This window comes from Streptomyces sp. AA1529, assembly GCF_000280905.1.
Classification (GTDB): Bacteria; Actinomycetota; Actinomycetes; order Streptomycetales; family Streptomycetaceae; genus Streptomyces.
This window is the reverse complement of the sequence record NZ_ALAP01000078.1, coordinates 113,353-171,023: the sequence shown is the minus strand read 5'-3', so window position 1 is coordinate 171,023 and position 57,671 is coordinate 113,353. Positions and strand designations below refer to the sequence as shown.

General features: G+C 73.4%; 41 protein-coding genes (2 of these 41 only partly in view). 27 read left to right on the top strand and 14 right to left on the bottom strand.

Going from position 1 to position 57,671, the window contains the following annotated elements; all coding sequences use genetic code 11:
* Window positions 1-1,520, bottom strand: partial view of an FdhF/YdeP family oxidoreductase gene (locus A949_RS0122990; protein ID WP_026004942.1) — the 5' portion only. The gene continues 763 nt to the left of window position 1, outside the view; 1,520 of the gene's 2,283 nt are visible here — the first part of the coding sequence; the start codon lies at window positions 1,518-1,520; its stop codon lies off the left edge, out of view.
* Window positions 1,521-1,706: 186 nt separating this feature from the next.
* Between A949_RS0122990 and polA the strand changes: the two genes are divergently transcribed.
* Together polA and A949_RS0122980 are read left to right on the top strand one after the other, a co-directional pair.
* Window positions 1,707-4,442, top strand: a complete 2,736-nt coding sequence (gene polA / locus A949_RS0122985; RefSeq protein ID WP_026004941.1) for a DNA polymerase I — start codon at window positions 1,707-1,709, stop codon at window positions 4,440-4,442.
* Between the two features lie 346 nt (window positions 4,443-4,788).
* The gene (locus A949_RS0122980; protein ID WP_019358387.1) at window positions 4,789-6,525 is read left to right on the top strand and encodes a lytic transglycosylase domain-containing protein; all 1,737 of its coding nucleotides are present in this window, start codon (window positions 4,789-4,791) and stop codon (window positions 6,523-6,525) included.
* 166 nt (window positions 6,526-6,691) lie between these two features.
* On the opposite strand, the gene hrpB is transcribed toward A949_RS0122980, so the two are convergent.
* Window positions 6,692-9,226: an ATP-dependent helicase HrpB gene (hrpB, locus tag A949_RS0122975; RefSeq protein WP_019358386.1), complete on the bottom strand. Its 2,535-nt coding sequence runs from the start codon at window positions 9,224-9,226 to the stop codon at window positions 6,692-6,694.
* Window positions 9,227-9,400: 174 nt separating this feature from the next.
* Entirely contained in the window at window positions 9,401-10,378 is a 978-nt protein-coding gene (locus A949_RS0122970) for a class I SAM-dependent methyltransferase (protein ID WP_019358385.1), read from the bottom strand.
* 394 nt (window positions 10,379-10,772) lie between these two features.
* Here A949_RS0122970 and rpsA point away from each other — a divergent pair, with 394 nt between their 5' ends.
* The 4 genes from rpsA (at window position 10,773) to A949_RS0122950 (ending at window position 14,833) form a co-directional block, all read left to right on the top strand.
* Entirely contained in the window at window positions 10,773-12,296 is a 1,524-nt protein-coding gene (gene rpsA / locus A949_RS0122965) for a 30S ribosomal protein S1 (RefSeq protein ID WP_019358384.1), read from the top strand.
* Window positions 12,297-12,532: 236 nt separating this feature from the next.
* A complete protein-coding gene (locus A949_RS0122960) occupies window positions 12,533-13,486 on the top strand; it encodes a PAC2 family protein (protein ID WP_106428881.1) in 954 nt (317 codons plus the stop codon).
* A gap of 105 nt (window positions 13,487-13,591) precedes the next feature.
* Entirely contained in the window at window positions 13,592-14,188 is a 597-nt protein-coding gene (gene coaE, locus A949_RS0122955) for a dephospho-CoA kinase (protein ID WP_019358382.1), read from the top strand.
* Between the two features lie 192 nt (window positions 14,189-14,380).
* Window positions 14,381-14,833, top strand: coding sequence for a tetratricopeptide repeat protein (locus A949_RS0122950; RefSeq protein ID WP_051019593.1), 453 nt, complete (start codon window positions 14,381-14,383; stop codon window positions 14,831-14,833).
* A gap of 36 nt (window positions 14,834-14,869) precedes the next feature.
* Here A949_RS0122950 and A949_RS0122945 read toward each other — a convergent pair whose 3' ends face one another.
* Window positions 14,870-16,132: an amidase family protein gene (locus tag A949_RS0122945; RefSeq protein ID WP_019358380.1), complete on the bottom strand. Its 1,263-nt coding sequence runs from the start codon at window positions 16,130-16,132 to the stop codon at window positions 14,870-14,872.
* Between the two features lie 64 nt (window positions 16,133-16,196).
* Here A949_RS0122945 and A949_RS34220 point away from each other — a divergent pair, with 64 nt between their 5' ends.
* The 5 genes from A949_RS34220 to A949_RS0122920 all read left to right on the top strand — a co-directional run bounded on the left by A949_RS34220 (window position 16,197) and on the right by A949_RS0122920 (window position 23,134).
* Entirely contained in the window at window positions 16,197-16,670 is a 474-nt protein-coding gene (locus tag A949_RS34220; protein WP_019358379.1) for a hypothetical protein, read from the top strand.
* A 526-nt stretch (window positions 16,671-17,196) separates the two neighbouring features.
* The gene (locus A949_RS34215) at window positions 17,197-19,842 is read left to right on the top strand and encodes a DEAD/DEAH box helicase (RefSeq protein WP_019358378.1); all 2,646 of its coding nucleotides are present in this window, start codon (window positions 17,197-17,199) and stop codon (window positions 19,840-19,842) included.
* Complete coding sequence (locus tag A949_RS34210) at window positions 19,839-21,218, top strand: SWIM zinc finger family protein (protein ID WP_019358377.1); 1,380 nt, start codon at window positions 19,839-19,841, stop codon at window positions 21,216-21,218. The genes A949_RS34215 and A949_RS34210 overlap by 4 nt, the downstream gene beginning before the upstream one ends.
* A 135-nt stretch (window positions 21,219-21,353) precedes the next feature.
* On the top strand, window positions 21,354-22,085 hold the full coding sequence (locus A949_RS0122925) for a hypothetical protein (RefSeq protein WP_019358376.1): 732 nt from the start codon (window positions 21,354-21,356) through the stop codon (window positions 22,083-22,085).
* A gap of 266 nt (window positions 22,086-22,351) precedes the next feature.
* Window positions 22,352-23,134 (top strand): PIG-L deacetylase family protein, encoded by a 783-nt coding sequence (locus A949_RS0122920; protein ID WP_019358375.1) that lies wholly within the window; start codon window positions 22,352-22,354, stop codon window positions 23,132-23,134.
* Between the two features lie 109 nt (window positions 23,135-23,243).
* On the opposite strand, the gene A949_RS0122915 is transcribed toward A949_RS0122920, so the two are convergent.
* The 3 genes from A949_RS0122915 to A949_RS0122905 all read right to left on the bottom strand — a co-directional run bounded on the left by A949_RS0122915 (window position 23,244) and on the right by A949_RS0122905 (window position 26,421).
* Entirely contained in the window at window positions 23,244-24,575 is a 1,332-nt protein-coding gene (locus A949_RS0122915) for an MFS transporter (protein WP_037707330.1), read from the bottom strand.
* A 212-nt stretch (window positions 24,576-24,787) separates the two neighbouring features.
* On the bottom strand, window positions 24,788-25,351 hold the full coding sequence (locus tag A949_RS0122910; RefSeq protein ID WP_019358373.1) for a methylated-DNA--[protein]-cysteine S-methyltransferase: 564 nt from the start codon (window positions 25,349-25,351) through the stop codon (window positions 24,788-24,790).
* Between the two features lie 62 nt (window positions 25,352-25,413).
* Complete coding sequence (locus A949_RS0122905) at window positions 25,414-26,421, bottom strand: glycerophosphodiester phosphodiesterase (RefSeq protein WP_019358372.1); 1,008 nt, start codon at window positions 26,419-26,421, stop codon at window positions 25,414-25,416.
* 205 nt (window positions 26,422-26,626) lie between these two features.
* Between A949_RS0122905 and uvrB the strand changes: the two genes are divergently transcribed.
* From uvrB to A949_RS0122885, 4 genes are all read left to right on the top strand, one after another.
* Complete coding sequence (gene uvrB, locus A949_RS0122900) at window positions 26,627-28,747, top strand: excinuclease ABC subunit UvrB (RefSeq protein WP_026004937.1); 2,121 nt, start codon at window positions 26,627-26,629, stop codon at window positions 28,745-28,747.
* 158 nt (window positions 28,748-28,905) lie between these two features.
* Complete coding sequence (locus tag A949_RS0122895; RefSeq protein WP_026004936.1) at window positions 28,906-29,484, top strand: TerD family protein; 579 nt, start codon at window positions 28,906-28,908, stop codon at window positions 29,482-29,484.
* A 199-nt stretch (window positions 29,485-29,683) separates the two neighbouring features.
* A complete protein-coding gene (locus A949_RS0122890) occupies window positions 29,684-31,555 on the top strand; it encodes a TerD family protein (RefSeq protein ID WP_019358369.1) in 1,872 nt (623 codons plus the stop codon).
* A gap of 325 nt (window positions 31,556-31,880) precedes the next feature.
* Window positions 31,881-32,876, top strand: coding sequence for a TerC family protein (locus tag A949_RS0122885; protein ID WP_037707275.1), 996 nt, complete (start codon window positions 31,881-31,883; stop codon window positions 32,874-32,876).
* A gap of 170 nt (window positions 32,877-33,046) precedes the next feature.
* On the opposite strand, the gene A949_RS0122880 is transcribed toward A949_RS0122885, so the two are convergent.
* The 3 genes from A949_RS0122880 to uvrA form a co-directional block, all read right to left on the bottom strand.
* Window positions 33,047-36,448 (bottom strand): phosphodiester glycosidase family protein, encoded by a 3,402-nt coding sequence (locus A949_RS0122880; protein ID WP_019358367.1) that lies wholly within the window; start codon window positions 36,446-36,448, stop codon window positions 33,047-33,049.
* 227 nt (window positions 36,449-36,675) lie between these two features.
* Complete coding sequence (locus tag A949_RS0122875) at window positions 36,676-37,107, bottom strand: Rieske (2Fe-2S) protein (RefSeq protein WP_019358366.1); 432 nt, start codon at window positions 37,105-37,107, stop codon at window positions 36,676-36,678.
* 64 nt (window positions 37,108-37,171) lie between these two features.
* A complete protein-coding gene (gene uvrA / locus A949_RS0122870) occupies window positions 37,172-40,162 on the bottom strand; it encodes an excinuclease ABC subunit UvrA (protein ID WP_019358365.1) in 2,991 nt (996 codons plus the stop codon).
* A gap of 196 nt (window positions 40,163-40,358) precedes the next feature.
* Here uvrA and A949_RS0122865 point away from each other — a divergent pair, with 196 nt between their 5' ends.
* The 12 genes from A949_RS0122865 (at window position 40,359) to pgi (ending at window position 53,684) form a co-directional block, all read left to right on the top strand.
* The gene (locus tag A949_RS0122865; protein ID WP_019358364.1) at window positions 40,359-41,072 is read left to right on the top strand and encodes a maleylpyruvate isomerase family mycothiol-dependent enzyme; all 714 of its coding nucleotides are present in this window, start codon (window positions 40,359-40,361) and stop codon (window positions 41,070-41,072) included.
* 9 nt (window positions 41,073-41,081) lie between these two features.
* Window positions 41,082-41,738 carry an MBL fold metallo-hydrolase gene (locus tag A949_RS0122860; RefSeq protein ID WP_019358363.1) on the top strand — a complete coding sequence of 219 codons (657 nt, stop codon included), beginning with the start codon at window positions 41,082-41,084 and terminating at the stop codon, window positions 41,736-41,738.
* A 104-nt stretch (window positions 41,739-41,842) separates the two neighbouring features.
* Window positions 41,843-43,933: an excinuclease ABC subunit UvrC gene (gene uvrC / locus A949_RS0122855; RefSeq protein ID WP_019358362.1), complete on the top strand. Its 2,091-nt coding sequence runs from the start codon at window positions 41,843-41,845 to the stop codon at window positions 43,931-43,933.
* Window positions 43,934-43,989: 56 nt separating this feature from the next.
* Window positions 43,990-44,931 (top strand): RNase adapter RapZ, encoded by a 942-nt coding sequence (rapZ, locus tag A949_RS0122850; RefSeq protein WP_019358361.1) that lies wholly within the window; start codon window positions 43,990-43,992, stop codon window positions 44,929-44,931.
* Between the two features lie 5 nt (window positions 44,932-44,936).
* Window positions 44,937-45,989, top strand: coding sequence for a gluconeogenesis factor YvcK family protein (locus tag A949_RS0122845; RefSeq protein WP_026004935.1), 1,053 nt, complete (start codon window positions 44,937-44,939; stop codon window positions 45,987-45,989).
* Window positions 45,980-46,957 carry a DNA-binding protein WhiA gene (whiA, locus tag A949_RS0122840; protein WP_019358359.1) on the top strand — a complete coding sequence of 326 codons (978 nt, stop codon included), beginning with the start codon at window positions 45,980-45,982 and terminating at the stop codon, window positions 46,955-46,957. Before A949_RS0122845 ends, whiA begins: the two co-directional genes overlap by 10 nt.
* A gap of 211 nt (window positions 46,958-47,168) precedes the next feature.
* Entirely contained in the window at window positions 47,169-48,173 is a 1,005-nt protein-coding gene (gene gap, locus A949_RS0122835; RefSeq protein ID WP_019358358.1) for a type I glyceraldehyde-3-phosphate dehydrogenase, read from the top strand.
* A gap of 117 nt (window positions 48,174-48,290) precedes the next feature.
* Window positions 48,291-49,502, top strand: a complete 1,212-nt coding sequence (locus A949_RS0122830) for a phosphoglycerate kinase (RefSeq protein WP_019358357.1) — start codon at window positions 48,291-48,293, stop codon at window positions 49,500-49,502.
* 102 nt (window positions 49,503-49,604) lie between these two features.
* Window positions 49,605-50,396 carry a triose-phosphate isomerase gene (gene tpiA / locus A949_RS0122825; RefSeq protein WP_019358356.1) on the top strand — a complete coding sequence of 264 codons (792 nt, stop codon included), beginning with the start codon at window positions 49,605-49,607 and terminating at the stop codon, window positions 50,394-50,396.
* 146 nt (window positions 50,397-50,542) lie between these two features.
* Window positions 50,543-50,773 (top strand): preprotein translocase subunit SecG, encoded by a 231-nt coding sequence (gene secG, locus A949_RS0122820; protein WP_026004934.1) that lies wholly within the window; start codon window positions 50,543-50,545, stop codon window positions 50,771-50,773.
* Between the two features lie 232 nt (window positions 50,774-51,005).
* Window positions 51,006-51,341 (top strand): RNA polymerase-binding protein RbpA, encoded by a 336-nt coding sequence (locus A949_RS0122815; RefSeq protein ID WP_078565500.1) that lies wholly within the window; start codon window positions 51,006-51,008, stop codon window positions 51,339-51,341.
* A 687-nt stretch (window positions 51,342-52,028) separates the two neighbouring features.
* The gene (pgi, locus tag A949_RS0122810; protein WP_019358353.1) at window positions 52,029-53,684 is read left to right on the top strand and encodes a glucose-6-phosphate isomerase; all 1,656 of its coding nucleotides are present in this window, start codon (window positions 52,029-52,031) and stop codon (window positions 53,682-53,684) included.
* 94 nt (window positions 53,685-53,778) lie between these two features.
* Here pgi and pgl read toward each other — a convergent pair whose 3' ends face one another.
* The 4 genes in view from pgl to tal are tightly spaced (at most 5 nt apart) and all read right to left on the bottom strand, a layout consistent with a single transcriptional unit that may run on beyond the window.
* Window positions 53,779-54,555 (bottom strand): 6-phosphogluconolactonase, encoded by a 777-nt coding sequence (pgl, locus tag A949_RS0122805; RefSeq protein ID WP_019358352.1) that lies wholly within the window; start codon window positions 54,553-54,555, stop codon window positions 53,779-53,781.
* Entirely contained in the window at window positions 54,552-55,670 is a 1,119-nt protein-coding gene (opcA, locus tag A949_RS0122800; protein WP_019358351.1) for a glucose-6-phosphate dehydrogenase assembly protein OpcA, read from the bottom strand. The genes pgl and opcA overlap by 4 nt, the downstream gene beginning before the upstream one ends.
* Entirely contained in the window at window positions 55,667-57,202 is a 1,536-nt protein-coding gene (zwf, locus tag A949_RS0122795) for a glucose-6-phosphate dehydrogenase (protein WP_019358350.1), read from the bottom strand. The genes opcA and zwf overlap by 4 nt, the downstream gene beginning before the upstream one ends.
* A gap of 5 nt (window positions 57,203-57,207) precedes the next feature.
* On the bottom strand, window positions 57,208-57,671 hold the final stretch of the coding sequence (gene tal / locus A949_RS0122790) for a transaldolase (protein WP_019358349.1). 655 nt of this gene lie beyond the right edge of the window; the window shows 464 of its 1,119 coding nt (coding positions 656-1,119); the start codon falls outside the window, past its right edge — the gene reads right to left on this strand; the stop codon is at window positions 57,208-57,210.

Below are 57,671 nucleotides of genomic sequence, written 5' to 3'. Positions count from 1 at the left end.
AGCGCCCGAGCGCCCGTCACGCAGTGCGAGCGGTTCAGCTTCGTCGAGACGTGCACCGTCAGCCGGGCCCGGCGCATCGCGGTCTCGGTCACCCCGGTGTCCGGGGAGGCGGCCACGAAGTTGCCGCCCATCGCGAGGAAGACCTTCACCTGCCCGTCGCGCATCGCGCGGATCGCCCGGACGACGTCGTAGCCGTGGGCGCGCGGCGGCGCGAAGCCGAACTCCTGCTCCAGCGCGTCCAGGAAGGCGGGCGCGGGGCGCTCGAAGATGCCCATCGTGCGGTCGCCCTGCACATTGCTGTGGCCGCGCACGGGGCAGACCCCGGCGCCCGGGCGTCCGATGTTCCCGCGCAGCAGCAGGAAGTTGACCACTTCGCGGATGGTGGGCACCGCGTGCTTGTGCTGGGTCAGACCCATCGCCCAGCACACCACGGTGCGCTCCGAGGCCAGCACCAGTTCCGCGGCGCGCTCGATCTCGGCGCGTTCCAGCCCGGTGGCGGCCAGCGTCGAAGCCCAGTCGGTGGCCCGCGCGGCCTGCGCGAACTCCGCGAAGCCGTGGGTGTGCTCGCGGACGAACTCCTCGTCGACGGCGCCCTCCCGCTCCAGGACGATCCGGTTCAGCGCGCGGAAGAGCGCCTGGTCGCCGCCGAGCCGGATCTGCAGGAACAGGTCGGTGAGCGCGGTGCCGCCCGCCGCCAGGCCCTTGGCGGTCTGCGGGTTCCTGAACCGCTCCATGCCCGCCTCGGGCAGCGGGTTGACGGTGATGATCCGCGCGCCGCCGGCTTTGGCCTTCTCCAGCGCGGAGAGCATCCGGGGATGGTTGGTGCCCGGGTTCTGCCCCGCGACGATGATCAGGTCGGCCCGGTGGAGATCCTCCAGCAGCACGCTGCCCTTGCCGACGCCGAGCGTCTCGGTCAGTGCGGAGCCGGACGACTCGTGGCACATGTTGGAGCAGTCCGGCAGGTTGTTGGTGCCGAACTCGCGGGCGAAGAGCTGGTAGAGGAAAGCGGCCTCGTTGCTGGTGCGGCCAGAGGTGTAGAAGACCGCCTCGTCGGGCGAGGCCAGGCCGCGCAGCTCCTCGGCGATCAGCGCGAAGGCCGCGTCCCAGCCGATCGGCTCGTAGTGCTCGCCGCCCTCGGGCAGGTACATCGGTTCGGTAAGCCGGCCCTGCTGGCCCAGCCAGTAGCCGGACCGCCCGGCGAGGTCGGCCACCGGGTGCGCCGCGAAGAAGTCCCGGGTGACCCGGCGCGTGGTGGCCTCCTCGGCGACCGCCTTGGCCCCGTTCTCGCAGAACTCCGCGGCGTGCCGCTTCTCTCCCTCCGGCCAGGCGCAGCCCGGGCAGTCGAAGCCGTCCTTCTGGTTGACGCGCAGCAGCGTCAGTGCTGTGCGCTTCACGCCCATCTGCTGCTGTGCCATCCGCAGCGAGTGGCCCACGGCGGGCAGTCCCGCCGCGGCCCGCGCGGGCTCTCCCACCTGGGGTGCGTCCTGGACCGGGTCACTGGAGGGAGCCTTCCGAGTCATACCCCGGATGGTGCCACTCATCGGCCGCCGTGGGCAGCCCCGCGGCGCGGCGGCCGGCCCGCACCCCGTGCCCTGGCTGGGTCCGGCCCTGCCCCCCGTCCCGCGGTGCCTCACGCGCCCCCGTCCCGCGGCGCCTCACGGCGCCGTGTCCGGCGATTGTCGGACCCGCATGGGAGGATCGGCACCGTGGCTAAGAAGGCATCGAAGACGGCACCAGAAGCAAACCCTCGGCAGAGCGGCGGGGCGCAGCCCCGGCTTATGCTCATGGACGGGCATTCCCTCGCATATCGGGCGTTCTTCGCACTCCCGGCGGAGAATTTCAACACCACTTCGGGGCAGCCCACCAACGCGATCTACGGCTTCGTCTCGATGCTGGCCAACACCCTGCGTGACGAGGCGCCCACGCACTTCGCCGTCGCCTTCGACGTCTCCCGCAAGACCTGGCGCTCCGAGGAGTTCTCGGAGTACAAGGCGAACAGGTCCAAGAGCCCGGACGAGTTCAAGGGCCAGGTGGAGCTGATCGGCGAGCTGCTCGACACCATGCGGGTGCGCCGCTACGCGGTCGACGGCTTCGAGGCGGACGACGTGATCGCCACGCTCGCCACCCGGGCCGAGGCCGAGGGCTTCAAAGTGTCCATCGTCACCGGCGACCGGGACACCTTCCAGCTCGTCAGCGACGACGTCACGGTGCTCTACCCGACCAAGGGCGTCTCGGAACTGACCCGCTACACCCCGGAGAAGGTGCAGGAGAAGTACGGCCTGTCCCCGGCGCAGTACCCGGACTTCGCCGCGCTGCGCGGCGACCCCTCGGACAACCTGCCGGGCATCCCCGGGGTCGGGGAGAAGACGGCCACCAAGTGGATCACCCAGTTCGGCTCGCTGGCCGAGCTGGCCGAACGGGCGGGCGAGGTCAAGGGCAAGGCGGGCGAGAACCTGCGGTCCCACCTGGAGTCGGTGCTGCTCAACCGCAGGCTCACCGAGCTGGTGCGGGACGTGGAGCTGCCCGACGCGCCGGAGGACCTGGCCCGAGCGCCCTACGACCGCGACGCACTCGCCGTCATCCTGGACACCCTGGAGTTCCGCCACCAGAACTTCCGCGACCGCCTCTTCGCGGTGGACCCGGCTGCCGCGCAGACCGAGGAGCCCGCGCCCGCGGAGGGCGTCGAGGTGGAGGGGACGGTCGCCGCGGCCGGTGCGCTCGCGCCCTGGCTGGAGCAGCACGGCACGGCCGCCCTCGGTGTCGCCACGGTCGACGTGTGGAAGCAGGGCACCGGCAGTGTCAGCGAGGTCGCGCTGGCCACCGGCACCGGCCCGGCTCTGTGGTTCGACCCGGCCGAACTGCCGGAGGAGGACGAGCGGGCGTTCGCCGACTGGCTGTCCGACCCGGACCGCCGCAAGATCATGCACGACGCCAAGGCGCTGATCCGGGTCTTCGCCGACCACGGCTGGCGGGTGGACGGCGTATGGATGGACACCGCGCTCGCCGCCTACCTGGACAAGCCGGGCCGCCGCTCCTTCGCGCTGGACGCGCTGTCGGTGGAGTACCTGGGCCGCGAGCTGGGCCCGGCGGCCGAGGCCGACGGGCAGCTCACGCTCGGGGTGGACGAGCAGGCCGAGGCGCAGGCCCTGATGGTCGAGGCCCGCACGGTGCACGACCTGGGCAGCGCCTTCGAGGAGCGGCTGGAGCAGGTGGGCGCCGCCGACATGCTGCGGGAGCTGGAGCTGCCGACGTCCGAGCTGCTGGCCGGGATGGAGCGGGCCGGTATCGCGGCGAACCGGGAGTGGTTCACGGGCCTGGAGCAGCAGTTCGCCGGGGCCGTGCAGCAGGCCGTCGAGGAGGCGCATGCCTCGGTGGGCCGCGAGTTCAACCTGGGCTCGCCCAAGCAGCTCCAGGAGGTCCTCTTCGGCGAGCTGGGGCTGCCCAAGACGAAGAAGACGAAGACGGGCTGGACCACCGACGCGGACGCGCTGGCCTGGCTGGCCACCCAGACCGAGCACGAGCTGCCGGTCATCATGCTGCGCTACCGCGAGCAGCAGAAGCTGCGCACCACGGTCGAGGGACTGATCAAGACGATCGCGCCCGACGGCCGCATCCACACCACGTTCAACCAGACGGTCGCCGCCACCGGCCGGCTCTCCTCGACCGAACCGAACCTGCAGAACATCCCCGTCCGCACGGACGAGGGCCGCGCCATCCGCCGCGGCTTCCGGGTCGGCGAGGAGTTCGAGTCGCTGATGACGGCCGACTACAGCCAGATCGAACTGCGGGTGATGGCCCATCTCTCGGAGGACGCCGGGCTGATCGAGGCGTTCACCTCCGGCGAGGACCTGCACACCACGGTCGCGGCGCAGGTGTTCGGCGTCGAGAAGAGCGGCGTGGACGCGGAGATGCGCCGCAAGATCAAGGCGATGTCCTACGGGCTGGCGTACGGACTGTCCGCTTTCGGGCTCTCGCAGCAGCTCGGCATCACCCCCGACGAGGCGCGGAAGCTGATGGACACCTACTTCGAGCGCTTCGGCGGGGTGCGGGACTATCTGCACCGTACGGTCGAGGAGGCCCGCGCCACCGGCTACACCCACACGATCATGGGGCGCCGCCGCTATCTGCCCGATCTGACCAGCGACCACCGGCAGCGCCGCGAGATGGCCGAGCGGATGGCGCTCAACGCCCCGATCCAGGGCACGGCGGCCGACATCGTCAAGGTCGCCATGCTCAAGGTCGACGCGGCGCTGCGGGCGGCCGGGCTGCGCTCCCGGATGCTGCTCCAGGTGCACGACGAGATCGTGCTGGAGATCGCCCCGGGAGAGCGGGAGCGGGTCGAGGAACTGGTGCGTTCCGAGATGTCGACGGCGGTCTCCCTGCGGGCGCCGCTGGACGTGTCGGTGGGCGTCGGCCTGGACTGGGAGTCGGCGGCGCACTGAGCCGCGCGGGAACCCGGGCGGTCGCGCCGGGACCCCGGGCGGGGGTGTGCGGGGCCCGGCGGCGCGCGATGCGCCGGCTCGCGGCCCTGCCGTCCAGCGACCCCGCGGCCGCGGATCCCCGGGCTTCCGGCGGCCGCGACGCGGGCGGCGGGTGCCGACCTCCCGGCTGCCGTTCGCCTACCGGTTCCTGTGAAGGACATGGGGGAACAGCGGGGCGAACATCGGGAAAACCGGCGTCCTAAGCGGGTCATAAACGCCAGAAGCCCCGCAGGGCCGCTGACTTGGGGCGGGCTCTGCCGTAAGGTCGCGGTGACTGCGTCCGATGGGGAGAGGACGGGACTGACCTATGGCGCGAATCCGGGGCCGGCACGCCGCACGGCGGGCGGCCACCACAGCGGCGGGACACCGGCGCCGCGGCGGGCTGCGCAGTGCCAGATACCGCAGGGGGCTGGGCGGCACGGCCGTCGCGGCCGTCGTCATGGCGGCGCTGACCGCCTCGCAGGCGCCCGGGGTGGAACTCGCCGGCGACGGCGGTGCCGACCGGCCGGGCTCCGCGGGCGACCGCACGCCGGGCGACGACGAGTACGCCACGGAGCTGCCGCCGTTGGAGTCCCCGCATCCGCCCGGTACGTCCGAACCCGGCGGCTCGGAGAACACCTCCGGCATCCCCGCCTCGGTGCTGGCCGCCTACCAGAAGGCCGCCCGGTCGCTCGCCTCCCGCACCCCGGGCTGCGGGCTGCGCTGGGAACTCCTCGCGGGGATCGGCAAGGTCGAGTCCGGCCACGCCCGCGGGGGCGCCGTCGACAAGGACGGCACGACGCTGCGCCCGATCCTGGGTCCGGTGCTCAACGGCAACGGCTTCGCCCGCATCAAGGACACCGACGGCGGCCGCTGGGACAGCGACACCACCTACGACCGTGCGGTCGGTCCGCTGCAGTTCATCCCCTCCACCTGGGACCGCTGGGGTGCGGACGGCAACGGCGACGGCCGCAAGGATCCCAACAACATCCATGACGCCGCACTCGCCGCGGGCGGCTATCTGTGCGCGGACGGGCGCGATCTGTCCACCGGCGCCGGGCTGGACCGGGCCGTTCTCAGCTACAACAACTCCAGTGACTATCTGCGGACCGTCCTGGCCTGGTTCGAGTACTACCGCAAGGGCACCCACGCGGTGCCGGACCGCGACCTTTCCGTGCTGCCGACCACCCCCGGAGTCGGCGAGTCCGGGAGCGGTTCGAGCCCGGGCGCGGGGCGCCGCGGCGCGGACCCCGCGGACGACAGGCCCGGCAAGCCGAACAGGCCCGGCAAGCCGAACAGGCCCGGCGAGCCGAGCAAGCCCGGCAAGCCGGACAAGCCCGGGGACCCGGACGAACCCGGCGACGGGGACGACGACGGCGGCAAGCCCAGCCCCGAACCGACCGGTCCGCACGCCATCGAGCGGGTCGGCGCCGGGAAGTTCACCGCGGTCGCCGGTGAGGACTTCACCGGGCACCCCGTCGTCCGGGTGGAGACCGCCAAGGGCAAGGGCGTCAAGGGCGTCGAGGTCCGGTTCGAGGTCCGCGGCGAGACCGAAGCCGCCTTCGAGGGCGGCGCCAGGAGTGCGACGGTCACCACCGATGCGCAGGGCGACGCGACGGCGCCCGCACTCGGCGCGGGCGGCCGGACCGGTGACTTCACCGTGCGCGCGACGGTCCCCGGCAAGAAGCTGGGCAGCGTCGATTTCACGGCCTCGGTCACGGCCCCGCGGGCCGACACCCTGGCGCGGACGAGCGATGTCGCGCTGGAGGCCGGCAAGGGCGGAAAGTTCGCCGAGGCCGTGGAGGTCAAGGCCACCCGCAAGGGCAAGGCCGTCGCGAACACCACGCTGACGGCCACGTTCGGCGACGAGGAGGAGGCCGGCCCGTACTTCGGCAAGGACGAGCAGGGCACTCCGATCCGCCGGCTCGCGGACCTGAAGACCGGCGCCGACGGTGTCGTCGCGCTGCCCGAGCTGTTCGCCGGCGACCGGCCCGGCACCTACACGCTGACGCTGACGGCCGAGGGCGGCGCCGGCGTGCAGGTGAAGGTCGTCGTCAAGGGCTGAGCACCACGGCCTCCCGCCGCCCCCGGTGCCGAGCACCGGGGGCGGTCCGGTGTGCGGCCGGCCCCGGCCCGGCGGCAGCGGCGACGCGTGCCCCACGGGCGACCGGGGCGTCCGGCGGAACGTCCTCCACCGGGGCGTCCGTCCGGCCCTCGCCCGCCCGACGGGCTCACCCCGGCCGCCCGCGAGCCTTCGTGCGGCCGGTGGGTTCGGCCGCGGCGGGGTCCTCCGGCCAGGGGTGCTTGGGATAGCGGCCGCGCAGCTCGGCCCGCACACTCCGGTAGCCCTCCGCCCAGAAGGACGCCAGATCGGCGGTGACGGCCGCGGGACGCCCGGCGGGGGAGAGCAGGTGGAGCAGCAGCGGCACCCGCCCGTCCGCCAGCCGCGGAGTCTCCAGCGCCCCGAACATCTCCTGGAGCTTCACGGCCAGCACCGGCTGCTCCGGTGTGTAGTCGACCCGGATCCGTGCCCCCGACGGCACCTCGACCCGCTCCGGCGCCAGCTCCTCCAGTCGCGTGGCCGCGCCGGAGGCCCACGGCAGCATCCCCGACAGCACCTCACCCGCCTCGATGCCGGCCAGGTCGGCGCGCGAGCGCACCTGTCCCAGCCGGCCCTCCGCCTGTGCCAGCAGTGCCTCCTCGGAGACGTCCGGCCAGGGTGCGCCCAACGCCCGGTGCAGGAAGGCCAGCCTGCGGCGCAGCGCCACGGCCCTCGGTGACCAGCGCAGCAGATCCGTTCCGTGCTGCCGCAGCCCCTGCAGCGCGGCCTCCCGCAGCGCCTCGGGCGGCGGGTGGGGCAGCGGGCGCACCGACAGCCGCACCGCCCCCAGGGACTCCACCCGACGGGCCACCACGTCACCGGGCGCGTCCTGCGGACCCTGCCCGGGGTCCCAGCGGACCTCCTCGCGCACTCCGTACAGCGCGCCCGCCGCGGCCCGCGCCGTCGCCTCGTCGATCGCGGCCGCCATCCGCACCCGGGCCGAGGCGTCGCCCACCGGCCGGTCCGCGACGGCGACGGCCAGCCACCGGGCCCCGCGCAGCGCGCTGTCCGCGGCGAGCTCGGCGCGGGTGCCGCCCGCCATCAGATACGCGCTGCCGCTCTGCGCCCGCGCCACCCGCTCCGGCTGCGCGAGTGCCACCACCGTGCCCACGGCCAGCTCGTGGGTGAGCCCCTCCGGCGGCTCCGTGCGCGCGCCCAGCAGCGACCGCAGCCGCCGCACCTCGGCCGCCCAACGCGTCCCGTACGGGTCCTCGCGCGGCGCCGCGCGGGCCCGCCGGACGGCTTCGGCCGCGTCGTCCCCGTACGCCCGCGGGGGCTCCTCGCCCAGCAGCGCCACCGTCTCGCAGGCCGCGTCGCTGCCCACGGCCGCGGCGCCGTCCAGCAGCGCGCGGGCCAGCCGCGGGTGCACCCCCAGACCGGCCATCCGCTGCCCCCGCCGGGTCACCCGGTCCCGTTCGTCCAGCGCACCGACCGTCCGCAGCGTCCGCCGCGCCGCCGCCATGGCGCCCTCCGGCGGCGCGTCCAGCAGCGCGAGCCGCGCCGCCCGCGGATCGCCCCAGCAGGCGGCCTGCAGGGCGAACGCCGTCAGATCGGCCACCGCGATCCCGGGGGACGGATCGCGCGGCCGCCCCGCCTCGTCGGCCTCCGCCCAGCACGCGTAGGCCACGCCCGGTGCCTCACGGCCGGCCCGGCCGCGGCGCTGCTCGGCCGCCGCGCGGGAGACCCGCACCGTGGTCAGCGAGCCGAGCCCCCGCGCATGGTCCGTGCGGGGCTCCCGGGCCAGCCCCGCGTCCACCACCACCCGCACCCCCGGCACCGTCAGACTCGACTCGGCCACCGCCGTGGAGAGGATCACCCGGCGCTCCCCGCGGGGCCCGCCGCCCAGCACCTCGTCCTGCACCCGCGCCGGTGCCCGGCCGTGCAGCGGGAGCACCCGCGCCGCCTGCCCCGACAGCAGCTCGGCCACCCGGGCGATCTCGCCGACGCCGGGCAGGAAGCAGAGCACGTCGCCCTCCGGCTCGGCCGCCAGCGCCTGCCGGACGGTCGCCGCCACATGGCGCAGCAGCCCCGGATCGACGCGCATGCCGTGCGGCGGGCGCAGCCCGGCGGGCGGCGGCGCGTACCGCACCTCCACCGGATGGCTCGTACCCCGGCCGTGCACGACCCGCGCGTCCAGCAGCCGCGCCCACGCCGCGCTGTCCTGGGTGGCGGACGCGGCGATCAGGTGCAGGTCGGGGCGGAGCGTCTCGCGCACGTCCAGCAGGAAGGCCAGCGCCGTGTCGGCGTCCAGATGGCGCTCGTGGCACTCGTCCATCAGGACGGTGTCCACACCGGGCAGCTCCGGGTCGCGTTGCAGTCGCTGGAGCAGCACGCCCGTGGTCACCACCTCCACCCGGGTGCCGGGCCCGGCCCGGCGCTCGCCCCGCACCGTGAAGCCCACGCTCCCGCCCGGCCGCTCGCCCAGCAGCCAGGCCATCCGGCGCGCCGCCGACCGCGCCGCCATCCGGCGCGGCTCGGCCACCAGGACGGTGCGGGCCGGTGCGCCGTCCGGCAGCAGCCCGGCCAGCGCGAGCGGCAGCAGCGTCGTCTTGCCGGTGCCCGGCGGGGCGTGCACGACGGCCGCTCCGCACCCGGCGAGCGCGTCGCGCACCCGGGGGACCGCCTCGGCTATGGGGAGCTGCTGCAACTGGTCGTCATGGCGCACCAGCCGATTGTGCCCGGCCGGCGCCTCCGGTGTGCCTCCCGGGGCGGGGGTGCCGGGGCGCGGGGGACACGGTGGCGCCGGATGTCGTGCGGTGCGGGCCACCGTGCACCGGGCCCCGCGCGGCGACGCGAGGTGCGGAGGGCCGTACGGCCCTCCGCCGCGGCGCCGCGGCGGTCAGGCGAGCGTGCACACGAAGACGGCCGTGCCGGGCACCAGCCGTCCGCGCAGCGGCGACCAGCCGCCCCATACCTGCTGGTTCCACTCCGGCCACTCCGGCTCGACCAGATCCTCCAGCCGGAACCCGGCCCCGACCAGCTCCCGCACCCGGTCCCCCAGGGTGCGGTGGTGCTCCGCGTACACCGTCCGCCCCGCGCCGTCCTCCTCCACGTAGGGCGTGCGGTCGAAGTAGGAGGCGAGGACGGTCAGCCCCTCGGGCCCCGGTTCGTCGGCCAGGGACCAGCGCAGCGGGTGGGTGAGGGAGAAGACCCAGCGGCCCCCGGGGCGCAGCACCCGGGCCACTTCGGCGAACACCCGCTCGGGGTCGGCCACGAACGGGATCGCGCCGAAGGCCGAGCAGGCCACGTCGAAGGACCCGTCCGCGAAGGGGAGCGCCCGGGCGTCCGCCTCGACCAGCGGGAACTCCGGCCGGCCCGGCTCCCCGCCGCCGATCCGCAGCGCGTGCTGCAGCTGCCGGTGGGAGAGGTCGAGTGCGACGGGCCGGGCGCCCTGGGCGGCCAGCCAGCGGGAGCACTGCGCGGCCCCCGCGCCCACTTCCAGCACGTCCAGGCCGCGGAGCCGCTCCGCGGGGCCGAGCAGTTCCGCCTCGGCCTCGTCCAGGCCCTCGGGGCCCCAGACGAAGCGGGCGTCGCCGAGGAAGTCGCCGTGGTCGTTCTGGTACTCGTCCGCGTTCCGCTCCCACCAGCCGCGGTTCGCCCGGCTGGTCTCCCGGTCCCCGGCCGGCCGCCGCACGGCCGCCGCGTCGTCGGTGTCGTCCGCGGTGTGTCCGGCGGCCCCGGTGTCCCCGGTCTGCTGCCCGGCGTGCCCGGCGTGCCCGGAGCCGGCCCGCGGGCCGGGCGCGCCGCAGGACCGGGCCCCGGGATCACCCTGGGTCAGGGGGTGGACACCCTCGCCGACCTCGTGCTTTTGTTCCATTACGGCGCTCCCCGTACTCTCGGTTTCTCGGTGTCCCCGCGGCGCGCCCCGGGGTGCCTTCCGGAGCTCGGCCGGGCGGCCCGGGTCCGGCGGACCGGCTTCCGGCCACGGCCATCCGGCCGTGCGGAGCGGCGAGTTCTGCCGGGTATGGGGTGTTGCATCCCAGGTGTGCTCTTTCGCGCATTGACCATGCCCAGCGGCCCCCGTATGCTACAAGTTGCGCTGCGGGCCTGCGTGCCTCGGACCGAGCAGGCCGCGCTCGCATCGACTGTATGTCCCCTCGGGTTCCGGGTTTTCCAGGCTGTCCGGCTGACTTGCATGTGTGGTGCGTTCGAAGGGTCCTCGGCGTAGCAGTACCTACGACTTCATGTCCGTACCGGAGACCCTTTTCCACATGACGAGCAGCACCGAGACTTCCGCCACCACTCCGCAGGTTGCGGTCAACGACATCGGTTCCGAGGAAGCCTTCCTCGCCGCGATCGACGAGACGATCAAGTACTTCAACGACGGCGACATCGTCGACGGCGTCATCGTGAAGGTCGACCGGGACGAGGTCCTGCTCGACATCGGTTACAAGACCGAAGGTGTCATCCCTTCCCGAGAGCTGTCGATCAAGCACGACGTCGACCCGAACGAGGTCGTCGCCGTCGGTGACGAGATCGAGGCCCTCGTCCTCCAGAAGGAGGACAAGGAGGGGCGCCTGATCCTCTCGAAGAAGCGCGCCCAGTACGAGCGGGCCTGGGGCACCATCGAGAAGATCAAGGAAGAGGACGGCATCGTCACCGGTACCGTCATCGAGGTCGTCAAGGGTGGTCTCATCCTCGACATCGGCCTCCGGGGCTTCCTCCCCGCCTCCCTGGTCGAGATGCGCCGGGTGCGCGACCTCCAGCCGTACGTCGGCAAGGAGCTCGAAGCCAAGATCATCGAGCTGGACAAGAACCGCAACAACGTGGTTCTCTCCCGCCGCGCCTGGCTGGAGCAGACCCAGAGCGAGGTCCGCCAGACCTTCCTCACCACCCTCCAGAAGGGCCAGGTGCGCTCCGGCGTCGTCTCCTCCATCGTCAACTTCGGTGCCTTCGTGGACCTGGGCGGCGTCGACGGCCTGGTGCACGTCTCGGAGCTGTCCTGGAAGCACATCGACCACCCCTCCGAGGTCGTCGAGGTCGGCCAGGAGGTCACCGTCGAGGTGCTGGACGTCGACATGGACCGCGAGCGCGTGTCCCTGTCGCTCAAGGCCACCCAGGAAGACCCCTGGCAGCAGTTCGCCCGCACCCACCAGATCGGCCAGGTCGTCCCCGGCAAGGTCACCAAGCTGGTGCCGTTCGGTGCGTTCGTCCGCGTCGACGAGGGCATCGAGGGCCTGGTCCACATCTCCGAGCTGGCCGAGCGCCACGTGGAGATCCCGGAGCAGGTCGTCCAGGTCAACGACGAGATCTTCGTCAAGGTCATCGACATCGACCTGGAGCGCCGCCGCATCAGCCTCTCGCTGAAGCAGGCCAACGAGTCCTTCGGTGCGGACCCGACCGCGGTCGAGTTCGACCCGACGCTCTACGGCATGGCCGCGTCCTACGACGACCAGGGCAACTACATCTACCCCGAGGGCTTCGACCCGGAGGCCAACGACTGGCTGCCGGGCTACGAGAAGCAGCGCGAGGAGTGGGAGGGCCAGTACGCCCAGGCCCAGACCCGCTTCGAGCAGCACCAGGCGCAGGTCATCAAGTCCCGCGAGGCCGACGAGCAGGCCGCGGCCGAGGGCACGACCGGCGGCGGCGCCAGTGCCCCGCAGGGCGGCGGCCAGGGCGGCGGCCAGGGCGGCGGCTCCTACTCGTCCGAGGGTTCGGACGAGGACTCGGGCGCGCTGGCCTCCGACGAGGCGCTTGCCGCGCTCCGCGAGAAGCTGGCCGGCGGCCAGAGCTGATCGCTCGCCGCGAGGCGAGGAGCACACGAGCGGAACCGAGGCCCGCACCCTTTCGGGGGTGCGGGCCTCGGCCCGTTCCGGCCTGCCGTCGGCCACCCGCGGAAGGCGCCCGGTGGCGCGTCGGCTGTCCGGAAGCGCCGCACGCCGCCCGGAAGCGAAACGGCCGATCCTCCGAAAGGGGAATGCGGGCGCGGGGGCGGGGCGTTGGCAGGGGTATGGCACAGAAGCGGGAAGCGATGTACTCCTGGGACCAGGCGGGACTCGACGCGGTCGACGCGATCGTCGACGAGCCGGACAGCGCCGGGCTGGTGATGCTGTACCACCTCGAGGGCTTCATGGACGCAGGCGACACCGGTGAGCAGATCGTGGAGCGGCTGCTGGAGAGCCAGCCCGCCCGCACCGTCGCCCGTTTCGACGTCGACCGCCTGCTCGACTACCGGGCGCGCCGGCCGATGATGACCTTCCGCCGGGACCGCTGGGTGTCCTACGAGACGCCCCGGCTGGAGCTGCGGCTGCTGCGCGACGCCACGGACGCGCCGTTCCTGCTGCTGTCCGGCCCGGAGCCGGACAGCGAGTGGGAGGGCTTCACCGCGGCACTCCGCGAGATCGTGGAGCGGCTGCGGGTCCGGCTGTCGGTGACCTTCCACGGCATCCCGATGGGCGTGCCGCACACCCGTCCGGTCGGGCTGACCCCGCACGGGAACCGCACCGACCTGGTACCCGGCCAGGGGTCCGCCTTCGACGAGGCCCAGGTCCCGGGCAGCGCGGCGGCGCTGACGGAGTTCAGGCTGGCGGAGAGCGGACACGACGTGCTCGGTGTGGCCGCCCACGTCCCGCACTACATCGCCCGCTCGACCTATCCCGACGCCGCGCTCGTCGTGGCCGAGGCGATCACCTCGGCGACGGGTCTGGTCCTCCCGGAGGTGGCGCACGCGCTGCGGACGGAGGCGCTGCGCACCCAGAACGAGATCGAACGGCAGCTGGCCGAGGGGGACGACGAACTGGTCTCGGTCGTCCGCGGCCTGGAGCAGCAGTACGACGCGGTGGCGGGTGCCGAGACGCGCGGCAATCTGGTGGCCGAGCCCGCCGAGCTGCCCTCCGCCGAGGAGCTGGGGGCGGTCTTCGAGCAGTTCCTCGCCGATCGTGAGGGCCAGCAGGGTCCGGGCTCCGAGGGCGGGCGCCAGGAGTGAGCCGGGCCGCTCCCGCGTGGGCCGCCCTGTCCGGTTCCGGAACCCGGCGGCGCCCGGCGGATACGGGCTGCCGCCCGGGTGCGGTCACCCGATAGCGTGGGGCGCATGGTGAAGGTGGGTCTGACGGGCGGGATCGGCTCGGGCAAGAGCGAAGTCGCACGGCTGTTCGCCGAGTGCGGAGCGGTGGTCGTGGACGCGGACCGCGTCGCGCGGGAGGTCGTCGAGCCCGGCACCCCGGGCCTGGCGGCGGTCGTCGACGCGTTCGGTGCGGAGGTCCTGACCCCGGAAGGACGCCTGGACCGGCCGCGGCTGGCCGCCCTCGTCTTCGCCGACCCGGAGCGGCGGGCGGCGCTCAACGCGATCGTGCACCCCCTGGTCGGCGAGCGCTCCGCGGAACTGGAGCGTGCTGCGCGGGAGGCCGACCCGGACGCGGTCGTCGTCCACGACGTGCCGCTGCTGGTGGAGAACGGACTCGCGCCGCTCTACGACACGGTCGTCGTCGTGGACGCCGCCACCGAGACCCGGCTCGACCGCCTGGTGCGGCTGCGCGGCACGGACGAGGACGAGGCGCGCGCCCGGATGGCAGCGCAGGCGAGTCGTGCCGAGCGGCTCGCGGTCGCCGACATCGTGATCGACAACAACGGGCCGCTGGCGGAGCTGGCGCCCCGGGTCCGCGAGATCTGGCACGAGTTGCACGGCTGACCCGCCGCCGGGTGTCCCCGTCCGCCACCGGCCACCGGCCGTCGGCTCCCGGGAGGGGATCCGCGACCGCCGCGACCGCCGGCGCCGCGGCGGGCATTTCCCCGGGAAGGGGCACACCGGCCGTATTCCGTTCGTCTTGCCCGGCCGAGGGGCATATGCTCCCCAGTCCCCGGCCGGCGGACCGCCCCGGGAATGGCCGCGGGCGGTCCGGCGTTGTGCCGAGGCGTCAGCCGACGGAAGGGCAGTGCTGTGACGAGCCCCGAGACGAACCTCATCCAGTTCCGCGCGGCGGAGCAGCTGCTGGCAGCGCGCGACCCGCGCGGCGCGGTCGACCTGCTGGACAACGTGATCGACGAACACCCCGAGCACCGGGGTGCGCGGCTGCTGCGCGCCCGCGCGTACTTCCTGGAGGCCCGGCTGCGCTCGGCCGAGCAGGAGTTCCAGTGGGTGCTGGAGCGCGAGCCGGACAACGCCTTCGCGCACTTCGCCCTGGCCCGTACGCTCCAGCGCGGCTCCCGGGACGAGGAGGCACGCGCCCACTTCAAGCTCGCCGCCGCACTCGACCCCCGGCCCGACTTCGTGGAGGCCGCCGGTTTCGAGAGCTTCGAGCCCCCCGCCCCCGGGGCGACGGACCTGGGCAACTGACCCGCGGAACGCGGCCCGGACCCGGACCCGGGCCGGTCAGTGCGGCCCGGGCACCGTCTCGGCGGCAGCCGCGACGGCCAGCAGCTCGGCCTCCCGGCCGTGCGCGGCCACGAGTTGCAGCCCGACCGGTTCACCGGCCCCGGTCCGACCGGCGGGCAGGCTGATCGCCGGGTGCCCGGTGATGTTGAAGGCCCAGGTGAGAGCGACACTCATGTCCTCACCCGGCCCGTGGTGACCGTGCGGCGGGTTGGGAGTGGTCGGAGTGGCGAGCAGATCCACCGCGGCGAAGACCCGGTCCAGCTCGGCCGCGAGCTCCGCGCCCGTGCGGTCGGCGGCCGCGGCGGCTGCCGGACCGGCCGCGGTACCGCCTTCCGGGCCGGCGGCCGTCCCCGGAGGGCGGCGGGCGCGGAGCGTGCGCCAGCAGTCGGCGGCATCCGGCAGCCGGACGGCTGCGGGCCGCGGGGCGACGGCGCCGGTCCGGGCCAGCTCGTCCAGGAAGGCACGCGCCGTCGCGGCGACCGGCTGCCGGGTGTCGGCGCAGCCCAGGGTGGCCGACCACGCCGTGCGCAGCGGGCGCTCCGGAGGCCCGGGGGCGGATGCGGAGGTGCCGGTGAGGGCGGCGAAGCAGGCGGCGGTGTCGGCCGCGGTGCGCGCCAGTGGTCCGGGCACGCTCCGCCGGGGGCGTCCCGGCGGGCTGCCGGGCAGGGGCAGCAGCCCGCCCGTCGGCTTCAGGCCGAGCACCGCGCACCACGCGGCCGGGATCCGTACGGAGCCCGCCCCGTCGCTCCCGGTGGCCAGGGGGACCATCCCGGCCGCGACGGCCGCGGCCGAACCGGCCGAGGACCCGCCCGGACTCAGGTCGGGCCGCAACGGGTTGAGGGTGCGGCCCCGGTCGGTCATTCCCCAGGTCTGCCACGGGGTTCCCGGGCCGGGGGTCGCCGTGGCACCGACGGGCACGCAACCGGCCGCGACCAGCCGGGCCACGCAAGGTGCCGAGAGCCGCTGCGTGGCCTTGACCCCCAACGGCACTCCGGCCAGCGGCAGCCGCTCGCCGTCCCCGACGGCCCGGTCGACGGCCGCCGCGTACTCCAGCGCCCGCGCGGGCCACACCGAGTCGAACGCTCTGACCGACGGGTCGGCTTCCGCGATGCGGGCCAGCGCTTCCCGCACCACCTCGCGCGCCGTGACGCGTCCCGCGGCCACCTCGGCGGCGATCCCGGCCGCCGACAGCGGACCGCGGGCGGGACCGGGCGGACGCGCCGGGGCGGCGGCTGCTCCACGTGCGTTCGGACCGCTCACGGGGAAACGGTACAACCGGACGCGGTCCGGCGGCTCCGTCCCCGGCCGAACCACCGTGAGACGCATGGACGCTGCCACCGTGTTCGGCCTCGCCGGCACCGCCGCTGCCGCCGCCGGCGGTGCTGCCGACGCGGCCGGGCGGTCCGCCCGGGAATTGCTGCTCTCGCTCGTGCGCAGGGTGGGCGGCCGCCGCGGCGACCCCGGAGAGGGGCGGCTGCCGGCCGTCGCCCCGGCCGACGGCCGGCAGGTCGGTGCACTGACCTGCCGGCCGGCCGAGCAGGCACGAGGTGACGAGGAGTTCGCCGCCCTGCTGTGCGGTTGGGCCGCGCGGCACGCCCCGGCGCTGCGGGCCGAACGCTCCGAGGTCCGCAGCACGGCCGCGGGCCCGGCGCGGGTGCGGGGGCCGGTGATCCAGGCCGGGACATCCACGGCGGCACCGGCCTGGGCCGAGCCCCGCCCCGCTGCCCGGCGTGCCGCCGGTCACCGTCCCGGCCGGGCATCCCTCGAGTGCCGGAGCCTTGTCAGTGGGCGCTCCTAGACTCGTTCCACGAGTGCGGGCCGGGTGTGCGGCCCGCCGGCCCGCTGTGGGCCGATGCGGTCGAGGAACGAGGGCGGAAGCGAGGCGCGGATGGGTCCGGGGAGCGGTGCGGGCCTCCTGAGGTGCGCCGCGGTGTTCCTGCCGGGCGAGGTGCCCCGTGAGGGGCGCGTGGCGTTCTGGCGGGAGGACGGGGGCGAGCTGCCCGAGCAGGGGGTGCCGGGAGAGCTCGCGGTGGTGCGGCCGCACGGCGGGGGCGTGCGGCGGCGCGTGGTGCCGGCCCGTCGGCTGTCGGTCCGCGAGGCCCTGCCCGTGTTGATGCGGGCGCGTACGGAGAGCGGTGCGCACCCCGCGGCCGCCTGCTGGGGCGCGGCGGCGCTGCACGGACTGCGGCTGGTGGCCCGCGGACGCCTGGTGCCGGGTCTGGGCGAAGGGGACGAGGACGTGTGGCGGGCGGGCCCGCTGGACCCGGAGGACGTGGCGCAGCTGCGGGCGGTCGCCGCCGCCATGCCCCCCGGAGGCGCACGCGGTGCCGGTCCCGCGGGATGCGGCGGACCCCGGAAGCCGCCCGGCGGACGCCCCACTGCGGGTCCCGGAGCCCGAGGCACTCGTGCGGGACTTCCTGGACGCGGTCGCCGACGTGCTGCCCCGCACCCCCGCCGGGTCCGCGGTGGCGGGGCCGGCCTTCGCGGACCCGGGGCGGCGACGGCTCACCGAGCAGTATCCGCGGCTGCGGGAGTGGGCGGGTGAGGTGGCCGCGGGCGCCGAGCCGGGTGTCCGGGTCTCCCTGCGGCTCGATCTGTCGGCGGACCGTGTCTTCGACGGCGGCCCCGAGCCGGAGGGCCCGCGGGACCACCGGCCGGTCGCCGGCCGGGAGGGCGCGGACGGGCGGCACGGCCCGGAGGTGCTCGGCGAGCGGAGTGGCCGGGAGCGGACCGAACCGGAACCGATCGCCCCTCGGTGGACCGGCCCGGAGCGGCACGGCCCGCAGCGGACCGGCCCCGCGGCGGAGCCGTATGTCGCGGCGGCGGTCGTCCAGGCGACGAGCGCCGCGGATCCGACGCTCGTCGCGGACGTGGCCGCGCTGTGGCAGGGCGAGGCGGAGTACCTCGGGCCGCGGGCCCGGGTGGAGACGGTGCTGGCGGTGCGGCGGGCCGCGCGTGCCTGGTCGCCGCTGGGACGGTTGCTGGAGCGGCCCGCCCCCGACGTGCTGCCGCTGACCGGGACGGAGCTGGACGACCTGCTGGGCCGGGCGGCCCGGGAACTCGCCGCGGCCGACGTGGCCGTGCACTGGCCGCGTGCCCTGGCCCGGGAGCTGCTGAGCGCGACGGCGGTGGTGCGCCCGGGCCCGCAGTCGCCGGGTTCGGCGGCCGACGGGTTCGGCTTCTTCAAGGAGCAGCAGCTGCTGGAGTTCCGCTGGCAGCTGGCGCTGGACGGCGATCCGCTCACCGAGGCGGAGATGGACGAACTGGCGGAGGCGCACCGCCCGCTGGTGCGGCTGCGCGACCAGTGGGTGCAGGTCGATCCGGAGCTGGTGCGCAAGGCGCGCAAGCGGCACCTGGGGCTCCTCTCGCCCGGTGACGCACTGGCCGCAGCCCTCTCCGGGGAGGCGGAGGTGGACGGGGAACGGGTGGAGGCGGTGCCGGTGGGCGCCCTGGCGGCGCTCCGGGACACCCTCCGTACCGCCACCGACCCGGACCGGGCCGCGGTGGCCGCCCCCGCCCGGCTGCACGCCCGGCTGCGCGGCTACCAGCGTCAGGGGCTCGGCTGGCTGGAGTCGATGACGTCGCTCGGACTGGGCGGCTGCCTCGCCGACGACATGGGGCTGGGCAAGACCGTCACCCTCATCGCGCTCCATCTGCGCCGCGCCGAGCACGGCGCGACGGCGCCGACGCTGGTGGTCTGCCCCGCCTCGCTGCTGGGCAACTGGCAGCGGGAACTCGCCCGCTTCGCGCCCGATGTGCCGGTACGCCGCTACCACGGTCCCGGACGCACCCTGGAGGGGCTGGCGCGCGGCGGCCCCGGAGCAGCCGGGGAACCGGAACCGGACGCGGGGTTCGTCCTGACGACGTACGGCACCCTGCGCGGCAGCGCGGAACAGCTCGCCGGACAGGCGTGGGGACTGGTCGTCGCGGACGAGGCCCAGCACGTCAAGAACGCGGGCTCCGCGACGGCGCGCGCGCTGCGCACCCTTCCGGCCGCCGCCCGGATCGCCCTCACCGGCACCCCCGTGGAGAACAACCTCTCCGAGCTGTGGGCCCTGCTCGACTGGACCACGCCCGGACTGCTCGGCCCGCTCAAGACCTTCCGCGCCCGGCACGCCAGAGCCGTGGAGGGCGGTGAGGACCCGGAGGCGGCGCAGCGGCTGGCCCGGCTGGTGCGGCCCTTCCTGCTGCGCCGCAAAAAATCCGATCCGGGCATCGTCCCCGAGCTGCCGCCCAAGACGGAGACGGACCACACGGTCGAGCTCAGCCGGGAGCAGGCGTCCCTGTACGAGGCGGTGGTGCGCGAGACCCTGGCGCGGATCGCGGAGGCGACGGGCATGGAGCGGCGCGGCCTGGTGATGAAGCTGCTGACCGCGCTCAAGCAGATCTGCAACCACCCGGCGCAGTATCTGCGGGAGGGAGCGGCCGGACGCCTCCCCGGCCGCTCCGGCAAGCTCGGGCTGCTGGACGAACTGCTGGGCACGATCCGGGCCGAGGGTGGTTCGGTGCTGGTGTTCACCCAGTACGTGGAGATGGCCCGGCTGCTCCGGGCGCATCTCGCCGAACGCCGCATCCCGGCCCAGCTCCTGCACGGCGGGACCCCGGTGGGCCGCAGGGAGGAGCTGGTGGACGCCTTCCAGTCCGGTGCGGTCCCCGTCTTCCTGCTGTCGCTCCGGGCGGCGGGCACCGGTCTCAACCTCACCCGGGCCGGACACGTCGTCCACTTCGACCGCTGGTGGAATCCGGCAGTCGAGGAGCAGGCCACCGACCGGGCCTACCGCATCGGTCAGACGCAGCCCGTTCAGGTGCACCGGCTGCTCACCCGGGGCACGGTCGAGGATCGCATCGCCCGGCTGCTGACGGCCAAGCAGCAGTTGGCCGACGCCGTGCTCAGCGGGGGAGAGGCCGCGCTGACGGAGCTGACCGACCGGGAGCTGGCGGATCTGGTGGCGCTGCGGAGGCAGCCGTGAGCGGCACCGCACCGCATCCGGCGGGGAGTTGGGGCGCCGGCTGGCTGCGGGCGATGGAGGGCGCGGCGCTGGACACCGCCCGGCTGGCGCGCGGCCGGGCCTACGCGGACCCGGACGGGGCCCGGGGCGCCGCCGGTGCGGTGTCCGCACCGCGGGTGGGGCCGGGACGCGTCCTGGCGTATGTGCGCGGCAGCCGCGCGCGCCCCTACCGGGCCGAATGGCGGCTGCCCACGCTGTCCGAGGAGGAGTGGACGGCCTTCCTGACGGCTGTCGCCGGCCGCCCGGTGCTGGCGGCGGCGCTGCTGGACGGTGAACTCCCCTGGGACGTGGTGCCCGTGGCGCAGTCGGCGGGGGTCCGGCTGCTGCCCGGCTCCGAGGATCTGCTGCCCGCGTGCAGTTGCCCGGACCGCGGACACCCCTGCAAGCACGCGGCGGCGCTCGGCTACGGGACCGGGGCGCTGCTGGACGCCGACCCCTGGGCGCTGCTGCTGATGCGGGGCCGCAGCGCGGAGGCGGTGCGCGCGGAGGTCGCGCGCCTGGGTGCGGCCCGCACCGGCCCCTCCGCGGAGCGCCCCCGCACGTGCGGAGACGGGACGTCGCCGCGCCGGTCCCGCGGGGATGCCGACGGCTCGCCGGGCGACGGGCGGGGGCCGCGCGTCACGCGGCTCGCCACCGAGGTGTTCGCCGCCTCCGTGCGCCCTCCGCTCCCCGAGCCGCAGCCGCTGCCGGACGTCGCGAGCGGGCCGGGGGCCTATCCCGAACTACCCGGCGCACCCGACGCCGACGCTCTCGCCTTCCTGGCGGCCGACGCGGCGGTCCGGGCCCGGTGCGCGCTCTCCGCCGTGCCGGTGGAGCACGACGGCGCGGGGCCGCGTGGCGTGGGCGAGTACGATCCGCTGCCCGACCTGTCGCGCTGGCACGACACCGTGCGCCTCGCCGCCACCCACCCGCAGTTGACCGGTCGCCGCACCCTCTCCGCGCGCTTCGCCGGTCTGGCGCGGTCGGCCGGCCGGGACCCGCTGGAGCTGGCCCGGGCCGCGGCGGCCTGGCGGCAGGGCGGTCCGGCCGGGCTGGCCGTGCTGGAGGCCGCCTGGGATCCGCCGGCGGGCGACTTCGACCGCGGGCGCAGCGCCCTGGCGGGCCTGGGGATAGCGATGACCATCCACCGCAACCAGCTCACCCACACCACGCGCCCCGTCCAGCTCCGCTTCGGGGGCGACGGCCGCTGGTATCCCTACCGGGACGCTTCCGGCCCGGGTTCCGCGGACCGCGGCGGCTCCGGCCCGGACGGCCGCGCGGACGCCGCCGACTGGTGGCCCGAAGGCCCCTCCGCGGCCGACCCGGTGCAGGCCCTCACCGGGCTCGGGCAGCGGTGACCGTCGCGGCCGGGACCGCGCTCCGGGGCGGCCGGTCCGCCGCCCCGGGAGGGGCGCTGTCACCCGGAGCGAGTACTCTGCGCCGAACGCAGAGACAGCGCCGTATCCGCGGCGAACGGAGCGAGGAGCGGTCCGATGGCCTTTCGCAAGGCGACGATGAAGAAGCAGGTGGCCGAGGCCATAGCCCAACAGGCTCCCGGAGACCGTCCGCTGGTGTCGGTCGGGACCGTTGCGGGGCCCACACCGTGGCTCAGTGTCGGATTCCTCGGCCTGATCGGCCAGTTCCTCATCAAGTACTACTTCATCACGGTCACCGAACAGGCCTTGCTGGTGCAGCGGATGTCCCGGTTCTCGCAGCGCCCGAAGGAAATCGTGCACGCGATCCCGCGGGAGCAGGCCCGCTCGCTCTTCGGCGAGATCCAGCTCAACCCCCTGTGGAGCTTCTACCACATGGCGCTGCCGGGCGAGGCGAAGCCGGTGCGCATCAATGTGCACCGCATCTGGCGGAACGAACTGGAGGAGCTGCTCGCGGTGGTCGGCGGCGCGCAGGGCGCCCCGCAGGGCTACGCCCCGCAGCAGTACGCCCCCCAGCCGCAGCAGGGTTACGCGCCGCAGCAGGGATACGCGCCCCAGCAGGGTTACGCGCCCCAGCCCCAGCAGGGCTATGCGCCGCAGCAGCCCCCGCAGGCCCAACCCCAGCCCGGAGGCCAGCCGCAGCCCGGCCCCTACCACGGCCAGTCCCAGGCCCCCGGAGCCCCGGCGGCCCCGCCCCAGCAGCCCCCGCAGCAGCCGGGCCCGTACTACGGCAACCCCGGCCCGCAGCAGGGCGGTGCTCCCGCCGACCCCCGCGGTAACCCGTACGGCTGATCCCGCCCGCCGTTCCGGCGCGGCAGTTCCCCGCGCCGGGCCGGGCCGCCGAGGTGCCGACCGGCCATCCGGCTGGAACCCTGGAACCATCCGGAGTGCCGCCGGTCGGACCCGGCGCCGCGCGTACCACCGGCGCCGGCGGGGGCCCGGGGGTGCCGGGACCGTGGGGACACGGCCGGTCACCGGGGAACAAGCGCCCGGCGACCGGGAGTTGCCCTGGAGGAGCGGCGCCGACGACGGCGCGGGCGACGAGAGGCGGAGCGGACATGACGGCCACAGCGCGAGGCGCCGAGGAGCAGGGTGCGCGGATGCGCCTGGCGGCGATGCCGCAGGACTGGACCCGGGCCCTGGCGGTCGTCGCCCATCCGGACGACATGGAGTACGGCGCCGCCGCGGCCGTGGCCGAGTGGACGGCGCAGGGCAAGGACGTCGCCTATCTGCTCGCGACCCGCGGCGAGGCGGGTATCGAGACCATGGACCCGGCGGAGGCCGCCGGGGTCCGCGAGGCCGAGCAGCGGGCCGGCTGCGCACACGTGGGCGTCACCGGGGTGGAGTTCCTCGACCACCGGGACGGAGTGCTGACGGAGGGACCCGCGCTGCGGAGCGACATCGCGGCGGCGATCCGCAGGCACCGCCCCGAACTGGTCCTCACCCTCAACCACCACGACACCTGGGGCGGTGGTCCCGGCAGCCCGTGGAACACCCCCGACCATCGCGCGCTGGGCCGCTCGGTCCTCGACGCGGTGGGGGACGCGGGCAACCGGTGGATCTTCAGCGAACAGTTCGACGTGGAAGGTGTCCTGCCGTGGGACGGAGTGCGGTGGGTGGCGGTCTTCGCCTCTCCGGCCGTCACGCACGCGGTGCCGGTGGGGGAGGAGGCGACCCGCAAGGGAGTCGCCTCACTGCTGGAGCACCGTGCCTATATCGAGGCGCTCACCGACGAGGACCCCGAGACGTACGCGCGCTCGATCGTGCACGGGGGCCTGGATCTGCACGCCGACCGGACCGGTGGGCGGCGCGCGGTGGCCTTCGAACTCCACGCGCGCTGATCGTCGGCGGAGCCGGCGGCGTGCCCGCCGGCTCCGCCTCCGGCGTGTGGCGACGGACCCGCCGTGCGGCCCCGCCCCCGGGGACATCCGTTGCCGTCGGCGGCCTTCCTCAGCGCCGTACCGCGACCGTCACCGTCAGCGCCGTGACGGGGATCAGCAGCGCCGCTGCCAGCAGGTTGAGCCAGCCGTAGCCGGCCTGGGCGACCACCAGTCCGGAGAGCGCGCCGCCGACACCGGCGGCCGAGTTCATGATCAGGTCGGAGAAGCCCTGCACGGCGGCGCGGGCCCGCTGCGGTACCGAGTCGGTCAGCAGCGCGGACCCGGCGACCAGCCCCGCGGACCAGCCCAGCCCGAGCAGGAACAGCCCGACCGCGGACTGTGCGTGGTTCCCGTCCGCCGTCCCGGCCAGCGCGGTGGCGCACCCGAGCAGCGCCGCGCCCACCAGGATGACGCTGAACCTGCCGATCCGGTCCGCGAGCCAGCCCATGACGGGCGAGAAGGCGTACATCCCGGCGATGTGTCCGCTGAGCACGAGCCCGATCAGTTCCACCCCGGCGCCGTGCCCGCCCAGGTCCACCGGGGTCATCACCATCACCGAGACCATGACCGTGTGCGAGCCGGCTATCGCGGCCAGCGCGACCCGGGCGGGCGCTGAGGCCGTCACCGCGGCCAGGCCGGCCCGCAGCGACCGGTCACCGCCGTCCTCGTCCGACTGCCGTCCCCCGTCCGCTCCGGGCTGCCCGCCGCCTTCGTCCGGCCCGCCGCCGGCCGTCGCCTTCCGGGCCAGCGCGCGGGCCGTCAGCAGCGGGTCGGGCCGCAGCAGCACCTGCAGCAGCCCTCCGGCGATCAGGAAGACCACCGTGCCCCACAGGAAGGGGCCGGCCGTCTCCGGCACCCCGAGGCCGGCCACGCTCCTCCCGGCGGGCCCCGCGATGTTCGGACCCAGGACCGCGCCGACCGTGGTCGCCCACACCACCGTGGAGATGGCCCGCGCCCGGTGCAGCGGCTCGGCCAGGTCGGCGGCGGCGAAGCGGGCCTGGAGGCCGGCGGTGTTGCTCCCGCCGAAGGCGGCCATGCCCACCAGCAGCAGCGGGAAGTTGCGCAGCGCGGCTCCGGCCACCACGACGAGCCCGCCGACGGCCGCCACGGCGTAGGCGGACGTCAGCCCGACGCGCCTCCCGCGCCGCGCCATCAGCGCCGCGCACGGCAGGGACAGCAGTGCCGTCCCGATGACCGAGGACGTGGACGCCAGTCCCGCCACGGCCTCGGAGCCGCCGATGTCCTCGGCCAGCACGGCGGCCAGCGCGACCGCCGTGGAGACGCCCAGCCCGCCGAGGATCTGGCTGAGGACCAGGGCCAGCCGCACCCGTCGCCGCACGGCAGGCAGATCGATCCCGCCGTCCGCCGCCGGTTCCCCGGCCGGCTGCCGCGGGCCGCGCACGGCGAGTCCCCCGGGCCGGGTGCCGCGCTGTGCGAGCCCGCCGGGCGCTTCCGGCGGGCCGCCGGTCCGCTCCGGCGCCGTGCCCACCGGTCCGTCTCCCGCGGCTTCCGGGGTGTCATCACCGTCGGCCGTGTCGCGAATGTCAGTCACGCCGTGCAGTCTGGCACCCGGCGCCGTGCGCCACCACGGACTTACGGCCGGTCCCGCAGGGCTCAGAACAGCGGCTGCGGCAGCACGCCCTCCAGCGCGAGGAGCGCCCGCTTGGTCTCCAGCCCGCCCCCGAAGCCGCCGATCGCGCCGGAGCTCTCCAGCACCCGGTGGCAGGGCACGACCACCGGCAGCGGATTGGCGCCCATGGCGGCGCCGACCGCGCGGGCCGCACCGGGGTCGCCCGCGCGTACGGCGAGGTCCTGGTAGCCGACCGTCGTCCCGTACGGCACACCGGTCGCCAGCTCGCGCAGCACCCGCGCGGGGAAACCCTCCGTCAGCGACCAGTCCAGCGGCACGGTGAAGGGCGCCGGAGAGCCCGCGAAGTAGTCGTCCAGCGCCGCCGCGGCCGCATCGAGATGCCCGGCGGCGGACGCCGGGGCCTGCGCCGCGGGCAGCGGTCCGGCGCCCAGCCGGGCGTGCAGCCGGGCGAGGGCCCGGTCGAGCGTGCGTCCCCGCGCGTGGAAGACGACGTTGACCAGGCCCTCCGCGGTCGCCGCGAGCAGCAGCGGTCCGATGGGCGTCTCCCGCGGCCTCCAGGCCGCGGGCCGCACCGGGGTGTCAGTCATACCGGCACCCTAGAGGTGCCCACCGACAGCCGACGCCCTTCCGGACCGTACCGGCGGGCCGGTCAGCCGGTCGGCCCCGACCCCTGCACGGCGTCGCTGACCACGTCCGGCTTGTTCGAGATGATGCCGTCCACCCCGGCGTCGGCGACCTTGCGGGCGGTCTCGGCGTCGTTCACGGTCCAGGTGAAGATCTCCATTCGCTTGTGGTGCGGCCCCTTGAGGGCGTGGACGGCCTTCACGTAGTCGGCGGTGGCATCGGCGTGGGTGGGGTTGATCTGGTCGGCGAACGCGGCGTAGTCCTTCAGCTCGGCCGCCTTGGGGGTGCCCAGGAAGCCGGTCTTCACCTCGGGGCGCTGCTGGTGCACCTTCTGCACCGCGCCCTTGTCGAAGCTCTGGACGATGAGCCTGCTCCTGGTGTGCCGGCGGTCCAGCCAGCCCTGCCGGTCGAGCTCGTCGAGGGTCTCGCGTTCGATGCCCGGGTAGAGCGCGGGGGACTTCAGCTCCAGCAGCAGGTCCTGCCCGTTCCTGGTGAGCCGGTCCAGGTATTCGCCCAGGGTGGGGATCCGCTCGCCGGCGAACTTGCTGTCCAGCCAGCTTCCGGCGTCCAGCGTCTTGATCTCCTTGAGCGTGAAGTCGGAGACCTTCCACGGGCTGCGGTCCGGGAAGCGCTGTTCGACGTCCGTGGTGCGGGAGAGCGTGGTGTCGTGGATGACCAGCAGCTTGCCGTCCTTGGTGCGCTGCACGTCGTTCTCGACCCAGTCGATGCCGAGATCGTGTGCCTTGTCGACCGCGGCCAGCGTGTTCTCCGGTGCGTAGGCGGACGCCCCGCGGTGGCCCACGGGGAGCGGGGAGCGGTGCGGCTTTCTGGAGTCGGAGGGGGACTGCTGCAGCTCCGGGTCGGGGTCCTCGTCGTCGCCGAAGCCCAGGAAACCGGAGAAGTCTACGACCGGATCCGGCGTCTGTCCCGCCGGGCGGGGTGAGGCCGCCGCGGAGGGCGTGGCGGTGAGGAAGAGCGCGCTCATACCCAGCAGCGCACCTGTGGCGGCAGCGGTCAGCGGGCGTATCGACATGCGGGACTCCTCGCTTGTACCTGCACGGACTGCCGAGACAGTTCCCGATGCGCAATACAACCAAGCCAGGACAAAGTGACGGGGTGCTGAACGGAGCGTGGTCAAGTCGCTGACCTGCGACGAAGGAAATTGGCAGCTATCTGCCAGTGGGGCGTAGTTTGCGCGCGGAACCCCGTTGTCAGTGCTGAGTCGTACCGTGGTGGACATGCGGCCCAACACCGAGATCGAACGCAAGGTGGCGCCCTTCGAGGTCGTCAGTCCGTACCGGCCCAGCGGCGACCAGCCGACCGCCATCGCGGAGCTCGCGCAGCGGGTCACCGCAGGTGAGAAGGATGTCGTACTGCTGGGTGCCACGGGCACCGGCAAGTCGGCCACCACAGCGTGGATGATCGAGAAGTTGCAGCGCCCGACGCTGGTGATGGCGCCGAACAAGACCCTGGCCGCACAGCTCGCGAACGAGTTCCGGGAGCTGCTGCCGAACAACGCGGTCGAGTACTTCGTCTCGTACTACGACTACTACCAGCCGGAGGCGTACGTCCCGCAGACGGACACCTACATCGAGAAGGACTCCTCGATCAACGAGGAGGTCGAACGGCTGCGCCACAGTGCGACGAACTCACTGCTCACCCGGCGTGACGTCGTGGTGGTCGCCTCCGTCTCCTGCATCTACGGCCTCGGCACCCCGCAGGAGTACGTCGACCGCATGGTGCCGCTGAAGGTCGGCGAGGAGATCGACCGGGACGCGCTGCTGCGGCGCTTCGTGGACATCCAGTACCAGCGCAACGACATGTCGTTCACCAGGGGCACCTTCCGGGTCCGCGGCGACACCGTCGAGATCTTCCCGGTGTACGAGGAGCTCGCGGTCCGCATCGAGATGTTCGGGGACGAGATCGAGGCCCTCTCCACCCTCCATCCGATCACCGGCGAGGTGATCACCGAGGACCGGGAGCTGTACGTCTTCCCCGCCTCGCACTACGTGGCCGGTCCGGAGCGGATGGAGCGCGCCGTCGCGGCCATCGAGGCCGAGCTGGCCGCGACGCTGGAGTCGATGGAGAAGCAGGGCAAGCTCCTGGAGGCCCAGCGGCTGCGGATGCGGACGACGTACGACATCGAGATGATGCGGCAGATCGGCACCTGCTCGGGAATCGAGAACTACTCGCTGCACATCGACGGCCGCGACCCCGGCACCGCGCCGCACACCCTGCTGGACTACTTCCCCGAGGACTTCCTGCTGGTCATCGACGAGTCGCACCAGACGGTCCCGCAGATCGGCGCCATGTACGAGGGCGACGCCGCCCGCAAGCGCACACTGATCGACCACGGCTTCCGCCTGCCCTCCGCGCTGGACAACCGGCCGCTGAAGTGGGAGGAGTTCCTGGAGCGCACCGACCAGACGGTCTATCTGTCGGCCACCCCCGGCCCCTACGAGCTGGCCCGCTCCGACGGCTATGTGGAACAGGTCATCCGCCCCACCGGGCTGGTCGACCCGGAGGTGGTCGTCAAGCCCACCGACGGGCAGATCGACGACCTGGTCCACGAGATCCGGCTGCGCGAGGAGCGCGACGAGCGGGTGCTGGTCACCACCCTCACCAAGAAGATGGCCGAGGATCTGACGGACTACTTCGTCGAACTGGGCATCCGGGTCCGCTACCTGCACAGCGACGTGGACACCCTGCGCCGCATCGAACTGCTGCGAGAGCTGCGCGCGGGCGAGTACGACGTGCTGGTCGGCATCAACCTGCTGCGGGAGGGGCTCGACCTGCCCGAGGTCTCCCTGGTGGCGATCCTGGACGCCGACAAGGAGGGCTTCCTGCGCTCCGGCACCTCGCTGATCCAGACGATCGGCCGTGCGGCGCGCAACGTCTCCGGCCAGGTCCATATGTACGCGGACAAGGTCACCCCCGGCATGCAGCGGGCGATCGAGGAGACCAACCGGCGCCGCGAGAAGCAGATCGCCTACAACCAGGAGCACGGCATCGATCCGGAGCCGCTGCGCAAGAAGATCGGCGACATCGTCGCGGACATCGCCCGCGAGGAGGTCGACACCGAGGCGCTGCTGGACACCGGTTACCGCCGGCGGGACGAGTCGGGCAAGGCCGGCAAGGGGAAGGCCCCCACCCCCGCACTGGGCAAGGGCAAGGGCGCCGGCTCCGGTGAGCTGACCGACCGGCCCGCCGCCGAACTCGCCCAGACCATCGAGGATCTGACCGAGCGGATGCGCGCCGCCGCCGCGGAGCTCCAGTTCGAGGTCGCCGCACGGCTGCGCGACGAGGTCGGGGAACTCAAGAAGGAGCTGCGCCAGATGAAGGAGGCCGGACTGAAGTAGCCGGGCACGGCGCCCGCGGCCGGGGCCCGCCGCGCGGAGTGTGTTGCAAGACCGACACAAGTCGCGGACGGCCTCCCGGGCGCTCCGCGCTCTTGCGTAGGGTGCTGAATCTGGTGGCCGTCGGCCTGTGGCGGCCCCGGTTCAGAGAGGGGACGCACGTGTCGGTCAACTTGTCCAAGGGCCAGGGCATCAGCCTGCAGAAGAGCGACGGGGCCAGCCTCACCGCGGTGCGCATGGGCCTGGGCTGGAAGGCCGCACCGCGGCGGGGGCTGTTCGGGAAGCGCACCAAGGAGATCGACCTCGACGCCTCGGCGGTGCTCTTCGCCGACAAGCAGCCCGTCGACGTCGTCTTCTTCCGCCATCTGGTGAGCGACGACGGCTCGGTCAAGCACACCGGTGACAACCTGGTGGGCGGGTCGGGCGAGGGCGGCGACGACGAGGCGATCCTGGTGGATCTGCAGCGCGTCCCGGTCCACATCGACCAGATCGTCTTCACGGTCAACTCGTTCACCGGCCAGACCTTCGCCGAGGTCGAGAACGCCTTCTGCCGCCTCGTCGACGAGACCACCGGCCAGGAGACGGCCCGCTACACGCTCACCGGCGGCGGCCAGTACACCGCGCAGATCATGGCGAAGGTCCACCGGCAGGGCAGCGGCTGGCAGATGACCGCCATCGGCGAGCCCGCCAACGGCCGTACCTTCCAGGACCTGATGCCGACGATCCTGCCGAAGCTGTGAGCTGTGCGCTGCCGCCGAGGCGGTGACCCCTCCGGTCCGCCCGGCGCGGTGACCCGTCCGGTCCCGCCGACGCGGTGACCGGTCCCGGACCGTCGATGCGACAGCCCCGGGCCCGCCCGAGCGGCAGCGGTCCCGGCCCGCGGGGGTCCCGGGCGGCCCCGTCCGCCGAGTACGAGAGCCGCAGGGGAGAGGCACGACGATGACGGCCGAGCTGGTCCGGGGGCAGAACCACCCGCTGCCCGGCACCCGGATGGAGATCCGGGTGACGGCGGGTACCCCGGTCGTCGCCGCGGCGACACTCAACGACGCGCAGGGGCGGATCCGCGGCGCCGAGTGGACTGCCCACCCGGCAGCCCCGCGGCTGCCCGGGGTCGAGGTTTCCCGCCGGGCGGCGGCGGTGCACCACCTGGCCCTCGACCCGGGGGCGTTGCCCCAGGGCGTCGAGCGGGTGAGCATCCTGCTGGCCCTGCCCGCCGGGCCGGGCGCTCCCCCGGGCTTCGCCGGCCTCCCCGCGCCTTTCCTCGCCGTCACCGGCCCGGACGGCACGGAGCTCGCCAGCTACACGGTGACGGGACTGGCCACCGAGTCCGCCGTCGTCGCCCTGGAGCTGTATCTGCGCCGGGGCGCATGGAAGGTGCGGGCTGTCGGACAGGGGTATGCGGACGGCCTCGCGGCCCTGTTCGCCGACCAGGGGCTGGCCGAGGCGCACACGCTGGCCGCCGCCGTCCAGGAGGCGGTCACCGCCGGCGCGGACGACGCGGTCGCACCCCCTCAGCAGAGCCCGGCCCCGCACGCCGCCGCATCCCGCGGTGCGGCCGGCGGCGCCTCCGCCGGGGGCCCGGTCGACTACCGCCATCCGCGCCGCGCCCCGGCGGCCACCGGCGCCGCGCCACCCGCGCCACCCGGGCCTGGACCGGGGACCGGGGAGGATGCGGGGGCGCAGCCGGTGGCGGGCGACGCCGCCGGCTGGTCGCTGGAGGAGCGGCTCCACAACCAGGTGTGGGGCATCTTCGAGGACCTGGCCCGCAGCGTGGCGGCCTACCGTTCGGCCGTCGACTTCGCCGACGCGCGCAGGGAGCGCGAACTGGACGGGGTGCTCGCCGATCCGCAGGCCCGGGTCGGCGCTGCCGCGGCGGAGGCCCGTGCCCGGGCCGAGGCCAGGCACAGCACGCTGGTGGAGCAGGCCCGTGCCGTACTGGAGCGGGACGCGGCGCAGCTCGAGGCCGAGGCGGAGGTGGTCGAGCCGGCCCTGCCGCCTGCGATGGCCCGCTGGGACAACCCTGTCTGGCACGCCTACCGGCCGCCCACCGAGCGTCCCCTGGCGCTCCGGGTGGGCGATGTGAGCCTCCCGGAGCGCGCCGGGCTGCGGGTTCCCCTGCTGGTGCGGCTGCCGCTGGAGCGGGGCCTGTGGATCGACAGCGGCCGCCCGCGGAGCCGGGAGGCGGGAGCGGCGGACGCGGACGAGCTGCGTCACCTCGCGCGGACGACCGCCGCCGCACTGGCCGCCCGCGTCCTGGCCGTGCATCCGCCGGGCGAGGTGACCCTCCGGATCATCGACCCTGCGGGCGCCGCGGCCACCGCGCTCCTTCCGCTGGTGGAGTCGGGCGTACTGGCGGATCCGCCCGCCGCGGGCGCCTCCGGTGTCGCCCGCACCCTGGAGCGGCTGACGCAGCGGGTCGACCTCGTCCGGATGGCGGTGCGCAGCGGGGCGACCGACGCGCTTCCGCCCGACCTGGACCTGGCCGACCAGCTCCTGGTCGTCCACGACTTCCCGCACGGCTTCGACGACCGGGCCGTCAACCAGTTGCGCTACCTCGCGGACGAGGGGCCCGCGGTCGGCGTCAGCCTGCTGCTGGTGGCCGACCGGGACGAGGCGCGCGGCTTCGGGCCGCTGCTCGATCCGCTGTGGCGCTCGCTGCTGCGGCTGACCCCGGTCCCGGACGACCATCTGGCCGATCCGTGGGTGGGCCACGCCTGGACGTACGAGCCGCTGCGGGTGCCCGCCGGCAGCCGGGTCGTGCCGCAGGTGCTGCGGCATGCCGCAGCCGCGCGCCGCACGGCCGGCGGCTGAGAACCGCTCCCTCCGTTCCCCGAGCCCGGGAGTGGAATCCCGCACCCGGGAGACCGGGCCCGACTGTGCCCGACTGTGCCCGACCGCGCCCCCGACCGCCTTGGCGGGGCGGGGCGCGGGGCCTGCCCGACCATACTCTTTACCTTTACATGGTTTTACTTTACTCTCTCTTGTATCGGAGGGGAGTATTCCCAGCCATGCGGTGATCCCGTCAGTACGGGCCGGACAGGACGGCCCCGGGGCACCGGCCCGGCCCGCTGCGGGCGGCGGCCCCGGGTGGAAGAGACCTCCGGCCCATGCTCGAATGCAAGCCGGAGGATCACGCATGGACATATCCATGACCACCTGGGCGCTGACCATCGTCGGTCTGTCCGCCCTCATCGCGGTGGACTTCTTCATCGGCGGCCGCAAGCCGCACGAGGTCTCCCTCAAGGAGGCGGGCATCTGGACGACCGTCTGGATCGTCCTCGCCGCACTCTTCGGACTCGGCCTCTTCCTGTTCGGGAACGGCCAGGCATCCGGCGAGTTCTTCGCGGGCTTCATCACCGAGAAGTCGCTGAGCGTCGACAACCTCTTCGTCTTCGTGCTGATCATGGCGAAGTTCGCGGTGCCGTCGATCTACCAGCAGCGGGTGCTGATGGTCGGCGTGCTCATCGCGCTGGTGCTGCGCGGTGCCTTCATCGCCGCCGGGGCCGCGATCATCTCCACCTTCTCCTGGGTCTTCTTCCTCTTCGGCGCCTTTCTGATCTGGACGGCGTGGAAGCTCGTCCAGGAGGCCCGCTCCGGTGACGACGAGGAGGAGTTCGAGGAGAACCGGCTGCTCAAGGCCGTCGAGCGGCGCTTTCCCTCGACGGACAAGTACCACGGCACCAAGCTGTTCGTCGTCGAGAACGGCAAGCGGCTGATGACACCCATGCTGATCGTCATGCTGGCGATCGGCACCACGGACGTGCTGTTCGCGCTGGACTCCATCCCGGCGATCTTCGGCCTCACCCAGGACCCGTACATCGTCTTCACCGCCAACGCGTTCGCCCTGATGGGGCTGCGGCAGCTCTACTTCCTGATCGGCGGCCTGCTGCAGAAGCTGGTACACCTCTCCTACGGGCTCTCGATCATCCTCGGCTTCATCGGCGTCAAGCTGGTGCTGCACGCGCTGCACGAGAGCGGGGTCCACGTTCCGGAGATCAGCATCCCGGTGTCGCTCGGCGTCATCTGCGCCGTGCTGATCATCACGACGATCACCTCGCTGGCGGCCTCCCGCAAGCAGGCACGGGCCGCGGCCGACGCCGAGCGCGACGAGCGGACCCGTACCGGTTCCTGACCTCCGGGCCCCTGACCGGTCACCGGTCTCCGGGCCCCTGACCGGTCACCGGACTCCGGTCACTGACCGGCCTCCGGCAGCGCCGGAGCCCCCGTCCCCCGGCCCCGCCCCACCACTCCTTCCGGTAGGGGGCGGGGCCGGGACCGCGCCGGGAGCCTGCGGCCGCCGGATCAGCGGCCGACGGTCACCCGCTGTGCCGCCCGCTCCCCGTTTACCAGCACCGCAAGGGTGACCGTGCCCGGTCTGCGCCCGGTCAGGGTGCCGTCCGCCGGATCGTAGGAGGCCACACAGCGTCCGCGGGGCACCGCGCCCTTCACACACAGCCCCGGTGAGCCGGGCCAGTCGGCGCTCACCGGCCAGCCGACCGGAACCCGGCGCGCTGCCGGTCCGCTGCCCTGCCGGACGGTCGCCGACGCGGTGGCCTGCCCGCCCACCGCGAGCCGCTCGGGCGCGTCCAGCAGCAGTGCGTCCACATGGGCCCGGGTCTGCACCGAGAGCCAGTCCCCGTCGCGCGGCCGCCCCTGGTCCACACCCAGCAGCGACCAGCCGGTGAAGCCCCCCGCGCCCGGCGGAGCGGCCGGTGCCTTGGCCGAGTTCCCGTTCACCAGATACGGCACCCCGTCCACCCGGGAGGCGTCGAAGACGCCGACATGCCCCGCCACCAGGGCCGCGCCCTTGCCCGAACGGGACCGGAAGTCGGCCAGCCAGCCCTCCAGCAGATCGGCCTCCATCCGGTCCGTGAGCCGGCTGGCCCGCGCCGGGGTGGGGTCGCGCGGCGGTACGTGCTCGATGACGGCGACGGAGTCGATGCCGCGGTCCCGGGCGGCCGCGTCCAACTGCCGACGCAGCTCCCGGAACTGGGCGAAGCCGCCGCCCCGCACCGTCAGCGACGAGGTGTCCAGGGTGATGAACCGGGTGCCGCGGTGGTCGAAGGTGCGTTGCGCGGGTCCGAACTCCTGGACGAAGTGGTCGATCGAACCGCCCATCACCTCGTGGTTGCCCGGCACGTAGTACCAGTCGACCGCGTCCCCCAACTCCTCCTCCAGCACCGTGCGCGCGAACGCCAGATCCGCCGGGGTGCCCTCGTCCACCAGATCCCCGTCGACGATCAGGAAATCGGGCCGGGCGGCCCGGATCTCGCGCAGGGTCCGGCGTGCCTGCCGCACGGCCTCGCTGTCCGGATCGCGCGCGACGAACTGCGCGTCCGACAGCACCGCGAACCGCCAGTCGCGCCCGGCGGTGTCGGCGGCCGTGGAGATCAGCGGATCGTGCGGGCGCCCGGTCTCCGGCAGGTCGATGTCCGGCGGCGTCCTGGCGACCAGTTCGTCCAGCACCACCGAACCCTCGTACTGCGCGGCGGGCCGGGTCTCGGCCAGGTAGAAGCGGTGCAGCGTGAGCGGATAGGCCACTCCTTCGGGGACCTCGAAGGTGACCTGGCGCCAGTCCCGCCACTCCACCAGCGGGCCGCGCAGCACCTGGTCGGTGCCCGCCGCGTCCTTGAGGTGCAGCGAGGGCCAGGCACCCGAGCCGTCCCCTCTGATCCACAGGGTGAAGCTGCGCGGCTGCCCGGGGATCTCCCGCTCGGCGGGCGGGTTCGCGTAGGCGGCACGGGTGGCCGTGGAACGGGTGAAGTCGTAGCTGAGCTCGAGCCCGCCGCCGTCCTTGCCGCTCGGTTCGGGAGCCACCGAGCCGGTGGCGCGGGCCGCGCTGAACGTCCAGTCGGACGCGTCGCCGAAGTCGGCCACCGGCTGCTCGCGCAGCCCCACGGTGACGGCCACCCGGGTCGTGTGCCCCCGTACCGTCACGGTCACCGTGCCGGACGCGGACTCCTGCCCGGAGCGGGTCCTGACGGTGAACCTGCCGTCGGCGGCGTCCTCGTCCGCGGTGACCGAGAAGAGCGCGTGGTCGTAGGACAGCCGCGCGTCCGCGGGCTCGACGGGTGCGCTGTTGCCCTCCGCGTCGTATCCGACCAGCCCGAACGATCCGTCGGCGGCGCCGTCGGCCAGACCCACCCGGTCCGTGGTGGCGCGGACCCGCTCCAGCGGCCCCAGGACCCGCAGCTTCGTGGTGCCCTCGGCGGCGCCGGCCCGGGCGGTGACCGAGGTGCTGCCCGTCCGGCGGGCCCGGAAGACGCCCTGCGCGTCCACCCGGCCGACGTCCGGCCGCGCGGCCCGCCACCGGGGGCGCGGTGCACCCTGTGCCGGGCCGTAGGTCTCGTCGTACGGGGCGGCGGTCAGCGACCGGGTCAGCCCGGGGAAGACGCGGTCGGGGTGGCCGCCCGGCACGGTGTCGGCCGTGGCCGCCTCGCGCGGGTCGAGAGCCGTCTCCACCCAGAAGCCGGACAGCCGCCCCGACCCCTTCGGCGCCGTCAGCGCCAGCGCGTCCGCGACCTCGCGCTGCTCGCCGTCGGAGGGCGCGTTCTCCAACCGGAGCGCGGTGCCGCCCGGCTTCCGGGCCAGCAGTGTGGAGGAGCCGCCGCCGTCCAGGTTGAGGGCGTTGTAGGCGCCCAGCTTCTTCATCATCCGGGCGAGTTCGGTCAGCGTCACCCCGCCCGAGGCCGCCTGCCTGCCGTCCACCGTCAGCACGTGCATCGTGCCGCCGTCCTCGGAGAAGCCCACGGCGGTGCGCGGCGCCGCCGCGTTGTTCGGCCTGCCGTCCCAGTTCTGCGGAGTACCGTCCTCGACCAGCACGCCGCGTCCGCCGACCGCCGTGCGCGGCAGCGGGGAGCCGTCGTCGGTGCGCATCCGGTAGGCCACCTCGACCGGGTCGCCCGGGTGCAGCGCGGCGAGCCGCTCGGCGCCGTCGCCCCGGCCCAGCAGGACGTTCACCCCTTCCGGGATCGCGCCCCTGCCGGGCTTCCGGGCCACCGAGGTGACGTCGCCGTCCCGCACGGCCACCTCGGTGACCTCGGGATCCTGGTCGACCGTCAGCGCCCGGTCGGCGTCGCCCCAGTCCGCGTCGTACAGCCCGATGCCGTCCTCCGCGACATCGGCGGCGTCCCTCCCGGCGAGCGGCACGTCGCCCGCCGGGAGGGTGACCGTGCCCTCGAAGTACAGGTCCAGGATGCGGCCCGCCGCGTCCGGCCCGATGCCGACCGCCTCGGAGACCCCGGGCGCGGGGGAGTGGACGGGCTTGCCGTCGCGGACGCCGGGGCCGAGTGGGGCGCCGGTCTCGTTGATGTCGAAGAAGTCGGCGTTGAGCGCCGCGATGGTGCGGCGGCCCGGCCCGGGATCGTGCTCCGCGGCCAGGTCGCCGACGGTCCGGCGTTCGGTGACCTGGCCCGAGGAGAGGTAGTCGGCACTCGTGCCCGTCCGGGCCCGGCCCAGGTCGAGGGTGAGCGCGTCCGCGCGCAGCCAGCTGTCCGGTTCGAGCCGGTCGAAGGAGGTGAGCCGCGCACCCGGCGCGAGGGGCCGGGTGGTGCGGGAGAGTTCCATGCCGCCGCCGGCCGGCCCGGGGGCGGCCCGGTCTCCGGCGCTTTCGGCCGCGGCCGGCCGGGAGGTGTGCTGCTCCACCGCGGCCCGGGCCGGGCCGGCCGACAGCAGACCGGCCAGCAGCGCGGCGGCGGTCGCCACCGGGAGCAGCGGAGCGGTGAGTCTTGCGCGAGCGTGGACTTTTCTCACAACGTCCCCCACAAAGACCAGTGTTCTCGGCACTTTCTGCGCACAGTGCCGCACAGGGTCCCAAGGGGGACCGGTCCACACCAGAGGTGCGGAGCGAAGTCGGGGGAAACGCCGCGTATCTTCCACCGGTCGGCCGCAGGGTTCCGCGCCCGGCCGGGCCCGTTCGCGCCACGAGCGGCTCAGCCCGCGACGAGCTTCCCCTGCTCCACCTTCACCGGTACCGCAGGCAGCGCCTCGGTGGCGGGACCCTGTGCGACCTTCCCCGAGTCCACGTGGAAGCGGCTCCCGTGCAGCGGGCAGACCGCCACCTCGCCGTCGATCTCGCCCAGGACACTGCCCTGGTGGGTGCAGATCGCGCTGAATCCCTTGAAGTCGCCCTTCTCGGGCTGGGCGACCAGCACTTTCTGCTCGGCGTACAGCTTCGCACCACCCACCGGTACGGCTTCCGCGTCGCCCAGCTCGACCGGCTCGTCCGGGCCGGACCCCGACGTGCCGTTCCCGGAGTCACCGGCGCACCCGGCGGCGGTCAGTCCCAGTGCGGCCAGCGCGGCCCCGCACAGTACGGTGCGGCGCGTGGCCGGCGATTCCTTGCTCGTCGTCACGCGCCGCACTCTACGTCCGGCCCGCCGCCCCGCGCACCCGGCCGCCGGGCGCCCGGCACGGCCGCACACCGGGTCAGGACTTGCGGGCGGCCTTCCTGGCGGTGGCCTTCTTCGCGGGTGCCTTCTTGGCGGCCGGCTTCTTCGCGGCGGTCTTCTTGGCGGCCGGCTTCCTGGCCGGCGCCTTGCCCGCCGCGGGCCTCGCCGGCACGGACGCGTCGCTGACCCGGTCGCCCAGCACGTCGCGGAGGAACTTCCCGGTGTGGCTGGCGGGCTCCGCCGCGACCTGCTCCGGGGTGCCCTCGGCGACCACCAGGCCACCGCCGTTGCCGCCCTCCGGGCCGAGGTCGACGACCCAGTCCGCGGTCTTGATGACATCGAGGTTGTGCTCGATCACCATCACCGAGTTGCCCTTGTCCACCAGACCCTCCAGGACGCCGATCAGCTTCCTGATGTCCTCGAAGTGGAGGCCGGTCGTCGGCTCGTCCAGGACGTAGACGGTCCGTCCGGTGGAGCGCTTCTGCAGCTCGCTGGCGAGCTTCACCCGCTGCGCCTCACCGCCCGAGAGGGTCGGTGCGGACTGCCCGAGCCGCACATAGCCCAGGCCGACGTCGTTGAGCGTCCGCAGATGGCGGGCGATGCCGGGCACCGCCTCGAAGAAGTCCAGGGCCTGCTCGATGGGCATGTCCAGGACCTCGGCGATGTTCTTGCCCTTGAAGTGCACCTCCAGGGTCTCCCGGTTGTAGCGCGCACCGTGGCAGACCTCGCAGGGGACGTACACGTCCGGCAGGAAGTTCATCTCGATCTTGATGGTGCCGTCGCCGGCGCAGTTCTCGCAGCGGCCCCCCTTGACGTTGAAGGAGAACCGGCCCTGCTGGTAGCCGCGCACCTTCGCCTCGGTCGTCTCGGCGAACAGCTTGCGCACGTGGTCGAAGACGCCGGTGTAGGTGGCCGGGTTGGACCGCGGGGTCCGGCCGATGGGCGACTGGTCGACGTGCACGACCTTGTCCACGAGGTCGTCCCCCTCGACCCGGGTGTGCCGGCCGGGGACCGCCTTGGCGCCGTTCAGCTCGCGGGCGAGATGCGTGTAGAGGATGTCGTTGACCAGCGTCGACTTCCCGGAGCCCGAGACGCCCGTGATGGCGGTCAGCACGCCGAGCGGGAAGGAGACGTCGACGTCGCGCAGGTTGTTCTCCCGCGCCCCGCGGACGGTCAACTGCCGAGCGGGGTCGGCGGGGCGGCGCACCTCGGGGGTGGGGATCTCGCGCTTGCCGGTCAGATAGTCGCCGGTCACGGAGTCCTCGTTGGCCAGCAGCTCCTTCAACGGTCCGCTGTGCACCACCTTGCCGCCGTGCTCGCCCGCGCCCGGACCGATGTCCACCACCCAGTCGGCCGCCTTGATGGTGTCCTCGTCGTGCTCCACGACGATGAGGGTGTTGCCCAGGTCGCGCAGCCGCACCAGGGTCTCGATCAGCCGGTGGTTGTCGCGCTGGTGCAGCCCGATGGACGGCTCGTCCAGCACGTACAGCACCCCGACCAGTCCGGAGCCGATCTGGGTGGCGAGCCGGATGCGCTGCGCCTCCCCGCCGGAGAGGGTGCCTGCGGCCCGGTTGAGCGTCAGGTAGTCCAGGCCGACGTCCACCAGGAAGCGCAGCCGCTCGTTGACCTCCTTGAGCACCCGCTCGGCGATCTGCTTGTCGCGCCCGGTCAGGGTCAGCTCGCGCAGGAAGTCGGCGCACTCGGTGATCGACATCGCGGAGACCTCCGCGATGGACTTGTTCTGCACGGTGACGGCCAGCACCAGCGGCTTGAGCCGGGTGCCCTCGCAGGCGGGGCAGTTCACCTCGCGCATGTAGCCCTCGAAGCGCTCCCGGCTGCTGTCGGTCTCCGCCTCGGAGTGCCGCCGCCTCACGAACGGGACCACGCCCTCGAAGGCGGTCGTGTAGGCGCGCTCGCGGCCGTACCGGTTGCGGTACCGGACCTCGACCTGGGTCTTGTGGCCGTGCAGCAGGGCCTTCTTGGCGCGGGCCGGGAGGCCCGCCCACGGGATGTCGGTGCGGAAGCCGAGCGCGTCGGCCAGCGCGCCGATCAGCCGGCCGAAGTACTCCTTGGTGTGGCCGTGCGACCACGGGTGCAGCGCACCCTCGTCCAGCGACTTGTCCTCGTCCGGGACGATCAGCTCCGGGTCGACCTCCATCCGGGTGCCGATGCCGGTGCACACCTGGCAGGCGCCGAAGGGCGAGTTGAAGGAGAAGGAGCGCGGCTCCAGCTCCTCGAAGGAGAGGTCGTCGTAGGGGCAGTACAGATGCTCGGAGTACATCCGCTCGCGCTGCGGGTCGTCCGGCTCCAGGTCGACGAAGTCGAGAATGATCATGCCGCCGGAGAGGCCGAGCGCCGTCTCCACCGAATCGGTGAGCCGCCGCTTGGCGCTGCCCTTGACGGTCAGGCGGTCGACGACCACCTCGATCGTGTGCTTCTCCTGCTTCTTCAGCTTCGGCGGCTCGGACAGCTGGACGGTCCGCCCGTCGACCCGGGCGCGGCTGTAGCCCTTGGTCTGCAGTTCGTTGAAGAGGTCGACGAACTCGCCCTTGCGCTCGCGCACCAGCGGCGAGAGCACCTGGAAGCGGCTGCCCTCCTCCAGGCCGAGCACCTTGTCCACGATGGCCTGCGGCGACTGGCGGGCGATCGGGCGGCCGCAGACGGGGCAGTGCGGCTTGCCGATCCGGGCGTAGAGCAGCCGCAGGTAGTCGTAGACCTCGGTGATGGTGCCGACTGTCGACCGCGGGTTGCGCGAGGTCGACTTCTGGTCGATGGAGACGGCGGGGGAGAGCCCCTCGATGAAGTCCACGTCGGGCTTGTCCATCTGCCCGAGGAACTGCCGTGCGTAGGCGGAGAGCGACTCCACGTAGCGCCGCTGGCCCTCCGCGAAGATCGTGTCGAAGGCGAGCGAGGACTTGCCCGAGCCCGAGAGCCCCGTGAAGACGATGAGCGAGTCGCGGGGGAGGTCTATCGAGACGTTGCGGAGGTTGTGCTCGCGAGCGCCACGGACGAGAAGACGGTCGGCCACGCCTGTTGGCACCTTTCGTGTGGGAAGGGGGAGCCCGCGTCGAGCGGGAGTCCCCGACCAAGAGTAGGACGGCGCCGCCCGGAGTGTCGTTCGCCTCGGGTTCGGGAGCCGGGCTCGACCATATAGCACGTTCATTCGAATCGCGGCGGATCCGGCTGTCTTCCCCTCGAACGAGGGACGCCAGTAGCTTTGGATCATGACCACGCCTGCGACCACGCCCGTCCACGACACCGAACTCCTGCGGAGTGCGACCGGTCACCTGCTCGCCGCTGCCGCCGGGCTGACCGCGGCCGGGGCGGCCGAGCCCTCCCACCTCCCCGGCTGGACCCGCGCCCATGTGCTCACCCACCTCGCCCGGAACGCCGACGCGCTCGTCAACGTGCTCGCGGGCGAACCCATGTACGCCAGCGCCGAGGCCCGCGACGCGGACATCGCGCACGGGGCCGGCCGCTCCCCCGAGGCGCTCGCCGACGACGTGCGCACCAGCGCGGCCCGCCTGGAGCGCGCCTTCGCGGCCCTCGGCGACGAGGAGTGGAACCGCACCGTCACCCTCCGCAACGGTGTGACGGACCTCGCCTCCTCGCTGCCCTTCCGCCGCTGGATCGAGATCGAGCTGCACCACGTGGACCTCGCGGTCGGCTACACGCTGGAGGACCTGCCGGGCGCCTTCGTGGACCGCGAGCTGGCCAACATGGCCCGCCGCTTCGCCGGACACCCCGACCTCCCCGTCGCCGTCGAGCTGCGCGCGGAGGACGGCAGGAGCTGGCGTACCGGCGCCGCGGAACCGGGCGCCGAGGGCCCCTTCGTCGTCGCCGGGAGCCCCGTCGCGCTGGTCGGCTGGCTGACCGGCCGGACGAACGGCAGCGGCCTCTCGGCGCGGGGTTCGCTGCCCGCACTGCCCGCGCTCTAGGGTTGGCGCATGCCTTACAGCGGAACGGTACAGGTCGGCGGCCCCGCGGACGTGCACGAGCTGCGGGACCTGATGATCTCCAAGGTCGCCGTCGGCCCCATGGACAACAACGCGTACCTGCTGCGCTGCCGGGCCACCGGCGAGCAGCTCCTGATCGACGCCGCGAACGACGCGGGCACCCTGCTGGAGCTCATCGGTGACGACGGCATCGCCTCGGTCGTCACCACGCACCGGCACGGCGACCACTGGCAGGCGCTCGCGGAGGTGGTGGACGCCACCGGAGCCCGCACCTGCGCCGGCCGGTACGACGCGGAGGGCATCCCGGTCCCCACGGACGTGCCGCTGGAGGACGGCGACACGCTGCGGGTGGGCGAGGTCGAGCTGACCGCGCGCCATCTGACCGGGCACACCCCCGGCTCGATCGCCCTGGTCTACGACGACCCGAGCGGCCACCCGCACCTGTTCACCGGCGACTGCCTCTTCCCCGGCGGGGTGGGCAACACCTTCGGCGACGCGGACAACTTCGTCCGGCTCATCGACGACGTGGAGACCAAGCTGTTCGCCCAACTCCCCGACGAGACCTGGGTCTACCCCGGCCACGGCGGGGACACGACGCTGGGCGCCGAGCGCCCGCAGCTGACCGAGTGGCGCGAGCGCGGCTGGTAGCCCGCGCGGCGGTGCCGGGACGGGCGCCCGGCACCGCCGCCGCACGCCCGTCCCCGGCAGCCGCGCGCTGATCGCTGTCACCCGGCGCCAGTAGGGTGGGTCACATGGCAGACCCCTCCACCTACCGTCCCAAACCGGGAGAGATCCCCGACTCGCCCGGGGTCTACCGCTTCCGCGACGAGCACCGCCGGGTGATCTACGTCGGCAAGGCCAAGAGCCTGCGCCAGCGGCTCAACAACTACTTCCAGGACCTCGCCGGACTGCACCCGCGCACCCGCACGATGGTCACGACGGCCGCCTCCGTCGAGTGGACCGTGGTCGGGACCGAGGTGGAGGCCCTCCAGCTCGAGTACACCTGGATCCAGGAGTTCGCGCCCCGGTTCAACGTCAAGTACCGCGACGACAAGAGCTATCCGTCGCTCGCGGTGACGATGAACGAGGAGTTCCCCCGCGTCCAGGTGATGCGCGGCCCCAAGAAGAAGGGCGTGCGCTACTTCGGCCCGTACGGGCAGGCCTGGGCCATCCGCGAGACGGTCGACCTGATGCTGCGGGTCTTCCCCGTGCGCACCTGCTCGGCGGGCGTCTTCAAGCGGTCGGCGCAGATCGGCCGGCCCTGCCTGCTCGGCTACATCGGCAAGTGCTCGGCGCCCTGCGTGGGCCGGGTCGGTCCCGAGGAGCACCGCGAACTCGCCGAGGAGTTCTGCGACTTCATGGCCGGGCACACCGGTTCCCACCTGCGCCGGCTGGAGCGGCGGATGCAGGAGGCGGCCGAGGAGCTGGAGTACGAGCGGGCGGCGCGGCTGCGCGACGACATCGACGCGCTCAAGCGCGCCATGGAGAAGAACGCGGTCGTGCTCGCCGACGCCACCGACGCCGACCTGATCGCGGTGGCCGAGGACGAGCTGGAGGCGGCCGTCCAGATCTTCCACGTCCGCGGCGGCCGGGTGCGCGGCCAGCGCGGCTGGGTCACCGACAAGGTCGAGGCCGTCGGCACCGCCGAGCTGGTCGAACACGCGCTGCAGCAGCTCTACGGCGCCGAGCAGGGCGACGCGGCCACCGGCGGCGGCAGCGGCGGTGTGCCCAAGGAGGTGCTGGTCCCGGCGCTGCCCGAGCCGGCCGGACCGATAGCGCAGTGGCTCTCCGAGCGCCGTGGGGCGCAGGTGAGCCTGCGGGTGCCGCAGCGCGGCGACAAGCGGGCTCTGATGGAGACGGTCGACCGCAACGCGCAGCACGCCCTGGTGCTGCACAAGACCAAGCGCGCCTCGGACCTGACCACCCGCTCGCGGGCCCTGGAGGAGATCGCCGAGGCGCTCGACCTGGACTCGGCGCCGCTGCGCGTCGAGTGCTTCGACATCTCGCACCTGCAGGGCGACGACGTGGTGGCCTCCATGGTGGTCTTCGAGGACGGGCTGGCGCGGAAGAGCGAGTACCGCCGTTTCCAGATCAAGTCCTTCGCGGGCCAGGACGACGTGCGCGCCATGCACGAGGTCGTCAGCCGCCGCTTCCGCCGCTACCTGGTGGAGAAGCAGCGGACCGGCGAGTGGCCGGACGAGGAGCTCGGCGGCGAGCTGGAGTCCGGGCCCGTCCCGGAGCCGTCCGGGGGCGACGCGGCCGTAGCCGGGCCGCCCGGGGGAGCGGAGCCGGCGGCCGCGCGGCAGCCGGCCCGGGGGACCGGCCGGGACGAGGACGGCCGCCCCAAGAAGTTCGCCTACCCTCCGCAACTGATCGTGGTCGACGGTGGCCAACCGCAGGTGGCGGCCGCACAGGCGGCACTCGAGGAGCTCGGCATCGACGACGTCGCCGTCTGCGGCCTGGCCAAGCGGCTGGAGGAGGTCTGGCTGCCGGGCGAGAGCGACCCGGTGGTGCTGCCGCGCAGCAGCGAGGGCCTCTACCTGCTGCAGCGCGTCCGTGACGAGGCGCACCGCTTCGCGATCCGCTACCAGCGGGGCAAGCGCGGCAAGCGGCTGCGCGGCAGCCCGCTGGACGCGGTCCCCGGACTGGGCGAGACCCGCAAGAAGGCCCTGCTCAAGCACTTCGGCTCGGTCAAGAAGCTGCGGGCGGCCTCGGTGGAGGAGATCTCCCAGGTCCCGGGGGTGGGCCGGAAGACGGCGGAGGCGGTGGCGGCGGCGCTCTCCGGCGCCGCCGCCGGCCCGGCGGTGAACACCGCGACCGGTGAGATCGTTGAAGATGAGTGAAATGTGGCGCCGAGACCGCCATCGGTACGAAGATCGACACATCGGGGGATGACAGCATGAGCGCGGAACGCGAGCAGCGCGGAGACGGAGCAGTGGTGAGTACCCTCAACCCGGCCCAGCCGGAGGAGGCGGGCGCGACGATCCCGGAGCTGGTGATCATCTCCGGGATGTCGGGCGCCGGCCGCAGCACCGCAGCCAAATGCCTGGAGGACCTCGGCTGGTTCGTCGTCGACAACCTGCCGCCCGAGCTGATCCCCACGATGGTCGAGCTGGGGGCCCGCTCCCAGGGCAATGTGGCGCGGATCGCCGTCGTGGTCGACGTGCGCGGCCGCAACTTCTTCGACAATCTCAAGGGCGCCCTGGCCGATCTGGCGGCCTACCACGTCTCCCGGCGGGTCGTCTTCCTGGAGGCGTCGGACGAGGCCCTGGTGCGCCGCTTCGAGTCGGTGCGCCGCCCCCACCCGCTCCAGGGCGACGGGCGCATCGTGGACGGCATCGCGGCCGAGCGCGACCTGCTGCGCGAGCTGCGCGGCGACGCCGACCTGGTGATCGACACCTCGGGGCTGAACGTGCACGAGCTGCGCGCCAAGCTGGACGCGCGGTTCGCGGGCGAGGAGGAGCCCGAACTGCGTGCCACGGTCATGTCCTTCGGCTACAAGTACGGCCTGCCGGTGGACGCGGACCTGGTGGTCGACTGCCGCTTCCTGCCCAACCCGCACTGGGTCCCCGAGCTGCGCCCCTACACGGGCACCAGCGAGGAGGTCTCCAACTACGTGTTCAACCAGCCCGGTGCCAAGGAGTTCCTGGACCGCTACACCGAGTTGCTGCAGCTGATCGCGGCGGGCTACCGCAGGGAGGGCAAGCGGTACGTCACCGTGGCCGTCGGCTGCACCGGCGGCAAGCACCGCAGCGTCGCCATGTCCGAGAAGCTCGCCCGCAGACTCTCCGACGGGGGCGTGGAGACGGTGGTCGTCCACCGTGACATGGGGCGTGAGTGACGCCCATGGCCCGGAGGAGCCTGCGGCATCTGGTGGGGCGGCGTGCGACGCTGCGCGGTCTGAGCTCCCAGCAGCCCAAGGTGGTGGCGCTCGGCGGCGGCATGGGCCTGTCGGCCTCGCTGACGGCGCTGCGCCGGATCACCGGCGACCTCACGGCGGTGGTCACCGTCGCCGACGACGGCGGCTCCAGCGGGCGGCTCCGCGACGAGCTGGGGGTGCTGCCCCCCGGGGACCTGCGCAAGGCGCTCGCGGCGCTGTGCGGCGACGACGAGTGGGGCCGCACCTGGGCCCAGGTCGTCCAGCACCGCTTCGAGAGCCGCGGCGACCTGCATGAGCACGCGGTCGGCAATCTGCTGATCGTCGCGCTCTGGGAACAGCTCGGGGATCATGTCCAGGCGCTCGATCTGGTCGGCAAGCTGCTGGGGGCGCACGGCCGGGTGCTGCCGATGTCCGCCGTGCCGCTGGAGTTGCGCGCCAGCGTGCGCGGCCATGACCCCGCGCGCCCCGACGAGCTGTCGATCGTACGGGGCCAGGCCACCGTCGCGCTCACCCGCGGCGAGGTCCAGGAGGTGCACCTGGTCCCCAGCGACCCGCCGGCCGTGTCCGAGGCCGTCCGCGCGGTGCTGGACGCCGACTGGGTGGTGCTGGGGCCCGGCTCCTGGTTCTCGTCCGTCATCCCGCACCTGCTGGTGCCGGAGCTGCTGGAGGCGCTGACCGAGACGAAGGCCCGAAAGGTCCTCTCGCTCAACCTCGCTCCGCAGCCGGGGGAAACGGATGGTTTTTCCCCGCAGCGTCATTTGGAGGTTTTGGGGCGACACGCCCCTAAACTCACCTTCGACGTGGTGCTGGCCGACCAGGATGCCGTGCCCGACCAGGACTCCCTGAGCGAGGCCGCCGATCAGCTCGGCGGGAGGGTCGAGCTGGCGCCCGTAGCGGCAGCCGGGGGCGCCGCCCGGACGGAGTCCGGGGAGGGGACTCCCCGGCACGACCCGGAGCTGCTGGCCGCCGCGTACGACCGTATTTTTCGGATGCATGGAAGGATCGGCCCATGGCGATGACGCCTGCGGTGAAGGACGAGATCTCCCGGCTCCCCGTCACCCGGACCTGCTGCCGGAAGTCAGAGGTCTCGTCGATCCTGCGCTTCGCGGGTGGGCTGCACCTGGTGAGCGGGCGGATCGTGATCGAGGCGGAGCTGGACACCGGGATCGCCGCCCGGCGGCTGCGCAAGGACATCCTGGAGATCTTCGGGCACTCCTCGGACCTGGTGGTGATGGCCCCCAGCGGGCTCCGGCGCAACAGCCGCTACGTCGTCCGGGTGGTTGCCGGCGGTGACCAGCTGGCCCGGCAGACCGGGCTCGTCGACAGCCGGGGGCGCCCGATCAGAGGGCTGCCCCCGCAGGTGGTCTCGGGTGCCACCTGCGACGCGGAGGCCGCCTGGCGCGGCGCGTTCCTGGCGCACGGCTCGCTGACCGAGCCGGGGCGCAGCTCCTCGCTGGAGGTCACCTGCCCCGGCCCGGAGGCGGCGCTGGCCCTGGTCGGCGCGGCCCGCAGGCTGCAGATCGCCGCCAAGGCGCGCGAGGTGCGCGGGGTGGACCGGGTGGTCGTCCGGGACGGTGATGCGATCGGCGCGCTGTTGACGCGACTCGGTGCCCACGAGTCGGTACTGGCGTGGGAGGAGCGGCGGATGCGCCGCGAGGTGCGGGCCACGGCGAACCGGCTCGCCAACTTCGACGACGCCAACCTGCGCCGCTCGGCGCGCGCCGCGGTCGCCGCGGGCGCCCGGGTGCAGCGGGCGCTGGAGATCCTCGGCGAGGAGGTCCCCGAGCACCTGGCCGCCGCGGGGCGGCTGCGGATGGAGCACAAGCAGGCGTCGCTGGAGGAGCTGGGTGCCCTCGCCGACCCCCCGCTGACCAAGGACGCGGTGGCCGGGCGGATCCGGCGGCTGCTGGCCATGGCGGACAAGCGTGCGCAGGATCTCGGAATTCCGGGAACGGAAACGAATCTGACCGAGGAAATGGTCGGCTGATGAGCGGGGAAATGCTCGTCTGAGAAGCGTGGAAAAGCTCGCCCGACGAGCGGGAAAATGCTCGACTGAGCGGCGGGTTCACGCGGTTTCCGGTCCGTGCGGCCGATGTGAGTCCAGCCCTGCCGGAGAGGTAGGGTCGGAGTCGGTCGGGGACATCCCCAACAGCCCTCGCCGGTTTCCTGACCGGCGTACCTAGCGAGGAGATCGGTTCGTGACGATCCGCGTAGGCATCAACGGCTTCGGCCGTATCGGCCGTAACTACTTCCGCGCGCTGCTGAACCAGGGTGCGGACATCCAGATCGTCGGTGTCAACGACCTGACCGACAACGCCACCCTGGTGCATCTGCTCAAGTACGACACCGTTCTCGGCCGTCTGCCCTACGAGGTCAGCCACACCGAGGACACCATCACGGTCGGCGAGCAGACCTTCAGGACGATGGCGGAGAAGGACCCGGCCAACCTTCCGTGGGGCGAGCTGGGCGCCGACATCGTGATCGAGTCCACCGGTATCTTCACCAAGCGCGACGACGCCGCCAAGCACCTTTCCGCGGGTGCCAGGAAGGTCCTCATCTCGGCTCCGGCCAAGGAGGAGGACATCACCGTGGTGATGGGCGTCAACGAGGACAAGTACGACCCCGCCCGGCACGACGTGATCTCCAACGCCTCCTGCACCACCAACTGCGTGGCGCCGATGGCCAAGATCATGGACGAGAGCTTCGGCATCGAGCGCGGTCTGATGACCACGGTGCACGCCTACACCAACGACCAGCGCATCCTGGACTTCCCGCACAAGGACCTGCGCCGCGCGCGGGCCGCCGCGGAGAACATCATCCCGACCACCACCGGTGCCGCGAAGGCCACCGCGCTGGTCCTCCCGCACCTCAAGGGCCGGCTGGACGGCATCTCCATGCGGGTGCCGGTCCCCACCGGCTCGGTCATCGACCTGGTGCTCGACCTCAAGCGCGAGACCACCAAGGACGAGGTCAACGCCGCCTTCAAGAAGGCCGCCGACGGCCAGCTGCGGGGCATCGTCGACTACACCGAGGACCAGATCGTCTCCTCGGACATCGTCAACCAGCCGCCGTCCTGCACCTTCGACGCCTCGCTCACCATGGTCGACGGCAACCAGGCCAAGATCATCGGTTGGTACGACAACGAGTGGGGCTACTCCAACCGGCTGGTCGACCTCACCAGCTACGTCGGCTCCCAGCTCTGAACCCGGGCGGACCGAGGTGACGGACAGGGCTCGTGCACTGCGCACGAGCCCTGTCCCATGCCTCGTGCGCAGTGCACTCCCGGGGCCGGTGCCCCGGGCCCACGACAGGAGCCATCCATGAAGACGATCGACGAACTCGTCGGCGAGGGCGTGTCCGGCAAGCGGGTCTTCGTCCGCGCCGACCTCAACGTCCCGCTCGACGGCGACACCATCACCGACGACGGCCGGATCCGGGCCGCCGTCCCCACGATCCGGAAGCTCACCGAGAGCGGTGCGCGCGTGGTCGTGGCCTCCCACCTGGGACGCCCCAAGGGCGCCCCGGACCCGCAGTTCTCGCTGGCGCCGGTCGCCGCGCGGCTCGGTGAACTCCTCGACACCCGAGTCGCCTTCGCGGCCGACACGGTGGGGGACAGCGCGAAGGCCACCGTCGGCGGGACCGCCGACGGCGGGGTCACGCTGCTGGAGAACCTCCGCTTCAACCCCGGCGAGACGAGCAAGGACGACACCGAGCGGGGTGCCTTCGCCGACGAGCTGGCCGCGCTCGCGGACGCGTACGTGGGCGACGGCTTCGGCGCCGTGCACCGCAAGCACGCCTCCGTCTACGACCTGCCGGCCCGCCTCCCGCACGCCGCCGGGTATCTGATCGCCACCGAGGTGGGGGTGCTGCGGAAGCTCACCCAGGACGTCGAGCGGCCCTACGCCGTGGTCCTGGGCGGCGCCAAGGTCTCCGACAAGCTCGGTGTCATCGACCATCTGCTGGGCAAGGCCGACCGGCTGCTGATCGGCGGCGGAATGGCCTACACCTTCCTCAAGGCCCAGGGACACGAGGTCGGCAGGTCGCTGCTCCAGGAGGACCAGATCCCCGCGGTCAAGGGCTATCTGGAGCGCGCCGAGGAGCTGGGTGTGGAGTTCGTGCTGCCGGTGGACGTGCTGGCGGCCGCGGAGTTCCCCGACCTGAAGACCAAGGCGCCCGCCGATCCGGAGGTGGTGGCGGCGGACGCCATCCCGGCCGGGCTGGAGGGGCTGGACATCGGCCCGGAGAGCCGTAAGCTCTACGCCGCGAAGCTCGCCGACGCGGCCACCGTCTTCTGGAACGGTCCGATGGGTGTCTTCGAGCACCCGGACTTCGCGGAGGGCACCAGGGCCGTCGCGCAGGGTCTGCTCGACTCCCCGGCCTTCACCGTCGTCGGCGGCGGTGACAGTGCCGCCGCGGTGCGTCAGCTCGGCTTCGACGAGAATGCGTTCGGACACATCTCGACCGGCGGCGGCGCCAGCCTCGAGTACCTCGAGGGCAAGACGCTTCCCGGCCTGGCCGCACTGGAGGACTGACGCCGTGGGCGTCGCACGCGCGGCTGCCGGGCCGCGGGCAACTACGAGACTGGCACCGCGCCGCGCGAGCGGAGAAGCGAACATGGACATGGAAGGAAGGGCATGACGACACCGCCCACCCGCACCCCGCTGATGGCGGGCAACTGGAAGATGAACCTCAACCACCTCGAGGCCATCGCCCATGTGCAGAAGCTCGCCTTCGCGCTGACGGACAAGGACTACGAGGCCGTGGACGTCGCGGTCCTGCCGCCCTTCACCGACCTGCGGTCGGTGCAGACGCTGGTCGACGGCGACAAGCTGCGCATCCGGTACGGCGCGCAGGACCTGTCCGCGCACGACTCCGGGGCCTACACGGGTGAGATCTCCGGCCCGATGCTGGCGAAGCTGAACTGCACCTTCGTCACCATCGGCCACTCGGAGCGCCGCCAGTACCACGGTGAGGACGAGCCGCTGGTCAACGCCAAGGTGAAGGCCGCGCTCAAGCACGGGCTGACCCCGATCGTCTGCGTCGGCGAGGAGCTGGCCGTCCGCGAGGCGGGCGACCACGTCGCGCACACCCTCGGCCAGCTCGACGGCGCCCTCCAGGACGTCCCGGCCGAGGCCGCGGCCGGGCTGGTCATCGCCTACGAACCGGTCTGGGCCATCGGCACCGGCAAGGTCTGCGGCGAGGAGGACGCCCAGGAGGTCTGCGGCGCGATCCGCGGCCGGCTCGCGGAGCTGTACGACGACGACGGGGCGACGGCCCAGCGGGTGCGCATCCAGTACGGCGGCTCCGTCAAGGCCGGCAACGTCGCCAAGATCATGGCGCAGCCCGACATCGACGGTGCGCTGGTCGGCGGGGCCTCGCTGGACACGGACGAGTTCGTCAAGATCGTCCGCTTCCGCGACCAGTGATCCGTCCGCGGGCGACCCGCGGCGTGTGACGCCGGGCCGTCGCCCGTCGTAGTCTTGCGGGGACCGGACCTGCGCTCCGGTCCCCGCAAGCGTTCGTAACGTCAAGTGTCCAGCCACGATCCGAGAGAGTTGGTCCAGCCGTGGTCATGGGGTTCTCAATCGCCCTCATCGTCTTCAGCGCCGTGCTGTTGCTGCTGGTGCTGATGCACAAGGGCAAGGGAGGCGGCCTCTCCGACATGTTCGGTGGCGGTATGCAGTCCTCCGTCGGCGGCTCGTCGGTCGCCGAGCGCAACCTCGACCGGATCACGGTCGTCGTCGGCCTGGTGTGGTTCGCCCTCATCGTCGTACTCGGCCTGCTGATGAAGTTCAACAACTGAGCGGCCGCCCGCCGCGGCACCGTCCCGGCCCCCGGCCCGCGATTCCCAGATGCCGCCTGCACAACGGCTGACAGGGTGTCGTACCCCCTGCCTATCATGAGGGCCCGCGTCCGGTACCGACGCAGTAACTCCGGTCCCCGGGCGCGCGTTGGGCCCTACGTACACTAGGGCGCCCGCAGCGGAGCGCGCAGTGCCGACGCTCCGTGGCACCGTGAGGCAGGGAGTTACGACCGTGGCAAGTGGCAACGCGATCCGGGGCAGCCGGGTCGGAGCGGGCCCCATGGGAGAGGCCGAGCGAGGCGATTCCGCGCCCCGCCTCCGCATCCCCTTCTGGTGCTCCAACGGGCACGAGACCCAGCCGAGCTTCGCCAGCGACGCGCAGATCCCGGAGACCTGGGACTGCCCCCGCTGCGGCTTCCCCGCCGGGAAGGACCCGGACAACCCCCCGGACCCGCCGCGCACCGAGCCCTACAAGACCCACCTCGCCTACGTCCGGGAGCGGCGCAGCGACGCGGACGGCGAGGCCATCCTCGCCGAGGCGCTCGCCAAGCTCAGGGGTGAGGTCTGACGGACCCGCCCCGGTGACCCGGGGAGGAGCGCGGATCCCGTGACACCGCGGAGGCCGCCGCCGGCCGCGCGCCGGACGGCCGGGCCGACGCTGCCATGACACCGAACGATGGACGGCTCGGCAACGCACCGAGGGGCGGTGCGTTGCCGAGCCGTCCATCGTCTAGGTTGGGGGCGGCGGTGTTCGTGGCGAGAGGAGCGGAATGGGCCGGTTTCGCTCGGTCCCGGAGCGCGCCGCCGGCACGGCTCCCGGCCCCGGAGTGCGGCGGCCGCCCCTCCCGCCGGGTTCCGCGGGCAGCGCCCCGCTCGCGGGAGGCGAACCCGCCCCAGGCCCCGGACACTTCGGACACTTCGCGGCCGTACCCGCCCGCCGCCGGCCCCGGTGCGCCCGCTGCCGGGGCCCGCGCGCCGGCTGCGGCAGCCGCCGTCCGCACGCCGGCGCGGAGCGCGGGGCCGCCCGGCCCGGCGAGTCCTCCAGGCCGTGCCGCCGGCCGGAGCCCGGCGCGGGATGCCCGCGTCAGCCGGGCGACCGCCACCTCGGACAACCGAACATGCCGGCTCCCGGCCCACCGCGGGCTGCGACGCGTAACGGGTCACTTCGCCGGTGAACCGGTTCCCGCCGCGCCGCTCCGGCCGGAGCCCGATCCTTCCCCGCTCCCGACGGGCGGGACGACCCAGAGGAGATGCGATGAACGCTGAAGGCCGCACCCGACCCGATCAGCTGCCCGAGTGGCAGGAGCTGTCCCGGCACCGCGACGCGTTCCGGGGCACCCACCTGCGGCAGCTCTTCGAGGACGATCCGGAGCGTGCCGAGCGGTACTCCGTACGCGTCGGCGACCTGTCCATCGACTACTCCAAGCACCTGGTCACCGACGAGACGCTGCGGCTGCTGCGGCAGCTCGCCGAGGCAGCGGGCGTGACGCGGCTGCGGGACGCGATGTTCGACGGCGAGAAGATCAACGTCACCGAGGACCGCGCCGTGCTGCACACGGCGCTGCGCACCCCCGAATCGGCCACCGTCCGGGTGGACGGCGAGAACGTGATGGGCAAGGTGCACCAAGTCCTCATCAAGATGGGCACCTTCGCCAACAAGATCCGCGAGGGCCACTGGCACGGCCACACCGGCGAGCGGATCGAGAACGTCGTCAACATCGGCATCGGCGGCTCCGACCTCGGCCCCAAGATGGCCTACGAGGCGCTGCGCCCCTACACCCGCCGCGACATGACCTTCCGCTTCGTCTCCAATGTGGACGGCGCGGACCTGCACGAGGCCGTCCGGGACCTGGACCCGGCCCGGACGCTCTTCGTCGTCGCCTCCAAGACCTTCACCACCGTGGAGACCATCACCAACGCCGAAGCGGCCCGGGAGTGGCTGCTGGCCGGTCTCGGAGGCGACCGCTCCGCCGTGGCGCAGCACTTCGTGGCTGTCTCCACGAACGCCGAGAAGGTCGCCGAGTTCGGCATCAACACCGACAACATGTTCGAGTTCTGGGACTGGGTGGGCGGCCGCTACTCCTACGACTCGGCCATCGGGCTCTCCCTCATGGTGGCCATCGGGCCGGAGTGCTTCGGCGACATGCTGGCCGGCTTCCACCTCATGGACGAGCACTTCCGCTCGGCGCCCCTGGAGGCCAACGCGCCCGTGCTGCTCGGCCTGCTGGGCCTCTGGTACGGCAACTTCCACGACGCCCAGTCGCACGCCGTACTGCCCTACAGCCACTACCTCTCCCAGTTCACCGCCTACCTCCAGCAGTTGGACATGGAGTCCAACGGCAAGTCGACCACCCGCGGCGGCGAGCCCGTCGACTGGCAGACCGGACCCGTGGTGTGGGGCACGCCCGGCACCAACGGCCAGCACGCCTACTACCAGCTCCTGCACCAGGGCACCAAGATGATCCCCGCCGATCTGCTGGGCTTCGCCGAGCCGGTGGCCGAGCTCGGCGGCCTGCGCGGCCAGCACGACCTGCTGATGGCGAATCTCTTCGCGCAGGGCCAGGCGCTGGCCTTCGGCAGGACGGCGGAGGAGGTGCGCGCCGAAGGTGTGCCCGAGCACCAGGTCCCGCACCGCACGTTCCCCGGAAACCGGCCCACGACCACCATCCTGGCCACTGCGCTGACCCCGTCCGTGCTCGGCCAGCTGATCGCGCTCTACGAGCACAAGGTCTTCGTCCAGGGCGCGATCTGGGACATCGACTCCTTCGACCAGTGGGGTGTCGAACTCGGCAAGGCGCTCGCCAAGCGGCTCGAACCCGCCCTGACCGAAGGTGCGCAGGTGCCGGGACTGGACGCCTCCACCTCCGCGCTGGTCGCCCGCTACCGGTCGCTGCGGGGCCGAACCCCCTGATCCGCGCCCTCCCCGGCCGGCCGCCGGGGTGCAGCGCCCGGACACACCACAGGGGCCCGCCTCCCGGAGGCGGGCCCCTGCGGCGTCGGCGCGGTTACGCTCCCGTCGCCGGGAGGCCGGCGGCCGCCGCCTCGTCCAGCAGCCACAGCGTCCGCGAGCGCCCGTACGCCGCGGCGGCCGGCGCCTGGAGCGGTCCGGGTTCCGCGGCGAGCGCGAGGGCGACCGCGTCGGCCTTGTCGTCGCCGGCCGCGAGCAGCCACACCTCCTCCGCCGAGCGGATCGCGGGCAGCGTCAGCGACAACCGGGTGGGCGGCGGCTTGGGTGCCCCGTGCACGCCCACGACCGTGCGCTCGGTCTCCCGCAGCGCGGGGTGCTCCGGGAAGAGCGAGGCGACATGCGTGTCGGGCCCCACGCCGAGCAGCAGGACGTCGAACACCGGGACCCGCACGGTCGGGTCGGCGCCCGCCGCCGCCGCGAGTTCGGTCGCGTACGCCTCTGCCGCGGCTTCGGCGTCGCCCGCGTACCGGCCGTCGGAGGGCGGCATCACATGCACCCGCGCCGGGTCCAGCGGCACCGCGTCCAGCAGCGCCTCCCGGGCCTGGGTGTGGTTGCGGTCCGGATGCCCCTCGGGAAGGAAGCGCTCGTCGCCCCACCACACGTCCAGCCGGGACCAGTCCGGCCGGGCCCGGGGCCCGGCCGGGTCGGCGAGCGCGGCCAGCAGCGCGTTGCCGTTCCGGCCCCCGGTCAGCACCACCGATGCGGTCCCGTGCGCGGCCTGCGCGTCGGCCAGGCGGCCGGCCAGCCGCTCAGCCGTGGACCGGGCCAGTTCGTCCTTGCCGGCGTGCACGACCACTTCGCGGGCGCCCGTCATGACTCCGCCTTCCCCGCGGACCGGGACGGGGCCGACTGCGCCGCGGCGCTTCCGCGCTTGGCGGCGGCCGCCTTCCTGGTGCCCTTCCCCGCGGTGGCCGCGGAGCCCGCGGCGGCCGGTTTCGCCCGGGCCTCGGTCGGTGCCGGGGCCGGTGCCGAGGGGGTGGGATGCGCCGGGTCCGGGCCGGAGATCCGGTTGACGCCGAAGTGGATGGCTTCGGCGTATGCCTCGTCCGGGTCGAGCCGGCGCAGTTCCTCGGCGAGCAGCTCGGCCGTGCTGCGCCGCTGGAGGGCGACGTGCCGGTCGGGCTGGCCGGGGACGGCGAGCTCGGCGAGTACGCCGTTGGCGCGGTCGAGGCAGATCTGGCCCTCGCCCGTCTCCAACTGCACGCCCGTGATGCCGGGGCCCTCGGAGATCCGGCGCTCGACCGGGATCCGCAGCCGTTCGGCGAGCCAGAGGGCGAGCAGTTCGCTGGAGGGGTTGTACTCCTCGCCCTCGACGACGGCCGACTTGATGGTGAGCTGCTTCTGGTCCACCGAGGCGGCGAGCATGCTGCGCCAGGGCGTGATGCGGGTCCAGGACAGGTCGGTGTCGCCCGGCGCGTAGGTGCTGGCGCGCAGGCTGAGCGCGCCGACCGGGTCCTCGGTCGCGGCGGCGTCGGTGATGCGCCGCTGGGCCAGCTTGCCCAGCGGGTCCTCGGACGGGTTCTCGGGCGCGTCCTCGGGCCACCACACGACGACCGGGGCGTCCGGCAGCAGCAGCGGCAGTACCACGCTGTGGGCGTGCGCGGCCAGTTCGCCGTGCAGCCGCAGAATGATCGTTTCTCCGGAGCCCGCCTCGCGCGCGTCGCCGCCGACCCGGACCTCCGCGTCGAGCCGGTGCTGCGCCCGGTCGCGCGGGGAGCGGCCGGGACGGCGGACGACGACGAGGATCCGCGAGGGATGCTCCTTGGAGGCGCCGCTGGCGGCCTTGAGCGCGTCGTAGTGATTCCCCTCGTCGGTGACGATGACGAGGGTCAGCACCATGCCCATGGCGGGCGAGCCGAGGGAGCGGCGCGCCTTGACCAGTTCGGCGTTGATGCGGCTGGACGTGGTGTCCGTCAGATCGATGTTCATGGCCGCCGCCAAATCCGTCCGTCGCGTGCGAGCATCTCGTCGGCGGCCTGGGGTCCCCAGGTGCCGGCGGGATACTGCTCGGGCTTGCCGTGTTTGTCCCAGTACTCCTCGACGGGGTCGAGGATCTCCCAGGAGCGTTCGACCTCCTGGTGCCGGGGGAAGAGGTTCGCGTCGCCCAGCAGGACATCCAGGATGAGGCGTTCGTACGCCTCCGGGCTGGACTCGGTGAAGGATTCGCCGTAGGCGAAGTCCATGGTCACGTCCCGGATCTCCATCTGGGTGCCGGGCACCTTGGAGCCGAAGCGGATGGTCACGCCCTCGTCCGGCTGGACGCGGATGACCAGCGCGTTCTGGCCCAGTTCCTGGGTGTCGGTGGCGTCGAAGGGGGAGTGCGGGGCCCGCTGGAACATCACCGCGATCTCGGTGACCCGGCGGCCCAGGCGCTTGCCGGTGCGCAGATAGAACGGCACCCCGGCCCAGCGCCGGTTGTCGATCTCCAGCTTGATCGCCGCGTAGGTGTCGGTCTTCGAGCGCGGGTCGATCCCGTCCTCGTCGAGATAGCCGGGTACCTTCTCGCCGCCCTGCCAGCCCGCCGCGTACTGGCCGCGCACGGTGTGCTTGCCCAGGTCCTTCGGCAGCCGCACCGAGTTGAGCACCTTCAGCTTCTCGGTCAGCAGCGCCTTGGCGTCGAAGGAGGTGGGCTCCTCCATGGCGGTCAGGGCGAGCAGCTGCAGCAGGTGGTTCTGGATGACGTCCCGGGCCGAGCCGATGCCGTCGTAGTAGCCGGCCCGGCCCCCGATCCCGATGTCCTCGGCCATCGTGATCTGCACGTGGTCGACGTAGCTGCGGTTCCACAGCGGTTCGAACAGCGTGTTGGCGAAGCGCAGGGCCAGGATGTTCTGGACCGTCTCCTTGCCGAGATAGTGGTCGATCCGGAAGACCTCGCTGGCGCGGAAGACCTCGTGGATGACGGCGTTCAGCTCCTGCGCCGACTTCAGGTCGTGGCCGAAGGGCTTCTCGATGACGGCGCGCCGCCAGGAGTCGGGGCCGGCGTCGGAGAGTCCGTGCTTCTTGAGCTGGGAGACCACGGTGGGGAAGAACTTGGGCGGTACCGAGAGGTAGAAGGCGAAGTTGCCGCCGGTGCCCCGGGACTTGTCCAGTTCGTCGATCGTGGTCCGGAGGGTCTCGAACGCCTGGTCGTCGTGGAACTCGCCGGGGACGAACCGCATGCCCTGGGCCAGCTGCTGCCAGACCTCCTCCCGGAACGGGGTGCGGGAGTGCTCCTTGACCGCGTCGTGCACGACCTGCGCGAAGTCCTCGTCCTCCCAGTCGCGCCGGGCGAAACCGACGAGGGAGAAGCCCGGGGGGAGAAGTCCGCGGTTGGCGAGGTCGTACACCGCGGGCATCAGCTTTTTCCGTGACAAATCGCCCGTGACGCCGAAGATGACCAGGCCCGACGGCCCCGCGATGCGCGGGAGCCGTCGGTCCTGAGCGTCACGCAGCGGGTTGGCTGTGCCGCTCGCGCTGCTCAATTCGGTTACGCCTCCTTCGGGGCCAGGCGCTGCAGTTCGGCCTCGGTGGACTCCAGCAGGTCGTTCCAGGAGTCCGCGAACTTCTGGACGCCCTCGTCCTCCAGGACCGCCACGACGTCGTCGTAGGAGATGCCGAGCTTCGCGATGCCGTCGAGCACCGCCCGGGCCTCCTCGTAGGTGCCGCGGACCGCGTCGCCGCCGATCTCGCCGTGGTCGCCCACGGCCTGCAGGGTCGCCTCCGGCATGGTGTTGACGGTGTTCGGTGCGACCAGCTCGGTGACGTACAGCGTGTCCGGCAGCCCGGGGTCCTTCACGCCGGTCGACGCCCACAGCGGACGCTGCTGGTTGGCACCGGCCTTCTCCAGCGCCTGCCAGCGGTCGGAGGCGACGACCTCCTCGTACGCCTCGTAGGCCAGCCGCGCGTTGGCGATGGCCGCCTTGCTCTTCAGCGCCGCGGCCTCGTCCGTGC

Coding starts and splice junctions, on each gene's coding strand:
- A949_RS0122830 (WP_019358357.1), top strand. CDS start 48,291: ATGAAGACGATCGACGAACTCGTCGGCGAGGGCGTGTCCGGCAAGCGG.
- A949_RS0122890 (WP_019358369.1), top strand. CDS start 29,684: ATGACGGCCGAGCTGGTCCGGGGGCAGAACCACCCGCTGCCCGGCACC.
- A949_RS0122860 (WP_019358363.1), top strand. CDS start 41,082: ATGCCTTACAGCGGAACGGTACAGGTCGGCGGCCCCGCGGACGTGCAC.
- rapZ (WP_019358361.1), top strand. CDS start 43,990: ATGAGCGCGGAACGCGAGCAGCGCGGAGACGGAGCAGTGGTGAGTACC.
- A949_RS0122960 (WP_106428881.1), top strand. CDS start 12,533: ATGTACTCCTGGGACCAGGCGGGACTCGACGCGGTCGACGCGATCGTC.
- tpiA (WP_019358356.1), top strand. CDS start 49,605: ATGACGACACCGCCCACCCGCACCCCGCTGATGGCGGGCAACTGGAAG.
- rpsA (WP_019358384.1), top strand. CDS start 10,773: ATGACGAGCAGCACCGAGACTTCCGCCACCACTCCGCAGGTTGCGGTC.
- A949_RS0122950 (WP_051019593.1), top strand. CDS start 14,381: ATGGCCGCGGGCGGTCCGGCGTTGTGCCGAGGCGTCAGCCGACGGAAG.
- A949_RS0122910 (WP_019358373.1), bottom strand. CDS start 25,351: ATGACTGACACCCCGGTGCGGCCCGCGGCCTGGAGGCCGCGGGAGACG.
- A949_RS0122865 (WP_019358364.1), top strand. CDS start 40,359: ATGACCACGCCTGCGACCACGCCCGTCCACGACACCGAACTCCTGCGG.
- A949_RS0122905 (WP_019358372.1), bottom strand. CDS start 26,421: ATGTCGATACGCCCGCTGACCGCTGCCGCCACAGGTGCGCTGCTGGGT.
- A949_RS0122845 (WP_026004935.1), top strand. CDS start 44,937: ATGGCCCGGAGGAGCCTGCGGCATCTGGTGGGGCGGCGTGCGACGCTG.
- secG (WP_026004934.1), top strand. CDS start 50,543: ATGGGGTTCTCAATCGCCCTCATCGTCTTCAGCGCCGTGCTGTTGCTG.
- whiA (WP_019358359.1), top strand. CDS start 45,980: ATGGCGATGACGCCTGCGGTGAAGGACGAGATCTCCCGGCTCCCCGTC.
- uvrB (WP_026004937.1), top strand. CDS start 26,627: ATGCGGCCCAACACCGAGATCGAACGCAAGGTGGCGCCCTTCGAGGTC.
- A949_RS0122925 (WP_019358376.1), top strand. CDS start 21,354: ATGGCCTTTCGCAAGGCGACGATGAAGAAGCAGGTGGCCGAGGCCATA.
- uvrC (WP_019358362.1), top strand. CDS start 41,843: ATGGCAGACCCCTCCACCTACCGTCCCAAACCGGGAGAGATCCCCGAC.
- opcA (WP_019358351.1), bottom strand. CDS start 55,670: ATGAACATCGATCTGACGGACACCACGTCCAGCCGCATCAACGCCGAA.
- pgl (WP_019358352.1), bottom strand. CDS start 54,555: ATGACGGGCGCCCGCGAAGTGGTCGTGCACGCCGGCAAGGACGAACTG.
- A949_RS0122980 (WP_019358387.1), top strand. CDS start 4,789: ATGGCGCGAATCCGGGGCCGGCACGCCGCACGGCGGGCGGCCACCACA.
- A949_RS34220 (WP_019358379.1), top strand. CDS start 16,197: ATGGACGCTGCCACCGTGTTCGGCCTCGCCGGCACCGCCGCTGCCGCC.
- A949_RS0122885 (WP_037707275.1), top strand. CDS start 31,881: ATGGACATATCCATGACCACCTGGGCGCTGACCATCGTCGGTCTGTCC.
- pgi (WP_019358353.1), top strand. CDS start 52,029: ATGAACGCTGAAGGCCGCACCCGACCCGATCAGCTGCCCGAGTGGCAG.
- A949_RS0122970 (WP_019358385.1), bottom strand. CDS start 10,378: ATGGAACAAAAGCACGAGGTCGGCGAGGGTGTCCACCCCCTGACCCAG.
- A949_RS0122920 (WP_019358375.1), top strand. CDS start 22,352: ATGACGGCCACAGCGCGAGGCGCCGAGGAGCAGGGTGCGCGGATGCGC.
- coaE (WP_019358382.1), top strand. CDS start 13,592: ATGGTGAAGGTGGGTCTGACGGGCGGGATCGGCTCGGGCAAGAGCGAA.